The organism is Paenibacillus sp. SSG-1, assembly GCF_002224835.1.
GTDB classification, from domain to species: Bacteria; Bacillota; Bacilli; order Paenibacillales; family Paenibacillaceae; genus Paenibacillus_AQ; species Paenibacillus_AQ favisporus.
In genome coordinates this window covers 4,297,225-4,354,895 of the sequence record NZ_MBRK01000001.1, presented here as the reverse complement: position 1 = coordinate 4,354,895, position 57,671 = coordinate 4,297,225, and the positions used below count along the sequence as shown (strand labels likewise).

At 55.0% G+C, this 57,671-nt stretch carries 54 protein-coding genes and 1 pseudogene (2 of these 55 only partly in view); 43 read left to right on the top strand and 12 right to left on the bottom strand.

Translation table 11 applies throughout. From position 1 onward, the window contains the following. The 11 genes from hisS to BCV73_RS20135 all read left to right on the top strand — a co-directional run. Nucleotides 1-1,090, top strand: partial view of a histidine--tRNA ligase gene (gene hisS / locus BCV73_RS20185; RefSeq protein WP_089548343.1) — the 3' portion only. The gene continues 176 nt to the left of window position 1, outside the view; only the last 1,090 of its 1,266 coding nucleotides appear in the window; the start codon falls outside the window, past its left edge; it ends in the stop codon at nt 1,088-1,090. A gap of 30 nt (nt 1,091-1,120) precedes the next feature. After that, a complete protein-coding gene (gene aspS, locus BCV73_RS20180; RefSeq protein WP_089548342.1) occupies nt 1,121-2,908 on the top strand; it encodes an aspartate--tRNA ligase in 1,788 nt (595 codons plus the stop codon). Between the two features lie 23 nt (nt 2,909-2,931). Then, on the top strand, nt 2,932-3,687 hold the full coding sequence (locus tag BCV73_RS20175) for a tRNA threonylcarbamoyladenosine dehydratase (RefSeq protein WP_076177000.1): 756 nt from the start codon (nt 2,932-2,934) through the stop codon (nt 3,685-3,687). Between the two features lie 163 nt (nt 3,688-3,850). Next, on the top strand, nt 3,851-5,146 hold the full coding sequence (locus tag BCV73_RS20170; protein WP_076177001.1) for an NCS2 family permease: 1,296 nt from the start codon (nt 3,851-3,853) through the stop codon (nt 5,144-5,146). A gap of 145 nt (nt 5,147-5,291) precedes the next feature. After that, nucleotides 5,292-6,257 carry a 3'-5' exoribonuclease YhaM family protein gene (locus BCV73_RS20165; RefSeq protein WP_076177002.1) on the top strand — a complete coding sequence of 322 codons (966 nt, stop codon included), beginning with the start codon at nt 5,292-5,294 and terminating at the stop codon, nt 6,255-6,257. Nucleotides 6,258-6,570: 313 nt separating this feature from the next. Then, complete coding sequence (locus BCV73_RS20160) at nt 6,571-7,038, top strand: DUF5643 domain-containing protein (RefSeq protein ID WP_089548341.1); 468 nt, start codon at nt 6,571-6,573, stop codon at nt 7,036-7,038. Further along, the gene (locus tag BCV73_RS20155; RefSeq protein WP_089548340.1) at nt 7,035-7,619 is read left to right on the top strand and encodes a DUF5044 domain-containing protein; all 585 of its coding nucleotides are present in this window, start codon (nt 7,035-7,037) and stop codon (nt 7,617-7,619) included. The genes BCV73_RS20160 and BCV73_RS20155 overlap by 4 nt, the downstream gene beginning before the upstream one ends. A gap of 210 nt (nt 7,620-7,829) precedes the next feature. Then, entirely contained in the window at nt 7,830-9,995 is a 2,166-nt protein-coding gene (locus tag BCV73_RS20150; protein ID WP_089548339.1) for a HelD family protein, read from the top strand. Between the two features lie 169 nt (nt 9,996-10,164). After that, nucleotides 10,165-11,100, top strand: a complete 936-nt coding sequence (locus BCV73_RS20145) for an SDR family oxidoreductase (RefSeq protein WP_256992917.1) — start codon at nt 10,165-10,167, stop codon at nt 11,098-11,100. 35 nt (nt 11,101-11,135) lie between these two features. Continuing rightward, nucleotides 11,136-11,729: a TetR/AcrR family transcriptional regulator gene (locus tag BCV73_RS20140; protein ID WP_076177007.1), complete on the top strand. Its 594-nt coding sequence runs from the start codon at nt 11,136-11,138 to the stop codon at nt 11,727-11,729. 357 nt (nt 11,730-12,086) lie between these two features. Next, nucleotides 12,087-12,401: a CD3324 family protein gene (locus tag BCV73_RS20135; protein ID WP_089548337.1), complete on the top strand. Its 315-nt coding sequence runs from the start codon at nt 12,087-12,089 to the stop codon at nt 12,399-12,401. Between the two features lie 255 nt (nt 12,402-12,656). Here the strand turns inward: BCV73_RS20135 and BCV73_RS20125 are convergent, their stop codons facing one another. Next, nucleotides 12,657-12,866 (bottom strand): hypothetical protein, encoded by a 210-nt coding sequence (locus tag BCV73_RS20125; protein ID WP_089548335.1) that lies wholly within the window; start codon nt 12,864-12,866, stop codon nt 12,657-12,659. A 154-nt stretch (nt 12,867-13,020) separates the two neighbouring features. Here BCV73_RS20125 and BCV73_RS20120 point away from each other — a divergent pair, with 154 nt between their 5' ends. From BCV73_RS20120 to BCV73_RS20065, 12 genes are all read left to right on the top strand, one after another. Further along, nucleotides 13,021-14,559, top strand: coding sequence for a PucR family transcriptional regulator (locus BCV73_RS20120; protein WP_089548334.1), 1,539 nt, complete (start codon nt 13,021-13,023; stop codon nt 14,557-14,559). A 242-nt stretch (nt 14,560-14,801) separates the two neighbouring features. Then, the gene (locus BCV73_RS20115; protein WP_481855796.1) at nt 14,802-15,359 is read left to right on the top strand and encodes an aspartate/glutamate racemase family protein; all 558 of its coding nucleotides are present in this window, start codon (nt 14,802-14,804) and stop codon (nt 15,357-15,359) included. A 231-nt stretch (nt 15,360-15,590) separates the two neighbouring features. After that, nucleotides 15,591-17,201 carry an OPT/YSL family transporter gene (locus tag BCV73_RS20110; protein WP_089548332.1) on the top strand — a complete coding sequence of 537 codons (1,611 nt, stop codon included), beginning with the start codon at nt 15,591-15,593 and terminating at the stop codon, nt 17,199-17,201. Nucleotides 17,202-17,213: 12 nt separating this feature from the next. Beyond that, the gene (locus BCV73_RS20105) at nt 17,214-18,272 is read left to right on the top strand and encodes a DUF917 domain-containing protein (protein WP_089548331.1); all 1,059 of its coding nucleotides are present in this window, start codon (nt 17,214-17,216) and stop codon (nt 18,270-18,272) included. Nucleotides 18,273-18,344: 72 nt separating this feature from the next. Then, nucleotides 18,345-19,280, top strand: coding sequence for a DUF1177 domain-containing protein (locus tag BCV73_RS20100; protein ID WP_089548330.1), 936 nt, complete (start codon nt 18,345-18,347; stop codon nt 19,278-19,280). 163 nt (nt 19,281-19,443) lie between these two features. Then, nucleotides 19,444-20,115: an AroM family protein gene (locus tag BCV73_RS20095; protein ID WP_089548329.1), complete on the top strand. Its 672-nt coding sequence runs from the start codon at nt 19,444-19,446 to the stop codon at nt 20,113-20,115. 44 nt (nt 20,116-20,159) lie between these two features. Next, nucleotides 20,160-21,110: an aminopeptidase gene (locus BCV73_RS20090; RefSeq protein WP_089548328.1), complete on the top strand. Its 951-nt coding sequence runs from the start codon at nt 20,160-20,162 to the stop codon at nt 21,108-21,110. A 59-nt stretch (nt 21,111-21,169) separates the two neighbouring features. Further along, nucleotides 21,170-22,018, top strand: coding sequence for an NADPH-dependent oxidoreductase (locus BCV73_RS20085; RefSeq protein ID WP_256992915.1), 849 nt, complete (start codon nt 21,170-21,172; stop codon nt 22,016-22,018). Between the two features lie 19 nt (nt 22,019-22,037). Continuing rightward, a complete protein-coding gene (locus BCV73_RS20080; protein ID WP_089548326.1) occupies nt 22,038-22,559 on the top strand; it encodes a nitroreductase family protein in 522 nt (173 codons plus the stop codon). Then, a complete protein-coding gene (locus tag BCV73_RS20075; protein ID WP_089548325.1) occupies nt 22,540-22,863 on the top strand; it encodes a DUF6092 family protein in 324 nt (107 codons plus the stop codon). The genes BCV73_RS20080 and BCV73_RS20075 overlap by 20 nt, the downstream gene beginning before the upstream one ends. Nucleotides 22,864-22,887: 24 nt before the next feature. Then, the gene (locus BCV73_RS20070) at nt 22,888-23,565 is read left to right on the top strand and encodes a GNAT family N-acetyltransferase (protein WP_143811881.1); all 678 of its coding nucleotides are present in this window, start codon (nt 22,888-22,890) and stop codon (nt 23,563-23,565) included. A gap of 122 nt (nt 23,566-23,687) precedes the next feature. Continuing rightward, nucleotides 23,688-24,998 carry a replication-associated recombination protein A gene (locus BCV73_RS20065; protein WP_089548323.1) on the top strand — a complete coding sequence of 437 codons (1,311 nt, stop codon included), beginning with the start codon at nt 23,688-23,690 and terminating at the stop codon, nt 24,996-24,998. 149 nt (nt 24,999-25,147) lie between these two features. On the opposite strand, the gene mnmA is transcribed toward BCV73_RS20065, so the two are convergent. Continuing rightward, nucleotides 25,148-26,272 (bottom strand): tRNA 2-thiouridine(34) synthase MnmA, encoded by a 1,125-nt coding sequence (gene mnmA / locus BCV73_RS20060; RefSeq protein ID WP_326104071.1) that lies wholly within the window; start codon nt 26,270-26,272, stop codon nt 25,148-25,150. Between the two features lie 404 nt (nt 26,273-26,676). Here mnmA and cymR point away from each other — a divergent pair, with 404 nt between their 5' ends. Then, nucleotides 26,677-27,096, top strand: coding sequence for a cysteine metabolism transcriptional regulator CymR (gene cymR / locus BCV73_RS20055; protein ID WP_076169637.1), 420 nt, complete (start codon nt 26,677-26,679; stop codon nt 27,094-27,096). A gap of 162 nt (nt 27,097-27,258) precedes the next feature. Here the strand turns inward: cymR and BCV73_RS20050 are convergent, their stop codons facing one another. Beyond that, entirely contained in the window at nt 27,259-27,594 is a 336-nt protein-coding gene (locus BCV73_RS20050; protein WP_076169638.1) for a hypothetical protein, read from the bottom strand. Between the two features lie 168 nt (nt 27,595-27,762). Between BCV73_RS20050 and BCV73_RS20045 the strand changes: the two genes are divergently transcribed. From BCV73_RS20045 to BCV73_RS20030, 4 genes are all read left to right on the top strand, one after another. Then, the gene (locus BCV73_RS20045; protein WP_076169639.1) at nt 27,763-28,905 is read left to right on the top strand and encodes a cysteine desulfurase family protein; all 1,143 of its coding nucleotides are present in this window, start codon (nt 27,763-27,765) and stop codon (nt 28,903-28,905) included. Nucleotides 28,906-29,065: 160 nt separating this feature from the next. Then, a complete protein-coding gene (locus BCV73_RS20040; protein ID WP_076169640.1) occupies nt 29,066-29,587 on the top strand; it encodes a PRC-barrel domain-containing protein in 522 nt (173 codons plus the stop codon). Nucleotides 29,588-29,600: 13 nt separating this feature from the next. Further along, the gene (locus BCV73_RS20035; RefSeq protein WP_076169641.1) at nt 29,601-29,807 is read left to right on the top strand and encodes a hypothetical protein; all 207 of its coding nucleotides are present in this window, start codon (nt 29,601-29,603) and stop codon (nt 29,805-29,807) included. A gap of 377 nt (nt 29,808-30,184) precedes the next feature. Further along, on the top strand, nt 30,185-31,252 hold the full coding sequence (locus BCV73_RS20030) for an AI-2E family transporter (RefSeq protein WP_089548321.1): 1,068 nt from the start codon (nt 30,185-30,187) through the stop codon (nt 31,250-31,252). 46 nt (nt 31,253-31,298) lie between these two features. Here the strand turns inward: BCV73_RS20030 and BCV73_RS35450 are convergent, their stop codons facing one another. Then, entirely contained in the window at nt 31,299-31,496 is a 198-nt protein-coding gene (locus tag BCV73_RS35450) for a hypothetical protein (RefSeq protein WP_145023318.1), read from the bottom strand. A gap of 150 nt (nt 31,497-31,646) precedes the next feature. Between BCV73_RS35450 and alaS the strand changes: the two genes are divergently transcribed. From alaS to BCV73_RS19995, 7 genes are all read left to right on the top strand, one after another. After that, complete coding sequence (gene alaS / locus BCV73_RS20025; RefSeq protein ID WP_089548320.1) at nt 31,647-34,271, top strand: alanine--tRNA ligase; 2,625 nt, start codon at nt 31,647-31,649, stop codon at nt 34,269-34,271. Nucleotides 34,272-34,474: 203 nt separating this feature from the next. Continuing rightward, the gene (locus BCV73_RS20020; protein WP_076169644.1) at nt 34,475-34,735 is read left to right on the top strand and encodes an IreB family regulatory phosphoprotein; all 261 of its coding nucleotides are present in this window, start codon (nt 34,475-34,477) and stop codon (nt 34,733-34,735) included. Between the two features lie 9 nt (nt 34,736-34,744). Then, on the top strand, nt 34,745-35,161 hold the full coding sequence (ruvX, locus tag BCV73_RS20015; RefSeq protein ID WP_089548319.1) for a Holliday junction resolvase RuvX: 417 nt from the start codon (nt 34,745-34,747) through the stop codon (nt 35,159-35,161). Between the two features lie 32 nt (nt 35,162-35,193). Next, the gene (locus BCV73_RS20010; protein WP_397343786.1) at nt 35,194-35,484 is read left to right on the top strand and encodes a DUF1292 domain-containing protein; all 291 of its coding nucleotides are present in this window, start codon (nt 35,194-35,196) and stop codon (nt 35,482-35,484) included. Beyond that, nucleotides 35,477-35,788 (top strand): DUF1292 domain-containing protein, encoded by a 312-nt coding sequence (locus tag BCV73_RS20005; RefSeq protein WP_076169647.1) that lies wholly within the window; start codon nt 35,477-35,479, stop codon nt 35,786-35,788. Before BCV73_RS20010 ends, BCV73_RS20005 begins: the two co-directional genes overlap by 8 nt. A 111-nt stretch (nt 35,789-35,899) precedes the next feature. Further along, entirely contained in the window at nt 35,900-36,967 is a 1,068-nt protein-coding gene (mltG, locus tag BCV73_RS20000) for an endolytic transglycosylase MltG (protein WP_076169648.1), read from the top strand. Nucleotides 36,968-37,143: 176 nt separating this feature from the next. Then, nucleotides 37,144-37,746, top strand: coding sequence for a DUF1349 domain-containing protein (locus BCV73_RS19995; RefSeq protein ID WP_089550332.1), 603 nt, complete (start codon nt 37,144-37,146; stop codon nt 37,744-37,746). Between the two features lie 168 nt (nt 37,747-37,914). Here BCV73_RS19995 and BCV73_RS19990 read toward each other — a convergent pair whose 3' ends face one another. From BCV73_RS19990 to BCV73_RS19975, 4 genes are all read right to left on the bottom strand, one after another. After that, on the bottom strand, nt 37,915-38,640 hold the full coding sequence (locus BCV73_RS19990; protein WP_089548318.1) for an HAD family hydrolase: 726 nt from the start codon (nt 38,638-38,640) through the stop codon (nt 37,915-37,917). A 43-nt stretch (nt 38,641-38,683) separates the two neighbouring features. Then, a complete protein-coding gene (locus tag BCV73_RS19985; protein WP_089548317.1) occupies nt 38,684-39,721 on the bottom strand; it encodes a zinc-dependent alcohol dehydrogenase in 1,038 nt (345 codons plus the stop codon). A 56-nt stretch (nt 39,722-39,777) separates the two neighbouring features. Continuing rightward, on the bottom strand, nt 39,778-41,016 hold the full coding sequence (locus BCV73_RS19980; protein WP_089548316.1) for an aspartate aminotransferase family protein: 1,239 nt from the start codon (nt 41,014-41,016) through the stop codon (nt 39,778-39,780). Nucleotides 41,017-41,115: 99 nt separating this feature from the next. Further along, entirely contained in the window at nt 41,116-42,315 is a 1,200-nt protein-coding gene (locus BCV73_RS19975) for an MFS transporter (RefSeq protein ID WP_089548315.1), read from the bottom strand. A 430-nt stretch (nt 42,316-42,745) separates the two neighbouring features. Here BCV73_RS19975 and BCV73_RS19970 point away from each other — a divergent pair, with 430 nt between their 5' ends. Continuing rightward, nucleotides 42,746-44,920 carry a methyl-accepting chemotaxis protein gene (locus tag BCV73_RS19970; protein ID WP_089548314.1) on the top strand — a complete coding sequence of 725 codons (2,175 nt, stop codon included), beginning with the start codon at nt 42,746-42,748 and terminating at the stop codon, nt 44,918-44,920. A gap of 242 nt (nt 44,921-45,162) precedes the next feature. Next, nucleotides 45,163-46,941, top strand: coding sequence for a peptidoglycan D,D-transpeptidase FtsI family protein (locus tag BCV73_RS19965; RefSeq protein ID WP_343219915.1), 1,779 nt, complete (start codon nt 45,163-45,165; stop codon nt 46,939-46,941). Here BCV73_RS19965 and BCV73_RS19960 read toward each other — a convergent pair. After that, nucleotides 46,907-48,064: an AI-2E family transporter gene (locus tag BCV73_RS19960; protein WP_076169654.1), complete on the bottom strand. Its 1,158-nt coding sequence runs from the start codon at nt 48,062-48,064 to the stop codon at nt 46,907-46,909. The genes BCV73_RS19965 and BCV73_RS19960 overlap by 35 nt on opposite strands. A gap of 196 nt (nt 48,065-48,260) precedes the next feature. Between BCV73_RS19960 and BCV73_RS19955 the strand changes: the two genes are divergently transcribed. Beyond that, nucleotides 48,261-49,673, top strand: coding sequence for a polysaccharide deacetylase family protein (locus BCV73_RS19955; RefSeq protein ID WP_076169655.1), 1,413 nt, complete (start codon nt 48,261-48,263; stop codon nt 49,671-49,673). A gap of 210 nt (nt 49,674-49,883) precedes the next feature. On the opposite strand, the gene ilvD is transcribed toward BCV73_RS19955, so the two are convergent. Both ilvD and BCV73_RS19945 read right to left on the bottom strand, forming a co-directional pair. Further along, nucleotides 49,884-51,569 (bottom strand): dihydroxy-acid dehydratase, encoded by a 1,686-nt coding sequence (gene ilvD / locus BCV73_RS19950; protein WP_179232034.1) that lies wholly within the window; start codon nt 51,567-51,569, stop codon nt 49,884-49,886. A gap of 260 nt (nt 51,570-51,829) precedes the next feature. Next, a pseudogene (locus BCV73_RS19945) lies at nt 51,830-52,075 on the bottom strand (KGG domain-containing protein); the annotation flags it as partial. 372 nt (nt 52,076-52,447) lie between these two features. On the opposite strand from BCV73_RS19945, the gene BCV73_RS19940 reads away from it, so the two are divergent. The 4 genes from BCV73_RS19940 to mgrA all read left to right on the top strand — a co-directional run bounded on the left by BCV73_RS19940 (nt 52,448) and on the right by mgrA (nt 56,291). Then, entirely contained in the window at nt 52,448-53,416 is a 969-nt protein-coding gene (locus BCV73_RS19940; RefSeq protein ID WP_076169656.1) for a sugar kinase, read from the top strand. A gap of 78 nt (nt 53,417-53,494) precedes the next feature. Next, complete coding sequence (locus BCV73_RS19935) at nt 53,495-54,163, top strand: bifunctional 2-keto-4-hydroxyglutarate aldolase/2-keto-3-deoxy-6-phosphogluconate aldolase (protein ID WP_089550331.1); 669 nt, start codon at nt 53,495-53,497, stop codon at nt 54,161-54,163. A 199-nt stretch (nt 54,164-54,362) separates the two neighbouring features. Continuing rightward, nucleotides 54,363-55,106 (top strand): NAD-dependent protein deacylase, encoded by a 744-nt coding sequence (locus BCV73_RS19930; RefSeq protein WP_076169657.1) that lies wholly within the window; start codon nt 54,363-54,365, stop codon nt 55,104-55,106. A 180-nt stretch (nt 55,107-55,286) separates the two neighbouring features. Continuing rightward, nucleotides 55,287-56,291 (top strand): L-glyceraldehyde 3-phosphate reductase, encoded by a 1,005-nt coding sequence (gene mgrA / locus BCV73_RS19925; RefSeq protein WP_089548312.1) that lies wholly within the window; start codon nt 55,287-55,289, stop codon nt 56,289-56,291. A gap of 292 nt (nt 56,292-56,583) precedes the next feature. Here mgrA and BCV73_RS19920 read toward each other — a convergent pair whose 3' ends face one another. Then, nucleotides 56,584-57,480 carry an AraC family transcriptional regulator gene (locus tag BCV73_RS19920; protein WP_076169659.1) on the bottom strand — a complete coding sequence of 299 codons (897 nt, stop codon included), beginning with the start codon at nt 57,478-57,480 and terminating at the stop codon, nt 56,584-56,586. A gap of 173 nt (nt 57,481-57,653) precedes the next feature. Between BCV73_RS19920 and BCV73_RS19915 the strand changes: the two genes are divergently transcribed. Continuing rightward, nucleotides 57,654-57,671: the start of a galactokinase gene (locus BCV73_RS19915; protein ID WP_089548311.1), read on the top strand. The gene runs 1,161 nt beyond the window's last position; only the first 18 of its 1,179 coding nucleotides appear in the window; the start codon lies at nt 57,654-57,656; its stop codon lies off the right edge, out of view.

Below are 57,671 nucleotides of genomic sequence, written 5' to 3'. Positions count from 1 at the left end.
TATCGTCGAAAAAGAGATGTACACGTTCAAGGACAAGGGCGACCGCAGCATGACGCTGCGCCCGGAAGGCACTGCCGGCGTGGTCCGCTCCTACGTCGAAAACAAGCTGTACGGTGAACCCGATGTCACCAAGCTTTACTACATTGGCCCGATGTTCCGCTACGAGCGTCCTCAGGCGGGACGTTACCGTCAGTTCCACCAGTTTGGGATCGAGGCATTCGGTGCAGTGGATCCGGCCATCGATGCGGAAGTTGTCTCGCTCGGATACCAGTTCTGCAAAGACCTCGGCCTGCAGGGCGTGACCGTGGAAATCAACTCCGTGGGCAATCCCGCCAGCCGGGCGGCGTACCGCGAGAAGCTGCTCGCGTTTCTGACGCCGATGAAAGACACGCTGTGCAAGGACTGCCAGTCGCGGATGGAGCGCAACCCGATGCGGGTGCTGGACTGCAAGATCGACCAGGACAAATTCGTCGATGCGCCATCGATTCTGGACAGTCTGGACGAGGAGTGCACCACCCACTTCGAGCAGGTGAAGGCGTACCTCACCGCGATGGAGGTCGACTTCAAGGTCAACCACCGGCTGGTACGCGGCTTGGACTATTACACCCACACCGCCTTCGAATACAAGGCGCAGGGCATCGGCGCGATCGATACGATCGGCGGCGGCGGGCGCTATAACGGCCTCGTCGGCGAAATCGGCGGTCCGGACCAGCCGGGCATCGGATTCGGCATTGGCCTCGAGCGGATCCTGCTGATCCTCGACAAGCAGGAGATCGACCTTCAAGCGGTGAAGCCGCTGGACGTGTACCTGGTGGCCCTAGGCGAAGTAGCCGACCGCGAAATCACCAAGCAGCTGTACCTGCTGCGCAAGGAAGGCTTTGCGGCAGAGCGTGACTACCTGGGCCGCAAGATGAAAGCGCAGATGAAGTCCGCTGACCGCCTGAAGGCGCGTTATACCGCGATTCTCGGGGACGACGAGCTGTCGCGCGGGGAAATCGCCCTGAAGTCGATGGAAACCGGCGAGCAGCAGACGGTGAAGCTCAGCGAACTGCATTTGGCATTACGTAAATCCGCCGATAAGGCTGAATAAATATACCAATTAAAAGGGGAATGACAAAACATGCATAGGACCCATCAATGCGGTAGCCTGACCACCGCGAACATTGGAGAAACGGTAACATTAAACGGCTGGGTGCAAACCCGCCGTGACCTCGGGGGCGTCTTGTTTATTGACCTGCGCGACCGCAGCGGCATCGTGCAGATCGTATTCAATCCGGCATACTCCGGCGAAGCTCTGGCCATCGCCGACCGAGTGCGCAGCGAATACGTGCTGTCCGTCACAGGTAAAGTTGTGCAGCGCGACGCAGAAACGGTCAACCCGAACCTGCCGACCGGCCAAATCGAAGTGCAGATTACCGAGATCGAAGTGCTGAACGGCGCCAAAACGCCTCCGTTCTTCATCGAAGACGGTGTGGAAGTTGACGAGTCGCTTCGCCTCAAATACCGTTATCTGGACCTTCGCCGTCCGGAAATGCAAAAAACGCTGCTGCTCCGCTCCAAAGCATCGAAGATCTTCCGTGACTTCCTGGACGGAGAAGGCTTTATTGAAGTCGAAACGCCGATCCTGACAAAAAGCTCCCCGGAAGGCGCACGCGACTATCTCGTACCGAGCCGGGTGCATGAAGGCGAGTTCTTCGCTTTGCCGCAGTCCCCTCAGCAGTATAAACAGCTTCTGATGGTAGGCGGCATCGAGCGTTATTTCCAAATCGCCCGCTGCTTCCGTGACGAAGACCTGCGCGCCGACCGTCAGCCGGAGTTCACGCAGGTGGACATCGAAACGTCCTTTATGAACCAGGACGAGCTTCTGGGCATGATGGAGCAGCTGATGGCCCGCCTGTTCAAAGAAACGATTAACGTAGACATTCCTTTGCCATTCCAACGCCTGACTTACGCCGAAGCGATGGACAAATACGGCTCTGACAAACCGGACCTCCGGTTTGGGCTGGAATTGATCCAAGTCAGCGACCTGGTAGCTTCGAGCGGCGTCAAGGTGTTTGCTTCCGTCGTCGAAAAAGGCGGAGAAGTCAAAGTGCTGAACGCCAAAGGCTGCGGCACGTGGAGCCGGAAGGAAATCGACGATCTGGGTCCGTTCGCGGCCCGTTACGGTGCCAAAGGCTTAGCCTGGATCCAAGTCAAGGAAGGCGAGTTCAAAGGGCCGATCGTGAAGTTCTTTACGCCTGAAGAGATCGAAGCGCTGAGAGAGCGCACCGGGGCCGAAGAAGGCGACCTGCTGCTCTTCTCCGCTGACAATAAAAAAGTCGTAGCTGACGTGCTTGGCGCGCTTCGCCTGAAAATCGGCAAACAGCTCGGCCTGATCAACGAAAATGAATTCAAATTTGCCTGGGTGGTCGACTTCCCGCTGCTCGAGTGGGATGAAGAAGAGAAACGTTACGTTGCCCTGCATCATCCGTTCACCCGTCCGCGCGACGAAGACCAGCATCTATTTGAAACCGATCCGGGCAGCATTCTGGCCCAGGCTTACGACATCGTGCTGAACGGTTACGAAGTCGGCGGCGGTTCCATGCGGATCTACAAGCGCGACATGCAGGAGAAAATGTTCGCGGCCCTCGGCTTGTCGCCTGAGGATGCCAAAGACAAATTCGGCCACCTGCTGGATGCCTTTGAATACGGCACGCCACCTCACGGCGGCATCGCGTTTGGCCTTGACCGGCTCGTGATGCTGCTCTCCGGACGCAGCAACCTGCGCGAAACGATCGCCTTCCCGAAAACGGCCAGCGCGACCGATCTGCTCATGGATGCACCGTCGCCGGTCGACCAAGGGCAGCTTGAACAGCTTCACATCAAGCTCGTGAAAAAGCCGGGGGAAGAGAAGAAAGTTCATTCTTAAGTTAAGGGAGGCCACCTGACGATATGCTTAATCAATTTTCACGTACGGAGCTGGCCATCGGGCCGGAAGGCCTGGAAGTCATGAAAAACAGCACGGTGGCGGTCCTCGGCATCGGCGGGGTGGGGTCCATTGCGGTGGAAGCCCTGGCCCGCACCGGGGTCGGCCGCATTATTTTGATTGATAAAGACGTGGTTGACATTACCAATATCAACCGCCAGATCCATGCATTGACGACGACCATCGGCCAGAAGAAGGCGGATCTGATGGTAGAGCGCGTCAAACTGATCAACCCGGACATCGATGCGATCGCATTGAACATGTTTTATACGGAAGAAACCTATCAGGAGCTGTTTAAGTATGAGCTGGATTACGTGCTGGACGCATCGGATACCGTGTCCTACAAAATCCATCTCATCAAAGAGTGCCTGAACCGTAAAATCCCGATCATTTCCAGCATGGGCGCGGCCAATAAAATGGACCCGACCAAATTCCAGGTTGCGGATATTTCCAAGACGACGATGGATCCGATCGCCCGGGTCATCCGCACAAAGCTGCGCAAAGACGGCATCAAAAAAGGCGTCAAGGTCGTGTTCTCGACCGAAGAGCCGATCAAGCCGCGCGTGGACGTGACGGAAAAAATCGTTCCGGAGAACGCGCCGGAGATCCGTAAGGCAAAGCAGCCGCCGGCCAGCAACGCCTACGTACCTCCTGTCGTCGGCCTCATCATGGTGAGCGTTGCCGTGAAGGACCTGCTCGCCAAAGCAGGGATTCAGGTATAACGAACATTCCGGAGCCGACCGGGAAGACGCTCGCGAAATAACGGGCATAACTGAAGCAAGTGATGGCGCGCGAGGCCGTATAACGGCGCTCGCGCCTTTTATTTTACAAATATGGTATAAATAAAATAGGTTGGACACCGTTTGTCGAACAGGAGGACTATTGTTGAAATCTAGTTTTTGGCACCGCAGCCTGGGGCTGCTGCCGGGGGACAGCTGGAAGAAAGAATGGATTGCGGGTGCTGTTTCGTATTTTTCCGTCGTATATATTGTGATGGTTAACGCGAATATTTTGCACGATGCGGGGATGCCGCTGAAGGCCGCCATGGTGGGAACACTGCTGACGTCGGTTGTGGGCTGCCTCCTGATGGCCTTTGGCGGCAAGTCGCCGATTGTGGTCGTACCGGGCATGGGCATCAACGCCTTCTTCACGTACACCCTGGTGCATTCCATGAAGCTGTCCTGGCAGGAAGCGCTGATGGTCGTCGCGGTCACGGGCGTATTATTTTCGATCGTTTCCTTTACGTCCTTGTACCGGATCGTGAGCGAGGCCATCCCGCACAACCTGAAGCACGGCATTACGGTAGGGATCGGGCTGTTTCTGACGTTTATCGGGCTGCAAAAAAGCCAAATCGTGATCGCCCACCAGACGACTTTTGTCACCATCGGGCATTTCAGCGATCCGGCCGTCATCGTGTCCTGCTTTACGCTGCTGCTTGCCCTGATTTTGTTTATCCGGGGCGTGCAGGGAGGACTGCTCATCAGCATTCTGCTGGGAACGGGACTGGCTTATCTGCTCGGTGCCGTCAAGCCGGTACAGCTCGAATCCGGACATACCTTCCGCCAGTACGGGGAACTGTTCGGCCATCTGTCAGCGGCAGGGATCGGCAGCCTGGTGTTCTGGATCGCCGTCTTTCTGCTGCTTCTGATCGTCGTCTTCGAAAATATCGGCCTCATCGCGGCGCAAACCCAGATGATCGGCCGGCCGGAACATTTTAAAGGCAGCCTCCGAGCGCTGTCGATATCGAACATCTTCGCCGGAATATTCGGGAGCAGTCCCGTGGTGGCGGCTGCAGAAACCTCCGCCGGGATTGCCGCCGGGGGGAGAACCGGGCTGTCGGCGCTCGTATCCGGCCTGCTGTTCGGAGCGACCTTTTTCTTCATTCCGCTTCTGAGCTACATACCGGACAGTGCCATCGCGCCAGTGCTGATCGTGATCGGCGGGCTGATGGTCCAGAACGTTAAAGAGATGGAGTTTACGGATTTGACCGAAGCGTTTCCGGCATTTCTCATTATGGTCATGATCCCTTTTACGTACAGCATTGTGGACGGCATGGCTTTCGGCTTTATCGCTTACCCGGTGGTAAAGCTGGCCCAGGGCAGAGGCCGGGAGGTTTCGCCTGTGCTGTACGGCATTGCCGTACTGTTTGTGGCGAACTTCGTGCTGCATGCGTTCCTCTAAGGCATAAATCGCGGAAGTGGAATCCCTTGAAAGGGGACCCGTTTAAGGGCGGGTGGATCTTTCCGGTTTGGGGTAATGGATAGGGACAGCTAAGCAGCTGTCCTGAGCCGTTTTTTCAGTGAATTATTTAGGAGGATTTCAAGAGATGACACTTATTCAATCGTTTACCGAAGGGCAGGAAATTACGGGCTTCTATCTGCTGAAATCGCTGCAGGTCAAACAGACGAACGCCACGCCGCCCAAGGATTATTTGGATATGATCTTATCGGATACGAGCGGGGAAATCCCGGCGAAACTGTGGGATACCTCCTCGACGGACAAGGAGACGTTCTTCGCGCCGATGCTCGTCAAAGTGCGGGGTATCGTCCAGCTGTACCGGGAGCGGCTGCAATTTAAAGTAACGCAGATCCGGCCGGCCAAGGATGAAGACGGGTACAGCATTACCGATTTCGTACGGTCAGCTCCCGTGCAGCCGGCGGACCTGGTCTATACGATCAAGGCGGCGGCGGCAAGCGTTCAGGATCCCGAGCTCCGCAAAATTATCGAGCACTGCTACGGCAAGGTTGGGGATAAGCTCATGCATTATCCGGCTGCCAAAGGCATGCATCATGCTTTTTACGCAGGCCTGGCCTACCATGTCGTGCGGATGCTGGAGCTGGCCGAGTTCGTGTGCATGCAGCGGCCGTTTTTGAATCGGGATCTGCTCGTGGCGGGTATTATTTTGCATGATATCGCAAAGACGGAAGAACTGACGGCGGAGCTGGGCATCGTCAGCGAGTACAGCTTCACCGGTAAGCTGATCGGCCACATTCCGCTTGCGGTCAGCTGGATCACGGAGGCGGCGGTGCTTCACGGCATGGACCTGAACGCGGAGAAAATCGTGCTGCTGCAGCACGTTATTCTGGCCCATCATAATTTGGCCGAGTGGGGCAGTCCGGTGCAGCCGCAAATCCCGGAGGCGCTTGCCCTGCATCTCATCGACCAGATGGATGCCAAGCTGCAAGCCGCCGAGGACGCCATCGATACGATGTCCATGACGGATGAATGGACCACGCCGGTACGGGCGCTGGAGAACAAGGCGTTCTACCGTTCGAAATACGGCAAGGCTTAACGTTGTGAGCTTTTTCGTCTGATTTCCGGACTTTATACGATATACGATCCTGAATTCATAAATAATGGGGAATGTTAAAACAGTCAGTGTGCGGTGACCCGCCCTGGCTGTTTTTTGATCTTCAGCGGCAACTAACGCATGGGGCAGCCGGATCTTACATCGCGTAAGAAGCGGCTGGAGCGGAGGGACGATGGCTGCACAGGAATCCGATTGCGAATTTTCCGGTTTATGGTAAAATCTTCGCCAATACAAATGGCTATTGAGATCCATGATGAAATAAAGGAGCATGCCCTTGAGAAATGTAACAGTGGGAATGATGATACGAAGGCTGCTTATTTTTGTTTTTGCCGCGCTGCTGCTGTTCCAGTTGGTCGACTGGCTCCCATGGAGAGACGGCAACCGGCTTATGATCGCGGACTTGAAAAACGACGGCCGGGTTACGGCGTATCCGGTGAACCGGAAACTGAACATGGATGACGATACATTTACTTTAAAGGAGCTGTACACCACGTCCAAACGGACCGCGATCCGCTACGCTTTCCGCAAAAAGGTGCGGGACGGCTGGTCCTTCCCGACGGCTTCCGTCAAGCTGCTGGACGCGTCAGGCAACGAACTGATCCAGCACGGGGCGAGCAGCACCGGAGTGCCATGGGGAGAGAACGGATGGATCTATTTTGACCCTCTGCCTGCAGGGACGAAGAAGCTGACCCTCCGCTATGATTGGTATGACCGGCAGAGTGAGCTGCCGATTCTCCTGGAGAAGGAGGAGAGCACCCAATGAAGATCAGCAGGCTGGGTGGAGTGCTGGAATGGTGCGCGGTCCTGATTTTGTTCATCATCCTGCTGTGGGTATCCGGATTGGATCGCGGCAGCTTTACGGCGCAGGGCGCCCATGAGCTTTCCGAGCGAAGCTATCATTACGGGCCGTCCAAGGTCGTGAGGAAGGTTCAGGTGGATCAGGATACGGTGGTGTTCCTGGGCACCTACAAGCAGTGGTTTTCTGCCGATACGGTTACCTGGAGCCATTTTAAATGGCATCCCAGCGGAGGTGTCGCCGGTGTGCCCAAAAACCCGGAAAAACCGCTGGCCTACAGCTGGGATATGAAGAGCACCGGATCGGATGGCGGGCTGGCCAAATTTTACGGTTATGTCAACGATCCCGACATCGTTACCGTGGAACTGGATGTGGTGATAGAGGACCGCGGCAGCAATACGGCGACGTCGGGAACGGAGCGGCAGCGCATATCGGATGACCGCATGTTCCTGTTCGTGTGGAAAACGGAGGGACGGGATTTCTCATGGCAATCCATCAAAGGACTGGACCGGGAGGGAAAGGTCAGGTACGAGCATAAGCTGCAGTAACGCCGCAAAAGTCGCAGCACGGGGGACATAGGCCGTCTTTATTCCTTTCCCCGGTCCCCGGGAATCTGAAATCCCTATGGTAAAATGCCTCCGGATTATGATATACTGAATATCCTTTTTAAGCGCGGCTTATGGATAAACCTTAAGCATTGGCTTACAAGAGCAGGAGCGGTTAACCCGCTCCTTAATACTTTTAGGAGGTAACTGAAAGTGGAGACCGATTTTCAAAGTGCCTATCAAGAGGAAGAGAGTAGGCTGAATGCGACGATCGCTGAGATCGACCGCCAGCTTGAGAGGCTGGGCGGCATTCCGGTATACACCGGGCATGATTTTACGGAACAGGTGCTGGAAGCGGGCCGGGAGGAGAAACGCCAGGCCCTGGCTAAAAGCCTGCAGGAGCCTTATTTCGGCAGGCTGGACTTCCAGGAAGGAAGCGGGGAGCGCAAGCCGCTCTACATCGGAAAAATCGGCGTAGACCAAGCGGAGGTCGGCGACCACCCGATGGTCATTGACTGGCGGGCGCCGGTGGCCAGCCTGTTCTATTCGTTTACGGGCGGGGAAGAAACGGCTTCGTACGAAGCGCCTGAGGGCATCATTGAAGGGCTGGTGTATTTGAAGCGGAACGTGGTGATCCGCAAGCAGATTTTGGAGAGGGTGGCCGATACATACAACCGCGAGAGCGACCAGCCCGCCGTGTCCGACGAGTTTCTCGTGTACCGGCTGGGCGAGAACAAGGACAATCGCCTGCGGGACATCGTGTCGACGATCCAGGCGGAGCAGGACCGGATCATCCGGGCCGCACGGAACACGGCGCTCATCATCCAGGGGGTGGCGGGAAGCGGTAAAACAACCGTGGCGCTGCACCGCCTGGCTTTTCTGCTGTACCAGTACAAGGACCAGGTGTCGGCGGACAAAATGATCATTTTTGCCCCGAACCACATGTTTCTGGATTACATCTCCGACGTGCTGCCTGAGCTCGGGGTCGGGGATATTCAGCAGAGTACGTTTGCGGACTGGGCACTCCAGCTGCTGAGACTTGACCTTTCGCTGGCCGATAACGAAGAAACGCTGCGGTATTGGTTCGAGACGCCGGGGGGCATGCCGGAAATCACCGATAACGTGCCGGGACGGTTCAAAGGGTCGATTGTGTTCATGCAGATGATCCGTGACTGCTTGTCGTCTATGGAATCGAGTTCGGTGCCACCTGGCGATTTTATGCCGTGGGAAGGGGCAACCTTGGCTAGAGAGACGATTCTGCATTGGTTCAATGAGGAATATAAGCCGTACCCGCTGGCGAAGCGAAAAGAAAGGGTCATGGCCAGAATCCACCGCTGGATCGAAATGGAGCTGAAAAAGTCACCTTCGGCGGCAGCGCTCAAGGATCGGAAGAAGAAGGCGGCGCAGCGTGAAAAGTCGTATGCGAACAAATGGCCGAAATACGAGCCGCTGCTGCTGTACAAGCAGATGTTCAAAGCCGTCAAAACGGCCGGCGGCTGGCCGGAGGAAGCGCTGAGCGGCATCCCTGCCGCGGTGCTGAAATCTACCCAGTCCGACTTGAAAAAGGACATCATCCGGGAAGAGGATCTTCCGGCTCTCCTTTATATGCACTACCTGCTGAACGACATTACGGGGGAGCAGCGCTTTGACCATATCGTCATCGACGAAGCGCAGGATTTCTCCCCGTTTCAGGTGGCGGTGCTGGACTTGTTCGTGCGGGGACACTCCTTCACGATTTTGGGCGACTTGTCGCAAGGGATCCACGCCTACCGCGGCGTCCACAGCTGGGAGGAAATGAGCTCGCTGTTTGCTCCGGAGAACACTGCCTACTTTGCCCTGACGCGAAGCTACCGCTCGACGATGGAAATTATCGAATTCGCCAACGGCATCCTGGAAAATGGCGTGAAGAGCGATCTGCTTGCCGTACCCGTTTTCCGCAGCGGCAATCCGGTGCGCATTCTTCCATATCATACGGGAGAAGCGGGGAGGGTCCGCTCCCTTCAGGAAGGGCTGCAGCAGCTGGCCGGCGGCGATTACCGGACGGTAGCCATTCTCACGCGGACGCTGGCCGACGCCGCCCGGCTGCATGAGCAGATGGCCCCTGGAATACCCGACCTGCATTTGATAGACGGCGGCAAAAAGGCGTATGAAGGCGGTTTATCGGTTCTGCCCGTGTATTTGTCCAAAGGTTTGGAATTCGACGCCGTCATCGTGGCCGATGCGGATCTTGCCCATTACGGCGATCAGGCTTGGGATGCCAAGCTGATGTACGTCGGCTGTACGCGCGCGCTGCACGAGCTCTGGATCATGCATGAGGATGTGGTGCCGCAATATTTGAACAACCCGCAGGAGGATATCGTCACAAGCGGGTGGAAATAGCATCGAACTTAAGACCGTTCCTTTCACAAGGGACGGTCCTTTTTTTGTGATAACCGTTGCAGCCCAGTTTTTCAAAATACGATTGACAGTTCCTGGGAGGGGAGATATACTGAAGACAAATGAATGAATGATTCATTCATAAAAAATGGGCAAAGGCGGTCGATCGAATATGAACAATACGGTACGGTTCAACAATAGCCGGACGCTTGAAGGCAAATATATCGTGATCACGGGAGCGACCAGCGGCATTGGTTACGCGGCGGCAAAGGCATTGGTCCTGAGAGGGGCGAAGCTGGGCATCGTGGCCCGCAGCCGCAGTAAAGCCGCGGAATTGTCGGCAGAGCTGGGTAAGATGACAAACGGGGAAGCCCAGATAGACTGCTTCATTGCGGATATGTCATCCCAGCAGGATATCCGCCGCGCAGCGGCAGAAATATTGAACCGCGTTCCCCGGATCGACCGCCTGATCAACAACGCGGGAACGATGTTTGTCAAGAAGAAGCTGTCCGAGGACGGCCTGGAAATGACCTGGGCGGTGAACCATCTGGGCCCGTTTCTCCTGACCAGCCTGCTGCTGGATCGGCTGATAGCGAGCGGCGATGCCCGGATTATTACGACTTCCTCCCATGGTCATAAAATGGCGAGAAAGGGCATTGACTTCAATGATATGAACGGTGACCGCCTGTACAGCGGACTAAAGGCGCTTCTCGGAGGTGCGAATCTCCGCTATGGCCAGAGCAAGCTGGCGAACATTTTGTTCACCGCCGAGCTGGCCAGACGGCTCAAAGGTACGGGAGTTACGGCTCACTGTTTTGATCCCGGTCTGGTGGCGACCAACTTCAACCAGGATAACGGAGGGTTGGCCCGGCTGACGATGGCCTGCATGAAGCCTTTTTCCCGAACGCCTGAACAAGGGGCCCAGACGCTCGTATGGCTCGCAGAATCATCGGAGCTTCTGCTGAAGAGCGGCGGTTATTACGCGGACATGAAGCTGCAGACGCCATCCAATGCTGCGCGGGATGAAGCCGGCGCGAGCCGTCTATGGCAGGTGAGTGAAGAACAGACCGGACTTCTTGCCGGACCGGGCTTACGACGGATACAATAAAAGCAGGGAAGACTGATAAAAAGGAGGGCGCCAACGTGGCACCGCTGAACGAGCAGCAATTGGAACAAATTCATGATGAACGCAGGGAACAGATCAAGAAGGCGGCGCTGAAGGTGTTCGCCCGGCACGGAATCAACGGAACGAAAATGAGCATGATTGCCGCCGAAGCTGGAATCAGCCAAGGGCTGTCTTACCGCTACTTCAGCTCCAAGGAAGAGCTGTTTACCGAACTCGTGCAGGAGGCGATGGAGGAGGCGCAGCACTCGATGAAGGAGCTGGGGCGTATGCCGGGAAGCCCTGCCGAGCAAATCCGCGTCCTGACGGAGGCTATGCTGGAGGGTGATAATAAGGATGCCTTTCTGCTGATCCACCAGGCTCAAACCTCGAGCGATGTTCCGGAGCGGGCGAAGGAAATGATCGGGCGGTATTCGCCGGAGGATACGATTGAGCAGCTGGTCCCGATTCTGGTCAAAGGCCAGGAAGCAGGCGAATTTCGCGAAGGAGACCCCCGCCGGCTGCTGTTTCTCTATCTGTCTGCGCTGACGGGCTTAATGCTGCAGGAGGTACCGGGACAGCCGGATTATTGGCGGAATGAGAGCGGCCTTCTGATGGGAATTCTCCTCCGGTAGCCCGGTACAGCAGCGGTGGTGAGGAATATCCTATCATCATTGAAGAGGTAAAGAATATTTATATCCGTTCTTTCACTTGCTGGAATTCCCAAAATATGAGTTAATAAAGGTGTCGGACGGCCGACGATTCTGTACGAAAGGAGGCTGATGCAATTTGATCACACAATACGAGGTGGTCTTCGCGTAAGCGAAGCCCCGCAGTATCGGGGGGCCGATCGGCTCCCCTTATACCGTTTTATTAAAATATATGGGTACATAATTCGAAAGGAGGCGAAAACAGCATGATCCAAGCATTTAGCGGGTTTGAAACAACCGTCGGAACTGGACATCTGTTGAAGTTTAAGGAGGACGTTTATCGTGAATTACAAAAACGGGAGGGATGTGCTTCCCCCTAGTTTGCTGAAGGAACTTCAGAAACATATTGAGGGCGAGCTGATTTACATCCCGAAGAGAAGCAACGAACGCGTCGGATGGGGTGTAAACAGCGGGACACGGCAAATGATCGAACGCAGAAACGAGGAGATCTTTGCTCTTCATTGCCAAGGTCATTCAATCGAATACTTGAAACAGGCTTTCCACCTGTCTCAGGAGAGCATCCGTAAGGTGATTTTTAAAAAACGGTCGGAACACGCCGAGGATGCCTCGAAACAAAAAGTGTCGGCACGCCAGTAGGCGAACACCTCCCCATCTATGCGTAATATAGATCGGAGGAGAAAAAATATGATGGAACACCACTATGTACAAGAGAAATTGATGGAATACAAGCACGCGGATCTGCACAGACGAAGGAGCCGGTTGCTGCGTGCTACGGAAAAACCTGTGGAAAGCACAGTACAGCTGTATGCCGGTTGGAACAGTCCATGGCCAGGTATGCTCTCGCGTTTGTTCCGCTCCAAAATGCGACAGCAGTAAAGAGTGCGCGCAGCGTTAAACCTCTTTTTCATATGCTCGAAATGGCTCAGCAGGCGGGCCGTTTCTAAAGAAACCGTTCGGATGCTGAACGGTTTTTTGCTGTTTAAGATTATAGAATTTATAAATTTCAGCGAAGCTGAACCATTCTATAATCGCAAGAAAAACTTCAGCTAAACGCGGTCTGTCTTCTTTGGAAGTACGTCGATAGACGTTTTTCTTATGCACGGAAGTCCGCCTCCTTCCTTCTTTTGGCTGCGGTTACAAAGCAATAGCATCGGGGCTAAGCAGTAAGGTACAATGAAGAGGGGGCATATTCAAGCGGTTACGAAAGCAAAAGGACATGCTGCACCCAGATATCCGTGAACCGCGAGGTGATGCAATGAGTCCGAAAGGTTTGACGGTCAGGGAGATGCTGAAGCTGCCGGTGATGGAGCATGCGCAGTTGATCAGCGGGGAACGCGGTCTTGACCGTATCGTACAATATATAGATATTTGGGAGGTTCCCGATATCGGAAATTGGCTGCGGGAAGGCGAGATGGTGCTGACGACAGGCTATTCGACCCGGAACGACCCGTCGCTGCTGGTCGAAATGATCGAACAGCTCGCCAAAGTGAACGGGGCGGGGGTGGCCATTAAGCCGGAACGCTTTATTCCCCATATCCCGCAGGAAATGATCGATAAAAGCAACCAATACGATATTCCGATCATTCAGCTTCCTATCGGGATGGCTTACATTGACATAACATATCATGTTATGGATCAAATTTTAAACCGACAGGCTGTGCTGCTGAGGCGGGCCGAAGAGGTCAATAAGGCGCTGACCCGGCTGGTATTGAACAATAAAGGCATTCAAGTCGTCGCTGACAACGTCTCGGAGTTGATTGATTCGCCGATATGGATTATCGGTAAGGCCGGAGAGGTGCTGGCGTCGTCGCCGGAAGGGTACCCTTACCGGTCTTCGGGGAAGCATCACCAGTGGGAGGTTAGCGTCGACAACAAAATGCTGGGTAAATTCGTGGTGGAGAAGCGGGAGCTGAATGAGCTGGATCTCATGCTGATTGAGCAGGCAAGGCTCGTTTTCTCGCTTGAGCTGATGAGGAACAAAATCGCCAAGGACACGGAAAACCGGCTGAGGGGCACGTTTTTCGAGGAGCTGATTTTGAACACGGTGTCCGATGAGCGGGTGACGGCCTCCAGGGGCCGGCAGCTCGGTCTTTCGCCCGAGTGGCTGTGGGAAGTGGCTGTCGTCGAGGCGGACGAGCCTTTTTACAATGAGGACAGTACGGTCGTCACGAATATTCAGGCGTTCATACGTAAGGAGTCTGCCGCGCGGAAAGTCCGGTCCCAGCTCCAAATCCATGGGGGAAGGATCGTGCTGTTTCTGCCCTCCGCCAAGCCTGCGGGACAGGACCGGCGGATCGTGGACAAGGATGTGCCGCTTCCATGGTGCGATGCCCTTTCCGGGCAGCTGAGCTCTTGGGAAGGGGTGCGGATGGGCATCGGCCGTCCGGGCTCCCTGGTCGAGGCACACCGAAGCTATGGCGAAGCCCGAACGGCGGTGTCAATCGGATACCGGCTGAACCAGGAGCGTCGGATGTTCACCTACACGGAAGTGGAGATGATCCACCTGCTGCAGGAATCGACCGACCCTGCCCGCCTGAACCGGTTCGTTGAGGAAAAGGTAGGCGTGCTCGCTGAACATGACAGGACCCACGGCACAAATTACGTCAGGACGCTATATCATTATATGGCGACAGGCGGCAGCCTGAACGAAACGTCGTTGCGGATGTTTATTCACCGCAATTCGGTAAATTACCGGATGGACCGGATTAAATCGATTATCGGCCTAGATTTGAACAATCCAAGGTGCCGTTTCGAATTGTACTTATGTACGACATTTTATTTATTAAATCATTAGCGGATCAAAGCGACCCTTTGTGCCATGAGCACAAAGGGTCGCTTTCAGTTTTGGTGGATGAGTACATTGTTCCATCGGGGTGAAAGGCATAAAATCTAATGTAATATATTTTAACATCAATAGTTTAAAGGAACGAAGGGGTGATCGACTTGATAGGATTAATTCGTGTATTTACGGCGAAAGATAATGAAGTGCTGCAAGCGCATGGAAACATGATTCAAGAGCAATTTGAAGTCCCTGTCATGAGCAGAAGCATACCTGATCAACCGCTGGGCATTTACGATGATGCGTCGGAGGAAGCAGCCCTTCCGAAAATCGTAGAGCTTGGCATCCAGATGGAGCAGGAAGGCTGCCGCCTGCTGATTGTCAGCTGTGCCGCCGATCCGGGTGTCCGGGAATTACGCAGCCGTGTGTCGATCCCCGTCATCGGGGCCGGAAGTTCGGCTGCTTTGGTCGCTCTCTCGCTCGGCGAGCCCGTCGGATTAATGGGGATCACCGAAGGGATTCCGCCGGTCATGAAAGTATTGCTGGATGAGCTGATCGTAGGATACTCCCGGCCTGAAGGCGTGACCAATACGACGGATCTGATGACAGAAGCGGGACGGCAGAAGGCGCTGGAAGGAGCACGGTCCCTGGTGGAGAAGGGAGCAAAAGCGATTGTATTCGCTTGCACCGGTTTCTCTACTATTCATTTTGCCGATGTGATCCGGAAAGAGCTGCAGGTTCCCGTCGTTGATATCGTCGAAGCGGAAGGCTTGATGGCCGCCAACTATTATAAGCAGATTATTTCCGCTACCTGATCGCTCGAATTTGCCAGTACTGTATTACCCTGATGCGAGGCGGTGGAATCTCCCTTCTCATAAGGATTGGGAAGAAGATACTTTTCCTTAACCTCTGAGTGGGCATCCGGGCCCAGCAGCACCGGGCGTGGCATAAAACATATCCTTCAAATGCGGCCTGCAATATAGATTGAACTATAGAAATGAATGTTAAAGTGCCAAGTGAAATTCATATATATTGGAGGCGTTATCATGAGCGAAGTAAAACACGAAGCAGAACAAGCAGGCGGCAAAGAGAAGCACCCCAGCATTTTTGAGCCCTTTGGCTTGATACTCAACATCGTTACCGCCATCCTGGGTGCCATCGTCGGGATACAAATCGTTACCACGCTTGGTGTTACGCCGAATACGGCTATTATCGGAGCGCTCGTAGCGATGCTGATCGCGAGGATTCCGATTGCGGTCTTTAAAAAATACAAGTCGGTACACCGGCAAAATATGGTGCAGACTTCGATATCCTCGGCCACGTTCGGGGCGGCCAACAGTTTGTTTATTCCGATCGGCATTCCGTTCGTGATGGGGGAAACGAAGCTGATCGTTCCGATGCTGATCGGTGTAGCGCTGGCCATGTTCGTGGATGCGGCGCTGCTGTACAAGCTGTTCGACTCGAAGCTGTTCCCCGCGTCAGGGACATGGGCTCCGGGCGTAGCGACAGCCGAATCGATCATAGCCGGCGATAAGGGCGGCAAGCGCGCCGGACTGCTCGGCGTCGGTACGGTACTCGGACTCATCGGTTCCTATTTCCACATTTCGATGTCGGCCTTCGGCGTCGCCTTTATCGGCAACATCTGGGCGCTCAGCATGTTCGGCATCGGCCTTCTGATCCGGCAGTATTCCATTCCGTGGTTCAACATTAACGTGGAGGCTCTCTATATCGCCCATGGCGTCATGATCGGCGCAGGGATCGTCGCCCTCGTTCAAGCCGCGATTCTGATTTTCAAACGGCCGAAAAAATCGGAACGGGAAGCTGACGATTCGAAGTATACCCGTACGGAGGGTGAAGCGAGACGCTCCCTGGGACTGGGCTTTGTCGCTTACCTGATCATCGCACTTATTATCGCCATCATCGGCGGCCTGATGACGAAGATGTCGCTCGGCATGCTGATCGGCTTCCTGTTCTTTGCGGCCTTTGCCGCGTTTGTGCACGAAATTATCGTCGGCATCGCGGCGATGCATTCCGGCTGGTTCCCGGCGTTTGCCGTCGCGTTCATTACGCTTTTGTTCGGTATGCTGATCGGCTTTCCACCGGTGGCGCTGGCCCTTTTGGCCGGATTCAGTGCCGCTACCGGCCCAGCGTTTGCGGACATGGGATACGACCTGAAGACAGGCTACATTCTGCGCGGCAACGGGGAAGACCCCGAATTTGAAAAGCGGGGCAGAAAGCAGCAGTACATGACAGGCATGATCGCCTTCGGCGTAGCCGTTATCGTTGTTGCCCTGACGTATAACTCCTACTTCTCGCAAAAGCTCGTTCCGCCGATCGATACGGTTTACGTATCGACGATTCAAGCGGGAACCTCGGGCGACGTGGCAATGAAGCTGCTGCTGTGGGCCATTCCTGGCGCCATTCTGCAGCTCATCGGCGGCGCCAAGCGCCAGATCGGCGTCATGTTCGCGACAGGCCTCCTCATTGCGACACCGAACGCCTGCTGGGCGGTCCTTGCGGGTCTCTTGATCCGGATCGTTGTCCTGAAAGTGAAGGGGAAGGAAGCCGAAACGCCAATGAGTATCCTGGCGGCCGGTTTTATCGCAGGGGACGCGCTGTACAGCTTCTTTAACTCGATATTCAAAATCAGAAAGTAGGTGCATACACCAATGGCACGTATACCTTTGGATGAAAGCATGATGGAGAGCGCCGTTTATGGCGGCGCAGTATTGGGCGGCGGCGGCGGCGGCTGGATCGAGGAAGGCCTTCAGATCGGCCGGCTCGCGCTCGAGCTGGGGCAGCCGGAGCTGCGCACCATCGACGAATTCGCCGATAACGACACGCTCGTGACCGTATCGCTGGTCGGTGCACCGGGGGCAAAGGATAAGTACCTGAAGCCCATTCACTACTCCAAAGCGCTGGACATGCTGACCGGCTTGCTCGGCAAGCCGATCTCGGCCATTCACACCAACGAGAACGGGGCTGGCACAACGGTCAACGGATGGCTGCAGTCGGTCATTACCGGAATTCCGCTGGTCGACTTCGCCTGCAACGGCAGAGCGCATCCGACAGGCACGATGGGTGCCCTGAATCTGACGGAGGTTGAAGATTACGTGTCCCACCAAACGGCCATCGGCGGTAAAGGTGACAACTATCTGGAGTTCAGCGTCTCCGGTTCCCTTGGCAAAGCGGCGTCGATGATCCGCAAGGCGTCGGTTGAAGCGGGCGGCCTGGTCGCAGTGGCGAGAAATCCGGTGACCGCAGCTTATGCGAAGCAAAACGGCGCTCCGGGAGCCATCTCGCAGGCGATCGAAGTCGGCCGGGCGCTGCTCGGCGCCAAAGGCGAAGCAGCTATCGAAGCAGTTGTCGCCAAGCTCGGCGGCCGGATCGTGGCGGCCGGAGAAGTGACGGATTTTCAGATCGAGACGACCGGCGGATTCGATGTCGGGACCGTGCAGATCGACGGGTTCGAAATGACGTTCTGGAATGAATACATGACGCTGGAAAAGGACGGGGGACGCTTCGCGACATTCCCGGACCTGATCATGACCCTGGACGCCAAGACGGCCAGACCGGTCGTGACCGCCGCTTTGGAGAAGGGGCAGCAGCTCGCCGTGATCGTCGTGCCGAAGGAGAAGCTGCTCCTCAGCACCACGATGCGCAACAAGAAGCTGATGCTGCCGGTGGAAGACATTATCAAGAAGCCGGTTCTGGATTATTTGTTCTAAATCGTTACGGATGGTTCGAAAGTTACAGAGAGAACACCCGCACAACAGACAGAAGATGGAGGTATCGGTCATATGACACTCAAGCAAACGATGATTTCGCTGGATGCGATGGATGATGGCTATGTAACGGGAGAGAAGGTCAAAGCGCTGTTCGCCGACTATGCGGAGATTTCCGTCCACGTACAAAAAGTAACCGGCGAAAAGGGAAGCACTGATTTTATTAAAATCGTCATTCCGGGCACCGAGGGCAAGTCCAAGGGCGGTTCGGTTCCGACCCTCGGCATCGTTGGACGCCTTGGCGGCATTGGCGCCCGTCCAAGCCGGATCGGACTCGTCTCCGACGCTGACGGGGCAGTAGCGGCGGTTGCTTCCGCGCTTAAGCTTGCGGATATGCAGGTCAAGGGAGACCGCCTCAAAGGCGACGTTATCGTGACGACGCATATTTGTCCGGACGCCCCAACCCGTCCGCATGAGCCGGTAGATTTTATGGATTCGCCGGTTGATATCGGTGCGATGAACGCCCACGAGGTGCTGCCGGAAATGGACGCGGTCCTCTCAATCGACACGACGAAGGGCAACCGGGTCATCAACCATAAAGGCTTCGCCATTTCGCCGACCGTCAAGGAAGGTTACATTTTGCGGGTGAGCGAGGACCTGCTGCGCATTATGGAAATGACGACGGGACTGCTGCCGGTGACGTTCCCGATCACGATGCAGGACATTACACCTTACGGCAACGACTTGTACCACATCAACTCGATCCTGCAGCCTGCCGTGGCCACCTCGGCACCGGTCGTCGGGGTAGCCGTAACGGCCCAGTCGGTCGTGCCGGGATGCGGCACGGGGGCGAGCCACGAGATCGACATCGCCGCCGCGGTCCGCTTTGCGGTGGAAGTCGCCAAAGAGGTCACGAACGGAACCTGCGCGTTTTATAATCCGGATGAATATGACCGGATCGTCAAGCTGTACGGTTCGATGAAGGTGCTGCAGACGGCGGGGAATGCCTGAGACAGCACGGAAGAGGGAAGAGGCCAAACGGCCGTCTTCCCTTTTTCAGCAGGGAGATCCCCGTTTGGGTACGATTCAATCATGACGTAACCAGGGGATCACGAACAATGTGTAGTGGGGAAGCTTCATTCGATATCGATCATGGTGAAGGAGGATCAGCGGTATGACGAAACTGGGGATAATTACGATCGGGCAGGCGCCGCGGAAGGACGTTACGCCGATTCTGGAGGAGCATTTACCAAGCCGGGTGGACATCGCTCAGGCCGGCGTGCTGGACGGAATGACCAGGGAAGAAATCGACGCAAAGCTGAAGCCGGAGGAGGGGGACCATACGCTCACCTCGCGGTTAACGACAGGGCAGTCGGTCGTCATGGGAAGAAGCAAGATGCAGCCGCTGCTTCAGCAGAAAATTTATGCGATGGAAGAGCAGGGCATCCGGCAGATTTTGCTGCTGTGCACAGGCGTATTTCCGGGACTCGCCACCCAATCTTCCTATTTGATCGAACCGGATCATATCATTCCCCCGGCGGTGAAGGCGATGGTCGGCCCAAGACGTTTGGGCGTCATCGTTCCGCTGGAGGAGCAGAAGGACAGCATGAACTCGAAGTTTGAGCTTCATGGACTGCATCCGGTGTTTGCCGTTGCTTCGCCGTACATTGTTGAGGAAGGGAATTTCGAAGCCGCCGCACGCGCGCTGAAGGATCAGACGGATCTGATCCTGCTGGACTGCATGGGATATACGGAGGAAGCGCGCCGTATCGTGGCCGAAGCCTCCGGCTTGCCGGTCATTCTGTCGAATGCTATTATGGCTAAAATCGTATCGGAAATGATTTGAGCCGGTCGAACCCTATTTTTTATAAGGAAGGAAGCTGTTTCGCAATGAATGAAAAGATCGTTGAAATCAGTATGAACACGTTGGCCGATTGCCTTGGCTTGAAATCCGGAGAGACTTTTCTGGTCGTTACCGATGAGAGCCGGAAGGAGCTGGCCGAAGCGCTGCATGAAGCCGGAAAGCGTCTCGGAGCCGAGTCGATGCTGGCTGTCATGACAGAACGTGCGAAGTCGGGGGAGGAGCCGCCTGAGGCGATTGCGGCCGCAATGACCAAAGCGCAGGTCGTGGTGTGCATTACGAAGCACTCGCTGACGCATACGCAGGCCCGCAAGCAGGCGGCAGCCGCCGGAGCGCGTCTGGCTACCATGCCGGGCATCACCGAGGACATGTTCCTGGAAGGAGCTATTGCCGCCGATTATACGCAGGTCAAAGCGCTGACCGAAAAAGTGACGGATATGCTGACAGGCGCCCAAACGGTGCGCATCGAGAAGGACGGCCGTTCGCTGGAGTTTTCCATCCAGGGGCGGGACGGGGTGCCCAGCACGGGCATGTATCTGGAGCCGGGGCAATCCGGAAACCTGCCTTCAGGTGAAGCCTATATTGCACCGGTCGAAGGAACGGCCGAAGGTCAAATCGTCGTAGACGGCTCCATTGCCGGCATCGGCAAGCTGTCGGGCCCGATCGTGCTGACCGTGGAAAAGGGACGCCTGACCGCGGCCGAAGGCGGACCGGAGGGAGAGAAGCTGCTGCAGATGCTCGGCGATGGGGACGGCCGTCTGCTTGGCGAGTTCGGCATCGGCACGAACGAGAAGGCCCGGATCACCGGCGTCGTGCTGGAAGACGAGAAGGTGTATGGCACGATCCACGTAGCCTTCGGCAGCAACAACACGTTCGGCGGCGTCGTCGCCGCAGGCGTGCATATCGATTGCGTCGTCGGCAAGCCGGATGTGTATCTGGACGGCCGTCAAATTATGAAGAATGGGGAATTGAACGGCTGAACCCTATGATGTTCTAGTTGAATGCCTATTGCTTGAGGGGGAGAGACATGGGACGGAACATGATACGAAACCGCTTCGAGCTGGAGGGAAGCGTGACGGACGAAACGCACCTGAACGGGACGATCCAGGTTCTGACCAGCCATGAGTCCGTCCGGGGCTTTACGCCGGAGGAGGTGCCGCCGGCCGCGCTCGAAGCGATCCTGACGTCCGCCAGAAGCGCGCCAACTTCCTCCAACCTGCAGGCTTACAGCATCATCGTTGTCCGGGACGCGGACCGGAAATCGCGAATTTCGGCACTGTCCGGCCACCAGGGTTTTATCCAGGAAGCGCCGGTGATGCTGGTTTTCTGCGCGGACATTCATCGACTGAAATATGTAACGCAGCGGCAGGGCTACGACTTTAAGGCGGACACGCTTGAAATGTTCCTGCTGTCTTCCGTCGATGCCGCACTGGCGATGCAGAATGCCCTGGTCGCTGCCGAAGCGCTCGGTTATGGCGCCGTCCCGGTCGGGTCTGTCCGCAACCATCCGGAGGAGCTGGCGCTTGAGCTTGGCCTTCCCGAGGGGATGTTTGCCGTCGTCGGCCTGGCGGTCGGCCGGGAGCGTGAAGGGGTGCGCAGAGGGGTGAAGCCCCGCCTGCCGGAGAGCGTTACGGTTCATGAAGAACGGTATTCGGCCGCCGCATTGGACGAAGGGCTGGAGGCGTACGATGAGCAAATGATATCACGCCGTTCGTATGACGGCCGCCGGGTCTCGATTGCCGGCGAGCCGGAGAAGGAAGGATCGGATTATGGCTGGTGTGAGCACACGGCCAGACGCTGCACGCGACCGGAGACGATCGCGGCATCGTCAAGCTTAAGAGAGAATTTACGGGAAGTTTTGATGCGGAGAGGATTTTCCTTGCGTTAGGCGAGAGGGGGATAACACCATGGATGTACTGGAAACCATCAAGGCAAGGCGCAGCGCTCGTTCTTTTACCGACCAGCAGCTTGAGCCGCATATCGTGGAGGCGATCGAGGAAGCCATTCTTCACAGCCCGTCGGCAAGCAATGCGCAGGAATCGCATTTTGTGATCGTTCAGGACGAGGTGCGGATCCGGCATATCAAGCGGTTTGCGCAGGGGCTGTCGGGGCAGCCGGCAGCGGTGGTCGTCCTCTGCAGCAATCATCAGGAGGCGCTGGCACGGGGCGGAGCAGACAGTGCCGACACGTTGCGGTTCATTAATTTGGGGGTCGCCGCTTCCGCGATCATGCTCACCGCTCAATCGCTCGGCGTGTCCAGCTGTCCGGTCCGGTCGTTTCACGCACCGTCCATTGCGGCCATTACCGGTTTGCCGGAGGAAGTGAAGCCCGAGCTGCTGATCAGCCTCGGCTACTCCGACAAGCCGCCGCGTCCGAAAACGTCCAAGCCGCCGAAGGAGATGATTTCATATGAACGCTATGAAAACTAACCTGGGTGCAGGGGATATGCGGGAGCGAATGCTGGATTTTGCGGCCTATGTGCTGACCAGCGCCCGCTCCCTCTACCGTGAGCCCCAGTCCTACGGCCCGATGCGGCTCGCGGATACGCTGGACAAGGGGCTGGAGCTGCTGCAAGCCGCCGGGATTCGGAACGAGACGGTGGAGCAAGCCATGGCTGCTGTCCGCGAATCCCGGCCGGTGGCGATGACGGACCCTGAAGGCTTTGCCGAAGCCTTGGACCGGGCGATCGCCGTGCTGGTCCAAGCGACGCTTGAGGGGAAGCCCGAAGCTTAGCAGCTCGCGCAACGAAGAGAGCCATTGTTAATAGTACACCGCAGTCCGGCTGGCCGGCTCTGCGGTGTTTTTCGTCATGCGGGCCATTATAATAAAGGCATGACCATCATTTTTTACAAAGAAGGAGAACAGCGAACGATGCAGCATCAGGTGACGGAACATTGGAACGAAGCGATGTGGCAGCAGGCGGAGCCGATTTATGAGGAGGCTTTTCCGGAGCATGGGCGGAAAACGAAAACGATCATCATGCGCATGTTTGAAAGGGGACTGTGTGCACTGCACGTCTGGAGCGAAGGCCAAACCGCAGCGGCCATGGCCCTGACGGGGACGGATGCCAAGGAAAACCTGCTGGTCATCGATTATATTGCGGTACGGGGAAGTTCCAGGGGACAAGGTGCCGGACTTGCCTGCCTCCGGGATTTGCATGAATGGGCCGGCAGAAGAGGCTTCAGAGGCATCGTCATCGAAGCGGAAGCCGATCCGTCGGAAGAAAACGCCGGCAGAATCGCCTTTTGGAAAAAGGCCGGTTTTACGCCGACGGCCTACGTGCATTCGTACATTTGGGTGCCTGAAACGTACCGGGCGATGTACCTCAGCCTTGATCCCGAGCATCCCGTCGAATCGCATGACGGCGGCGAGGAGCTGTTTCAGTCGATCCTGCGCTTTCACGAAAAGGCCTACCGCCGTCCGAGCAAGTCATGAGCGCCCCACCTGTTCACCCGGAATCAGAAGGGAATGAACTCTCACGGCCGGGTATGGTATGATAGAAGAACAGCTTTGGTCCGCAGGGACAAGCATTTTAGACTTTCAAGGACGTGAATCGAATGGACTTATTCTCTTTCCAGCAGGACGCGAATCCGGGCGCACGGCTCTTGGCCGACCGGATGCGGCCGACCACGCTGGATGAATATATCGGGCAGGAGCATATCGTAGGTCCGGGCAAGCTTCTCCGCAGGGCGATCGAAGCCGACCAGGTATCCTCCATCCTCCTGTACGGGCCTCCGGGATGCGGCAAGACGACGCTCGCCCATATTATTTCGCAGCATACGCAGGCGGACTTCGTCCGGCTGAACGCGGTAGACGCTTCCGTCAAGGATGTCCGCGAGGTGATTGACCAGGCCCAGACCAATAAATCGATGTACGGAACGAAAACGATCCTCTTTCTGGACGAGGTGCACCGTTTTAACAGCTCGCGCCAGGACGCGCTGCTGCCTGCAGTGGAGAAGGGGACGATTATTTTTATCGGAGCGACGACGGAGAACCCGTTCCATTATGTGAACGGCGCCTTAATGAGCCGCTCGACGCTGTTCCAGCTTCATCCGCTCACTAAGGAGCATTCCATGCTGGCAATGAAGCGGGCGCTGCAGGATCCGGACAAAGGGCTAGGCTTCATGAACCTGAAGGTTGACAATGAAGCTCTGGATCATATTGCGACGATGGCGAACGGGGATATCCGGCGCGCGCTGAATGCGCTGGAATTGGCGGCATTGACAACGCCTCCCGAGGCGGACGGAACCGTCCATATCACGCTCGAAGTGGCGGAGGAGTCCATCCGCCGGCCGATCGTGCGCGCGGACGAGTCGACCCAGTATGACGTGCTTTCCGCGTTTCATAAGAGCATCCGCGGCTCAAGCGATGCCGCGCTGTTCTGGTTCCTCTACGCGGTGGAGAAGCTGGGCATGGACCCGATGGTGTTCATCCGCCGGCTGATTGCCGCCAGCAGCGAGGATATCGGGCTGGCGAACCCGCAGGCGATGGTTCAGGCCGTCAGCGCGCTGGACGCTTACCGAAACAACGGCTGGCCGGAGGCGAAGCTGAACATCGCGCAGGCGATTCTGTTCGCGGTGGAGAGTCCCAAATCCAACAGGGTCTATACGGCGATTTCGAATGCGATGTCCGCCATGGACGAGATCAAATCCGCGGAAGTGCCGCTTCACTTGCGGGATACGCACTATAAGGGCGCCGTCAAGCTGGGCCATGAAGGGTACAAGTACCCGCATAATTATCCCGGCCATTATGTGAAGCAGGACTACCTGCCGAAGGAAATCGCCGGCCGGGTACTCTATGAAGCGTCGGAGCAGGGCAACGAGGCAAAAATCCGGCATAACCAGCAGCTTCGGAAGGATCAGTCTTAAACCGCCGGTGCCTGGGAACATCCTTCGATTGGGGATTAGTTTTGCGATAACAGCAGGATAATAATGCTGGCGGGGAGAATCTTTAAGGACGGCATGCAAAAAACCGCCAGCCCTCGAAAGAGCCGGCGGTTTGCACATATGCTTTGCGTTTAGATGGCAGCTTCGTATTGAACTTTTTCCACCTTGTCGATCGTTCCGCCGCCCAGGCACACATCGTCCTGGTAGAACACGACGGCTTGGCCGGGTGTAATGGCCTTTTGCTTCTCGGCAAACGCCACGTGGACGCTGCCGTCCGGCAGCCACTCCAGTGTAACCTTCTGGTCTGGCTGACGGTAGCGGAACTTGGCGGTACATTGGAAGGGCTCTTTGGGCACGGCCCCTTGTCCCGCGATCCAGTTCACGCCTGAAGCGATGAGTCCGGTAGAGTACAGGCTGGGATGCTGATCCCCCTGCACGACGTACAAAATGTTCTTCTCCAAATCCTTGTCGGCGACGAACCATGGTTCGCCAGAGCCGGAACCGCCGATACCAAGGCCTTGGCGCTGTCCGAGCGTGTAGTACATGAGGCCGTCATGGCGGCCTTTGACTTCGCCGGTGGCGATATCGACCATTTGGCCGGATTGGGCAGGCAGGTATTGGCTCAGGAACTCTTTGAAATTGCGTTCTCCGATAAAGCATACCCCGGTGCTGTCCTTTTTCTTGGCGGTGTAGAGCCCGGCTTCCTCCGCAATTCGGCGGACCTCCGGCTTAGGCAGATGTCCGATTGGGAACATCGCCTTCGACAGCTGCTGCTGATTGAGCGCGTTCAGGAAGTAGGTCTGATCCTTGTTGCTGTCCACGCCGCGCAGCAGCGTATAGACGCCGTCCTGCTCAACAACGCGGGCATAATGGCCGGTGGCTACATATTGGGCGCCCAGATTCAGCGCTTTCGTCAGAAATTCGCCGAATTTAATCTCGCGGTTGCACATGACATCGGGATTTGGTGTGCGGCCCAACTTATATTCATCGAGAAAATAGGAAAATACTTTATCGTAATATTCCTTTTCGAAGTTCACCGTGTAATAAGGAATGCCGATCTGCTCGCAGACGCGGCGGACGTCCTCGGCGTCGTCTTCCGCGGTGCAGTTGCCGAATTCATCGGTGTCATCCCAGTTTTTCATAAAAATGCCGATGACGTCGTAGCCCTGCTGCTTCAGAAGCAGCGCGGTGACGGATGAGTCGACACCGCCGGACATCCCGACGACGACACGTATATTTTGATTATCTGTAGACAAAAGTCATCACCATTTTCATATGAGATTGTGCCCATAGCCTCTATTTTAACACATTTGTCCACAGATCACACCACATAGGTTGTCCACCGGACGCGAACATTTCTTTGTTTTGTCATTGTTTTTTAAACCAAAACGGAGCCGGATATGTTAACATAGGCTAGGGAAATGATCGGAATACGCAGATATGGAAAAGCTTACATAAGCTGTATTCTCTTGGATTAACTCACCGACATGCTGAACCAAAGCCATTGATAACGATACATGAGGAAGAGCTAAATAGATGCAACTCAAGTTTCGAAATTTGAACCCCCTGTTGTCATAGGCTTATCCAAGCCCTTCAACATGAAGATTTTGAGTTCATTCTATATAGATACCATGAATTTTACTTGAGAGAGGTGCCACCTTTGAAAATATCGACAAAAGGCCGTTACGGCTTGACAATCATGATGGAGCTTGCCGCCAAATACGGCGAAGGGCCGACATCCCTGAAGAGCATTGCCGAGAAAAACCAACTTTCCGAGCACTATCTGGAGCAGCTGATCGCTCCGCTCCGGAACGCCGGACTCGTTAAGAGCATCCGCGGCGCTTACGGCGGTTACATCTTATCGCGTGAAGCTTCCGAGATTACAGCCGGTGATGTCATTCGCGTGCTCGAGGGGCCGATTTCGCCGGTCGATTTTACAGAAGAGGATGATCCGGCTAAACGTAATCTTTGGCTGCGGATCCGTGACGGAATCGCCAACGTGCTGGATTCGACGACGCTTGCCGACCTGATTTCCTACCAGGAGAAAGAGACGTCCGAGAACTATATGTTCTACATCTAGACTAAAGCTGCAGCCACTCGCCCCTTGCGAGTGGCATTCGGCTTTGCAAACGGCGTACCTTCCGGGTGTACCTTCTGTAAGGATAGTCAACTTCCAAAGTTTTGTAAGTAAATGTTTTCCAAATTAAAAACAGACCCGCTTCGGCGAGTCTGTTTCCGGTTGTTACTGTTGACGGAACTGGTTGTTGAACCCCGTTTGGAAGCCTTGCGGCTGCTGCGTTTCCATATATCCCGATACCGGCTGGGAAACGGAGCTCACCATTTGCTGGGCCAGGCTGGAGATTTGCTGCAGCTGTTGAATGGCGCGCTGGTGGCCTTGAAGGGCGGATTGAATCATTTGCGACGTTTGCTGCTCACGCTGAGCGAGCTGCTCCAGCTGCATCGCATTTTGCTGCTCCTGCTTCAGCATTTGCTGGTAAGCCATAGAAGCTTGTTGGGTTTGCTGCGTCAGCTGATGAATGATTTGGTTGATTTGCTGGGATTGGGAATACGGGTTCATGTCATGACCTCCATATCGGGATTGGATTACCGACATATTATGACTACCCGGAAACCGTTCTATCCGAGCCAAACCCTGTATGAACAGGCTCCAAATTCCTGACTTGAATACAACAATTTCACTGGACATCATAAGCGAAATACTACACAAGACCAAGGTGGTGTAATCATGAAATCAATCTATTTGGACCATGCGGCCTCCACTCCGGTACATCCGGAAGTGGCAGAAGAAATGATGCGCGTCATGACCGGACAATACGGTAACGCCTCCAGCGTTCACGCATTCGGCCGTGCGGCCAAGCGCACCGTCAGCGGGGCAAGGGACCGGATCGCCAAGTTTCTCGGCTGCCTGCCCGATGAGATCGTCTTTACCGCCGGGGGAACGGAAAGCGACAACCTCGCTTTATTCGGCGCAGCTTCCATGCGCAGGTCTAAGGGGAACCACATCATTACCTCGTCCATCGAGCATCATGCTGTGCTTCACGCCTGCGAAGAGCTGGAAAAGGAAGGATTCCGTGTCACTTACCTGCCGGTAGACCACACCGGACGGGTTCGGCCCGAGGATCTGGAGGCTGCACTGTCGGAGGATACGATTCTGATCAGCATCATGTATGCGAACAACGAGGTAGGAACGATTCAGCCGATTGAAGAAATCGGGAGAATCGCCCGAAGCAGAGACATTCTTTTTCATGTGGACGCCGTTCAGGCTCTTGGAGCGCTGCCCATCAACTGCCATGAGCTTCCGGTCGACATGATGAGCTTTTCCGCGCACAAAATCAACGGACCTCAAGGTGTAGGAGCGCTGTACGTCCGCAAAGGACTGGTCATCGCGCCGCGCCTTCACGGCGGACTCCAAGAGAAAAAGCGGCGCGCCGGAACAGAAAATATGGCCGGAATCGCCGGCTTCGGCAAAGCCGTGGAGATTGCTTCCCGCCAGATGGAGCAGCGAAGAGAGCATGATCTTCGTTTGCGCCAGGCCTTGATCAGCACGCTGGAGCAGAAGATTGGCAGGGACGCTTTTGTAATCAACGGCCACCAAGAGGAGTGCCTTCCCCACATCGTGAACATCAGCTTCCCGCAGACAGATACGGAGACGCTTCTGATGAATCTCGACATGGAGGGCATCGCCGCGGCCAGCGGTTCGGCATGCACTTCAGGCTCGCTTGAGCTGTCCCATGTGCTGGAGGCCATGCAGTTGCCTCAAAATGTTTTGCGTTCGGCGATTCGATTCAGCTTTGGTTTGGGTAATACTACTGAAGATATGGAGTACACAGCCCAAAAAATTGAAACCATTCTGCGTCGTCTTACGTAAGAAAGGTAGGGATTCTCCATGGATGGAGAGGGAGGGATGAGTGCTCCATACCGTTCGCGAGACAAATCGACCTGAGCGTGCCGCATTGGATTGACTGACTTCGGTGGTAACGTGAAGGGGTTCGTTTCAATTTTGAAGAGGGTAAGGTGGGATCCTGGCCATGAAATTCCAAGAGATGATCGGACTTGCCGTATTTGATGTGGAAGAAGGCAAGGAGATCGGCAAAATATACGATATTATCATCACCGAAGATTGGAAAATTCAAGGCCTTGAGCTGGAAGGCAAAGGGTTGTTCTCCAACACAGCGAAGACGGTGTCCTGGGAGGACGTCGTTGCTTATGGCGAAGATGCTGTGATGATTCGTAATAAACAGGCTGTTCGCAAGACGGATGCCGACGACATACAATACACCTATCTTTTGGGTAAAAATAAATTAAAGGATCTGGACGTACTTACTGAGGACGGTACGATGCTTGGTAAAGTGACGGACGTTTATTTTGACCAGGAAATGGGAAATACAATATTAGGTCTCGAAATAAGCGACGGATTTGTTTCGGATTTGATTGAAGGGCGGAAATGGCTGCCTTGCACCACGGAAATGTCCATAGGGGAGAATGCGGTCATGGTTCCGCCTATGAGCGAACAGCGTTTGGAAAAAGCCATTAATTCTGTTAACGGATAGGTGATCAATGAATATGAGATGTCCTAACTGCAATTCCAAAGATATAGGAAAAATCGGTTCCCACCAATTTTACTGCTGGGGCTGCTTTATCGAACTGACGGTGAACGGGGAGAAAATGTCCGTATACCAGGTAGAAGAGGACGGTACGCTCAGCTCGCTGGACGATTTGTTCTTTGAGGAGATTCCTCAGGATTTTCCTCATCTGCACGCTTCCTCTTAAACAATATGCATGTACCGGTCAGAACATTTCCGCAGACCTTCGGGTCCTAACGAATATTTTTCTGATTTATGCTGCGTAATGGAGCCGCCCCTTCCGCTAATTGTGGTTTGTCTTCACTTTGCCACGGCCCGCAAGGGGGATTCACCCGGCAGCTTCAATCCCTATTATTGGTTACATAGCACCCACAGCGAAAGTACCATACACGGTCTTATTGCCGTCATCTTTGAAACCCGTACCCGTTTTTGCCTGCATGGCAGAATCAGGTATCCGGGTTTCTTTGCGTTACCCATAGTTCTCCTTCCGTGGCCGCCAATAGGTTAAATTCGAATTTCGGGACATATACTAACTTGACAGCACGTCCGGAAGGAGGAGACAAGGTGGATAAACTGACGGCCAATAAATGGTTCCGGGGGATGATTTGGGTCCTGCTTGGTCTGATTATTCTGTATTTCGTTTGGCTGCTGCGGCCGATGTTCATGAATATCTATCAATTTCTGAAAGCGATCCTGTCCCCCTTTGTCGTGGCGATGATCATTTCCTATGTGCTCAATCCGGTCGTATGCATGCTGGCCGCGCGGAAAATGCCGAGGGGAATCGCCGTGCTGCTCATTTACGCCGTCTTTCTGACCTGCCTTGCGGTGATTCTGATCAATCTGATCCCGATGCTGATCGAGCAGATGGAGGAACTGAATGAGCATTTGCCGGAGATGACGATGCATGCCCAGAACATCATGAACAACCTGGATAATCGGGGGGTTCCGGTGGGAATCAAGGAGGGCGTGGATCAGTGGCTGCTGCAGTGGGAGGACCGCCTGGCCAAAGGCATCTCCAATTTCATGGACCATATCGGCAGTACGATTAACATCGTGCTGAACATTTTCATCATCCCGTTTTTGATTTTCTACATATTAAAGGACTTCGACGTTTTTGAGCGGGCGGTCGTATCGCTGCTGCCGCGCACCCGGCGCAAGGCTTCCGTCAGATTGCTGAAGGAGATCGATGAGGCGCTCGGGAATTATGTCCGCGGGCAGTTCCTGGTGTGTCTCATCGTCGGCATTCTGGCCTATATCGGATATATGATCGTCGGCATGCCGTATGCCCTGCTGATGGCGAGCATCGTTGCGGTATTCAACATCGTGCCCTACCTGGGCCCGTTCCTGGGCGCGGCGCCTGCGGTGGTCATGGCTTCGACGATATCCTGGAAAATGGTGCTGATGGTCATCATCGTGAACTGGCTGTGCCAGCTCCTGGAGAGCAATATCGTATCGCCCCAGGTCGTGGGGAAGAAGCTGCATCTTCACCCGATGCTGATTATTTTTGCCCTTCTGGTCGGTGGGGAGATCGCAGGGATCGTCGGACTCATTTTGGCGGTGCCTTTATTCGCGGTGCTCAAGGTCATCATTCAGCACTTCTTTGCCTATTACGTCAAGCGGAAGACGACCTAGAGCGGTTTGACAAGCGTCCGCGCTATCGGATATAATTCAGACAATACTATGCAAAAACGGACAAAACGGCGATGAAATGAAGTACGGCAGTTCCTCCTTGTTCAGAGAAGGGCTCCTTCACGGTAAGCGTGACGGCTGCAAGAGCCCCCAAGCGATACTGTCCGGAAAGCTGATTTCGGAGTGTGACAAATTCACCGGCTGGCCCCGTTAACGGCCTTAACAAGGCGATCGCCTGATCATTCAAGCTGGCAGCCGGCGTATGGCGCCCGGCAGTCGTTCAGGCGGTAACCAGGGTGGTACCGCGAATTCATTCGTCCCTGATCTGATCAGGGGCGTTTTTACGTTTATCCGTCCATTTGCATGCAATTTACGAGAGAGCTGGAGGCTGTTTACTATGAAAGCAAGTGAAATTCGTTCCAAATGGCTTGAATTTTTCGCAAGCAAGGGACACCAGATCGAGCCGAGCGCTTCGCTCGTTCCGCATAACGATCCCTCCCTGCTGTGGATCAATGCGGGTATGGCCCCGCTGAAGCCGTATTTTGACGGACGCATCAGTCCCGAAAATCCCCGGCTCACGAACTCGCAGAAGTGTATCCGTACCAACGATATCGAAAATGTAGGCAAAACCCGCCGGCATCACACTTTCTTTGAAATGCTCGGCAACTTCTCCATCGGCGACTACTTCAAGGAAGAGGCCATTACATGGGCATGGGAATTTCTGACGAGCAAGGAATGGATCGGATTCGATCCGGAGCGCCTGTCGGTTACGGTATATCCGGAGGATGAAGAAGCCTTTAAGCTCTGGAACGAAAAGATTGGCCTGCCGGCGGAGCGGATCGTGAAGCTGGAGGATAACTTCTGGGACATCGGCGAAGGCCCTTGCGGTCCTTGTACGGAAATTTTCTATGACCGCGGCGAAGCCTATGGCGTCCTGTCCGATCCGGAAATGTACCCGGGCGGGGAGAACGAACGCTTCCTGGAAGTGTGGAACCTCGTTTTCTCGCAGTTCAACCACAACAAGGACGGCTCCTACACGCCGCTTCCAAACAAGAACATCGATACCGGAGCGGGCCTGGAACGCTTTGCATCCATTTTGCAAAACGTCGACTCCAACTTCGACACCGACCTGTTCCAGCCGATCATTCAAAAAACAGCAGAGCTGGCCGGCGTTAAATACAATGCCAGCGTAGAGGGCGACGTCGCGCTGAAGGTCATTGCCGACCATGTGCGTACCGTTACGTTTGCGGTGGCCGACGGCGTGCTTCCGTCAAATGAAGGACGCGGCTACATCATCCGCCGTTTGCTGCGCCGCGCCGTACGTTACGGCAAAGTGCTGGGTCTTGACCGTCCGTTCCTGTACAGCCTGGTGGAAACCGTCGGCGACATTATGGGCGTATACTACCCGAACGTGGTGGAGAAACGCGAATTCATCGAGAAGGTGATTTCCACGGAGGAAGAACGTTTCCATGAGACGCTGTCCGACGGCCTGGCGATCCTCGAGGAAATCAGCAAGCAGGCGCTGGAGCAGGGCACGAAGCAGATCGGCGGTAGCGACGCATTCAAGCTGTACGATACGTACGGTTTCCCGTTCGACCTGACGGAAGACTATGCGGCTGAGCATGGGCTGACCGTTGACCGCGAAGGATTTGACGCAGCGATGCAGGAGCAGCGCGACCGCGCGCGTGCAGCCCGTCAGGAGAGCGGCGGCATGAAGGTTCAGGGCGGCGTCCTGTCCGATTATACGGTTAAAAGTGAATTTGTTGGATATAATGACACCGTAACCGAGTCGAAAATTGTGGCAATCATTGTCGATGACGCCATGGTGGACATCGCCGGGGAAGGACAGAGCGCCCAGGTGGTGCTTGACGTCACTCCGTTCTATGCGGAGAGCGGCGGCCAGGTCAGCGACCAGGGTCTGCTGCGCGGCGGATCGGTGACGGCCAGAGTGGAAGGCCTCTTCAAGGCGCCGCACGGACAGCATGTGCACCAGGTGACGGTGGAAGCCGGGGAGCTCAAGGTCGGCGAGACCGTCAAGGCAGAGGTCGATCATGACAAACGCAGAGACATCGAGAAGAACCATACAGCGACCCACCTCCTTCATAAAGCGCTGAAGGAAGTACTCGGCACCCACGTCAATCAGGCCGGATCGCTCGTTGAGCCGCAGCGCCTGCGCTTCGACTTCTCGCATTTCGGCAGCATTACGCCGGAAGAACTGGCGGATATCGAACGCCGCGTGAATGAACAAATTTGGAAGGGCACTAATGTAACAATTGAATATAAATCGCTCGACGAAGCCAAAGCAATGGGCGCCATGGCGCTGTTTGGCGAGAAGTACGGCAGCATCGTCCGCGTCGTGCAGGTCGGCGATTACAGCTTGGAGCTGTGCGGCGGATGCCACGTGAACAACACGTCCGAGATCGGAATCTTCAAGCTGGTCAGCGAAAGCGGCATCGGCTCGGGGGTACGCCGGATCGAGGCGGTAACCGGCCGCTTGGCATACGAATTCCTGGAAGGCCAGCTGTCGCTGCTGAAGCAGTCCGCAGAGCTTCTTAAATCGAATCTGCACGACGTGCCGAGACGGATTGAAGCGCTGCACGGCCAACTGAAAGAGCTGGGACGCGAGAACGAGTCGCTTCAGAGCAAGCTGAGCACGATCGAGGCCGGCCAGCTCACCGAACAGGTGAAGCAGGTGAACGGAAGAGAGCTGCTCGCTGTCCGCGTCAATGCGGGAAGCATGGACGCCCTGCGCTCGATTGCCGACGAACTGAAGGGCAAGCTCCCGAATGCCGTGCTGGTTCTCGGCGCAGCGATGGACGAGAAGGTGAACTTCGTCGTTTCCGTTCCGCAGGAGCTCGTGAAGTCAGGGCTTCATGCAGGCAAGCTGGTGAAGGAGATCGCGGCAGTCTGCGGCGGCGGAGGCGGCGGACGTCCCGATATGGCCCAGGCTGGCGGCAAGGACGCCAGCAAACTGGAAGACGCTTTGAAGCTGGCTGAGCAATTGGTTGGATCTGGAATTTAGGCATATCATCTTTGCCTTCTGCATCCAATACATTGTAAAGACTCCGGCGGCTACCCGGAACTTTGTAAAATTTTTGTTTTTTATTTCCGTGGAATTTCCTTCGGCGCGGCCCGGTATGGTATGATAGAAAAAGTAGGAAACCTTAAAGATTCAATTCGTCAAAACATGCATGGACATGTTTTTGAAGAAGCGAGGTGTCACAAATGGATTCCATGGATAAGACAGTCAAGTTTAACGTGAAGGGTGATGAGAAGGAGGCCTCCGCGAAGGATATCCTTCTGACGGTATACGACGCGCTGGTGGAGAAGGATTATAACCCGATCAACCAGATCGTCGGCTACCTGATATCCGGAGACCCCGCTTATATACCGCGCCAGAACAACGCGAGAAGCCTGGTTCGAAAAAAAGAGCGTGATGAGTTGATTGAAGAGCTGGTCCGGTTCTATCTAGCCAATCACCGATAGGAGAGCTTTATGAGAATTATGGGACTCGATTACGGGGACCGCAAAATCGGGGTGGCCGTGAGCGATATGTTCGGCTGGACCGCCCAGGGGCTTGAAGTGGTCGAACGTCGCCGCGACGGGGCGGAAATGCAGCGAATTGCGGATCTGGTCCGCGAGCAGGAAGTGGAAGAAATCGTGGTTGGCCTCCCGAAGAACATGAACGGCAGCATTGGTCCGCGCGGCGACATCTGCATTGCGTTTGCAGATCAGCTGAGAGACATGCTGAACTTGCCGGTTCATCTGTGGGATGAGCGGTTGACGACGGTATCCGCCGAAAGGACGCTGCTTGAAGCGGATGTCAGCCGGAAGAAACGCAGGCAGGTCGTGGATAAAATGGCTGCCAGCTTGATTTTGCAAAACTATTTGGACTCTAAGAGTAAAAGGTGAGGGTGATACAAATGGCTAATGACCGTAATCGTATGGAAGAAGAAGAACCGGAAATTATTTATATTCCCGATGACGAAGGCAATGAAGAGGAGTTTGAAGTCATCATGAAATTCGAGGTCGACGGCTCGGACTCCAAGTATATGATGGTCGTTCCGCTTGACTCCGAGGATGATGACTCCGACGAGGTCTATGCCTTCCGCTATGAGGAGGACGGAGACGATCTGAAGCTGTATATGATCGAGGACGACGAAGAGTGGGAAATCGTCGAGGAAACGTTCAATACGCTGGTTGCCGAACTTGATGGAGGGAATGAACATGAATGATTTCTCTGCAGATCAGGCCGTATGGACTTCCAAACTGAAGGAAGCCTTTGGTCCAACTGTGGAACTGGAAGATGAGAACGGAGCGACTTCCGTCTATGATCTTACAGCTGAGTTTGAAATCAACGGTCAGAGCTATGCTGTGCTCCAAAAGCCAGGAGATCAAAGCGGAGAATTCGATATCCTGAAAGTGGTCTCCTCGCCTGAAGGAACTCTTGGGCTTGTCACCATAGATGATGACGATGAATGGGAAAATATCAGCGAGCTGTACGACGAAATGACCTTTCCTGAGGACAGCGAAGATTAATCGGGCACAAGGTTTGATCAAGTACCAAAATTGATAACTCCGGAGTCCCCGCAAAGACAGCGGAATGCGTGAAACGGAGCATTGCGCTGCTTTGTGGGGATTTTTTTGGTTATGGAGGGTTGGATCGGTTTGAAAGCTGCCAAAAAGGCTCTGGTAGTGCTGGTGATCGTCTTGGTGATCATTGCCGGCGGGGCCTATTACGTCTGGAACGGCATGCAGCCGGTGAAGGCTTCGCAGAATGCCGTCAAGTTCACCATTGAGCAGGGAATGGGAACTTCGCGAATTGCCGGGGTTCTTAAGCAAAGTGGACTCATTAAAAACGATATGTTCTTTAAAATCTACTTGAAATGGAAAAACCAGGGCTCCCGTTTTCAGGCGGGAACCTATGAGGCGAAGCCGGGGGTAACCTACGACCAGCTGATTGCCAAGCTGAACAGCGGCGAAGTGGTAAAGGCGGAGATGATCCGCATTACGATTCCGGAAGGCTATACGCTGGAGCAGATCGCAAAGACGGTGGGAGAAGCAAGCCAGAGTGATCCGGCCGCGTTCGTAAAGCTGGCGGATACCGGCGGTCAGACGGACGTACCGGCCTTTAAGGAGATCCCCGCGGATACTTCGTTAAAGCATAAGGCGGAGGGGTACCTATTCCCGGACACGTACGAATTTAAAAAAGGAACCGGGCAGGAAGAGATCCTGACCCGAATGCTGGAGCAAATGCAGAGCAAGCTGGATCAGATCCCTGATCTGGAGCAGAAGCTGAAGGCTCATGGCCTTACATTGCACGAGATGCTGACGGTGGCTTCGCTCGTCGAACGGGAGGTTGTGGCCGACAAGGAGCGTCCGCTTGTTGCGGGTGTCATCTACAACCGTCTGCACAAGGAGATGAAGCTGGAAATCGATGCTACGGTGCAGTACGCTTTGAAGGAGCCGAAGGAACGGCTGCTGTATAAGGACCTGAAGGTGGACAGTCCATATAACACGTATTTGCATCCAGGGCTCCCGCCAGGACCGATCTGCAGTCCGAGCATCGCTTCGATCGAAGCCGCATTATCGCCGGAAGCCTCCGATTACTTGTATTACGTGACCAAGAAGGACGGCTCGCATGAGCATTTATTTGCGAAGACGTACCAGGAGCATTTGAACAACATTAAGAAAAGCAACAGCAATGCGAAGCAGTAGCTCCGGGGCAAGTATCGCCCAGAATCCATTTGCCGCTGCGAGCACCAAAGCACCTCAGACTCTGCCGGAGACACGCGCTTCCGCCGGGTCCGGGGTGCTTTTTAAGTACTGTAGTTTCGCCTGGAAATAAATCGTTCAAAATGGTGAAATTCGTTTGGGGAGAGGGTGGCATGAATATGACTAAACAATTGATACCGTGGACTAGCGGCCGCTGGTCGACGGAACCGGCTGCTTGTGAAGAGAAGGACGGGGAGCTGATCGTTGAAGCGTGCCAGGGCAGTGATTATTGGCAAACGACCATGTACGGTTTTGAACGGGACAACGGGCACTCGCTTCTGCTGCCATGGGATGGGGAAGAGGCGGTAGAGGTAACCTTTCGTTTGACCGCCTTCGATCATTTGTATGATCAGGCAGGGCTGATGTTATGGAGCCATGGGCAGCAGTGGATCAAAGCTGGAATCGAGATGAATGACGGCGTCCCTTCTCTCGGAGCGGTTGTGACCCACGGCTATTCGGATTGGTCGCTTGCGCCCGTCCCGGAGTGGATGGAGAAGATCGTGACGATCCGGGCGTCCCGTCTGAAAGATGCGGTTATTATCAGAGCCCGGACGGAAGGGGAAGACTGGAGAACCGTCCGCGTATGCCGGCTTACTCCGGATGAATGGCAAGCGGGACCGTATTTGTGCGCGCCGACGAGTGCTGGGCTCAAAGTGGCTTTTACCCGATGGGCAACGGCCCAGCCGGATGCGGATGTGCATGAACAGCCGCCGGAGTTGTAAGGACGGCCATGCCTGACGGCTGAGCCTGCCCTTCGCTGGAGCAGGTCGACTTCATCGGCGAAAAGGCTGCAGACTCTTGTCCGAACCCGGACGGAGGCTGCAGCCTTTTGATGGTTGATTAAAAATCGGTTGTATCTTGAAGCCGGGCCGTACCAACAGCCGCCAGCGTTATGCCTGCAAATCCAAAGGGACTGGAGCGAGCGGTTCGATGGACAGCATGTCCCGGATCGCTTCCATTTCAAGGTAGCTGGTGATGACATGGTCCGCCTGGGACAAATCCTGCCGGCCGGATCCGGGGTTAAGGTATCCGATGCAGCGCATGCCTGCGCTCTTTGCAGCCTTGACCCCATTGCGAGAGTCCTCGATGACCAGGCATGATGAGGGCTCGGCTCCCAGCAGCTTGGCGGCCTGCAGAAAAATATCGGGTGCCGGTTTGCCGGAGTTCACTTCTTCCCCGGAAAGACGCACGCTGAAAAAGGCTCCAAGTCCGGTACGTTCCATGATGAGCCGGATCAGGGACGGAGGCGAGGAAGAAGCTACCGCAAGCGGCACCTGACGGCTGCGCAGCCAATCCAGCCAAGGCGTTACGTGGGGAATCGGCTGCAGTTCGGGGTGTGCAGCCATGATGTCCAGCACGTTGTTCTGATGATAGGCGAGCACTTCTTCCAGCGGGAAGGAGAGCTTATGCTTCTCCAGCACCTGCCTCCACATGGACTCCAGCGTTACTCCCACGTAGCCGTGATGTTCCTCCTCCGTTACGGGAGCGCCGAAGTGGGCGAAAGAGCTGCGCTCAATCTCAAAATAGATCGGTTCGCTGTTTACGAGCACGCCGTCCATATCAAAAATAACGGCCTTTACCGGCGGGGCCTGCCATTCCAGATTCTGCAATGTCATAAGCTTAACGCTCCTTTGTCGTTATATTTCGGGATCAACGGCTTCAGACCGATTGCAGAATGACCTTGATCGCCTGGGATGAAGGGCTCAGCGAACGCCCGTCCAGATCACAGCCCAGGGCTTGGAAGGCTTCCCGGTATCGGGCCAAGGGATAGGTGTGGGTTATGATTTTTTGCGCGGGAATAATTTGGCGCTCGATCATGTAATGGGCGGTGGAAAAGGTGCCCAGGGAATCGATCGAGCCGATGATTTTGAGGCTCCGGTCGACGACCTCTTTGGGATTAAAGGTGCTGACGCCGTCTCTTAAGCCGACAAGCATGAGGTAACCGCCGTTTGCCAGGCTTGGAAGCACCTGCGTTCCGACCACGCCGGTCGTATCGACGATAAGATCCACTTGGCCGCCGCCGGATGAAGCCTCTGCTACGGCCGTTTCGAACGAATCGTAAGTTCTCCAGCGTTCCGGGGCGATACTCCCGGCGATGGCGAGCCTTTCTTTGGAGATGTCCACAATGCTTCCCGTTACGCCTTTGGAGGCCAGGGCATAGCTGTACAGAATGCCGATGGGCCCGGCGCCGAGAACGACCGTACGAAAATTCGGCAGGAGCCGGATTTGGTTGATTCCTGTCAGGATGCAGCTTAGCGGCTCCGTTAGGGTGGCCTCCTCGTAGCTGACATGATCTTTTAATGGATATAAAAAGCGGTCTTCGGTGACGTAATAATCGGTAAAGGTTCCGTTGGCGCTGACCCCGGTTTCCGTCACAGACTTATGGATGCAGTGATTTTGCCGGCCGGTTCGGCACATCTCACAGTGCCCGCAGTAATAAGTCGGGTCGATTACGACCCGGTCGCCTGGCTTCAGCGTGGTGACTCCCCTGCCGACGCTAACGACATCTCCTGCCGATTCGTGGCCCAGGATGACGGAAGATACCGCATGATATTTGCCGCTCACAATGCCCAGATCGGTTCCGCACACGCCGGTGGCGCGAATGCGGACGAGAACCTGATGTTCCTCAGTAATGGACGGCTCCGGCCGTTCCTCAAGCGTTACGTCCCATGCCGATTTGTATACCAATGCCTGCATCACGTATTACCTCCTTGAATAAGGATATTTGACTTTTGCGAACATTAGCAGACCTGTTAACCGACGCTGGCCAGAACCGCGTCCAGTCTTTCCACGATCGTTACGATCTCATCCGTCGTTACGGTCAGGGACGGTCTGACCTTGACCACGTTTCCGAATCCGTATCTGGACCCGCGAAGGATCAGATGCTGATCGGCAAAGGCGCGATCGATGACCGCGTTGGTCTTGGCGACATCCGGTGCCCCGTCCTCGTCCACGATTTCCAAACCCCACATCAGCCCGACTCCGCGTGCTTCGCCGATGCAGCCGTATTTGGTCTCAAGCTCATGCAGCAGGTCGCCGAGTATTTCCCCTTTCAGTTTGACTTCATCCAAAAATCCAGGTTCGGATACGACCTCCAGGGTGGACTTGGCTGCTGTAACGGATATCAGATTGCTGCCCGAGGTGAAGGAGTGCTCGTGCTTCTCCAGCACGTCCAGGCGGGATTGCATCAGCACGGCCGCCACCGGAACGCCGATACCGCCCAAGCCTTTGGCAAGGGTGATCATGTCCGGCTGAATGTCGAACCGTTCGCTGGCGAACATGTAACCGGTCCGCCCGATCCCGGTCTGAACCTCGTCGGCGATCAGAAGTAGTCCGTGTTCGTCGCAAAGCTTGCGCAGCAGCTTAAAATATCCTTCGGGTGGAACGATATTCCCTCCGTTGCCGAGGATCGGCTCGATGATGATGCAGGCCACCGACCCGGAGCTCGCGTATTCGAGGTGGTCATGGATCGATTCGATGCATTGAAAACCGCAGTTCGGGCGGGAGGCGTTAAAGGGACAGCGGTAGCAGTATGGAGCGGGAACGTGTACGCTGTTCGCGGCGGTCGAGTTGGGGAAGTGCTTTCGCCGGAAGGCGTTGCCGGAGATGGCGGTGGCAAACTGGGTTTGGCCGTGATGGGACAGAAACAGGCTGACGATGTCGGTGGCCTGCGTATATTTTTGCGCAATCTTGGTCGCGCATTCGTTGGCTGTGGAGCCGGTAATATCCCGCATCCAGCCGGTATCGATCCCATTCGGGGCGTGCTCGGTCAATTGGTCGAGCACTTCGTTCACATACGGCTCGGTAAAAGTGGAGGACATGTGAGTCAGGCGTCCCACCTGCTCCTGAACCTTTTCGACGACATGCGGATGGTTGTAGCCGAGCGAAAGATTGAACGTTCCGGACACGCCGTCCAAATACTCCGTGCCTGCATCATCGACCAACGTAATCCCTTTTCCAAACTTGAAACGATTTGTGGTTAAGGTTTGCATCCGTCTTCCCTCCAAAGGTTAGTTTTGATTACGATAATACGTTGTTAGAAGAATATTGTATTTCCGTATGGAACATCAGATTTCCCAAAAAGGGGGCCATCATCCCTCGTGGCCGTGCCCTATAAGGCTGCCTCCCAGCTTATGTTTCCTGGACTGCTGCTGCTTGGTCAGGATCAGGGACGCCAGCAGGATCAAGCTGAATCCGGCAAGGATCCAAACAGCCATTCCGGCCGACCATTGATCCATCGACCAGCCGATCAGATACTGCAGCACCGCGCCGCCGATCCCGCCGGATGCGATCAGGATGCTGGTGGTTGTCTCCGTCATTCCCGGAATGAGCACGTTGGCATACACGAGGGCGATGGAAAACAGCCCGGACATCGATACGCCGACTCCAAAGACGAGCAGGTAGGCTGTCCATTCGTTCGCCCATAGAGCGAACCCGATCGTAAATGCGAGGGTAGCTGCCGTGCTCCAGACCAAAAACGGGATATACCTTACCGTTTCCGCGATTCTACCCACGAACAACCGCCCGATGACCATAGCAATCCACAGGATGGTGACGCCAAGGGAAGCGAGTGAATCTTTAACGTGCACCTTCTCGATCAGAATGGAGGGCAGAAAATTCATCAGCCCCAGCTCAAGACCCATATATACAAAGAAAAAGATGATGAATATACCCAGCAGCCCGGCGTATCTACCCCGGTAGCGGATTTTCTCCGGAGAACCAGCGGATACCGCCTTGTCCAGCCGTGCGGAGCTCTCTGCCGGCATGGCCAGCCACAGGATCAACAGCATCAGCGATACCAGGGCAACCGTAAAAAAGGTGAGGAACCAGGCGTCCATCGTAAGAAACAGGCTGACTGCCGCGGGAATAAGGAGCGCGCCCAGACCGAAGTAAACGTCGAGCTTGGTCATGGCGACCGCTTTCTGTTCTTCGGCAAATTCAATCGTAAACGCGCCGATCGAAGACTCAATGATGCCGGAACCGAAACCGACGAGCAGGGTCATCAGAATGATCCAGGTCCAGGACGGAAGGCTTCCCATGACAATGCAGGCTGCGGTGATGCAGGCCAAGGAAACAGCAAGCATCCGCTTTCGGCCGAGCTGGGCCGACATGAAAGGCGAAGCCGTAACTCCGGCGAGAAAACCGAGAAACTGCAGGAAGAGCAGCGTTCCGCCGTCACCGTAATCCTTATGGTAATGGGCCAGGAGGACGGGAAGCATCGCGCCGAGCACCACGCTGGTGATTCCGATCAGCAGGTAAAATCCGCAGCTTAAGGCAAACAACCTCCGCAAGAATTCACGCTCCTTTGTCGATATTTTGGGAGATCTCCAAATCTATCAGCTGATGTAATACAATTTATACCATATTAGCCATAAAATAAATATGTTATTTTGTAAAATAATATTTTAAATGTAAAAAATATGTAATTAGACTTTCTCATACGAAAGAGAAAGAAGAGGCTTGACTGTTTTCGTCGAATAATAAGGTCTTCCGCCTCTGGCAGCCTCTGTTTCATCATCTTTAATGGGCATTCCAATTCATAGTTCAATAGAATTATGAGGTTTAGGAAAAAAGTTATAAAAAAATTGCCAAAAAAGCAAAGGTTCGAGATGTAAAATGTCGAAGAATAAAGTAGGCATTCGTTTTTTAAACTTACATACGACGTAATGCAAGAAATTGAAACGGCGGTGAGTGAGAGTGGGATGGATTCGAAAGAAAGATATGGGGGAAGAAAAACAGAAACAGAATAGCTCCAGCTCAAAGGAGCGAAGCGGCAGCAAGCGGAAGGCTTCAGCAGCATCAGGAGGGCCGGGAGATCCGAAAAAGCCGTCACGGTTCGCCAGCCTGCCGGGCATCAGCGGGGCACAGCTGCAAAATTTAAACCCGTTCAAGTCGGTGGGCGTGAAGCTGTTCCTGATTTTTTTCGTGGCGATAGCGGCGATCGTGCTGACCCTGGGTCTAACATCCTATAGCAAAGCCAAAAGCACCATCAAGAACAATACGGCGCTGGCGAACAGCCAGACGATCCAGCAAACTCAGGAAAAATTGGATATCATTCTGAAGCAGTATGAAGATATGGCGATGCAGATGTTTTTTGATCCGGAAATGCAGAGCGTCATCGACGAGCTGGCACGGAACCGGCAGGATGAATACCAGAATTTCGTGCTTACGGATCAGATCAATAAAAAATTGTCAAACCAGCTGAACAGCAACTCTTCGATCAAAGCGATTTATCTGGTTCCGCCCGAAGAGTCGCAGCGGATCATCTCTTCCGGTTCAGGCGGCCTGGACATCAATACGATCCGCGAAGTCGACTGGTTTAAAAATGCGAAGAAAACAAATCAGACATCATGGGTTCCTTCTTCAAAGGGTAAGGATGGAAGCGTTTCCTTCGAGCTGGTCCGCTCGCTGCAGAGCTTGTCCCGCGGCGGAGCCTACGTCATTATCGTGGAGCTTAAGACCGACGTCATCGAAAACCAGCTCAACGGAATCAGCCTGGGTGACGGAAGCAAGCTGCAGGTGGGCGACGCGAACGGTCAAGTCGTTGCCTCTACCGTGAACAGTGAAGCAGGAACCAAAGCCACACTTTCGTTCATGCAGGGACAGACAGAACCGGCCAAGACCCTGGAAACGCAGGATAACGAAGGGAATGAAATCCTTGCCGTATACAACACCCTCGAGACGACAGGTTGGAGGCTGGTCGGAACCGTTCCGGTCGAAATGCTGGTCAAGGACGCTAAGGGAATTCTGGTTTTGACCATGGGAATGGCCGTTGGAGCGATTGTGGTCGCCATCCTGATCGGGTTCTGGATGGCCCGCATGATCGCAACTCCGCTCAGCAAGCTGAAGGATCTGATGCTGGAGGGAGCCAAGGGCAACCTGAACGTGCGGACGCAGCATAAGTCCAAGGATGAAATCGGCCAGCTGGGACAGGCTTTCAATCTGATGGTGGACCAAATTACGAAGCTTGTTCAGCAGACCAATACGACGGCCCAGCTCGTGCTTGAAACGGCGGGCGAGTTGACTGATGCTTCCAAGAAGACGGCGATCTCGGCCAAAGAAATTGCCATTGCGACCGAGGAAATCGCCAACGGGGCAAGCAGTCTGGCTACCGAGGCGGAGCGCGGAAACGAGATGACCGAGCATATGGCCAAGCAGATGGGATTGGTGATCACGGCCAATGAGGAAATGGGCAGCGCCGCGCGGCATGTTGAACAATCCAGCCAGTACGGAACCAAACAGCTGAACGAGCTGCTGGACAAAACGCATCAAACGGAAGAAATGACGCGTGAGCTGATGCACAAGGTGGATGCCTTGAAGCAGACGGCAAGCTCTGTCAACAAAGTGCTGGTCGTGCTGCAAAATATTACGAAGCAGACGAATATTCTGTCCCTGAACGCAACGATCGAAGCGGCGCGTGCCGGGGCGGCCGGACGAGGCTTCATGGTCGTGGCAGACGAAATTCGCCAGCTTGCGGACCAGTCCAGACAATCGATTGACATGGTAGGGCAGATCACCGGTCAAATCATGTCCGAGATGAATGAAACGGTCGAAGCGCTGTCGGACGCTTATCCGCTGTTCCAGCACCAAATGACTGCGGTGAAAGAAACGAACGAAATTTTCGTATCGGTTCAGGAACAGATGGGCGATTTCACGCAGCGGCTGCAATCCGTAACCGAGTCGATATCGGCGCTGCATGATTCGCACAGCGTTCTTTCGGAAGGCATGAGCAACGTCAGCGCGGTCGCAGAGGAATCCTCGGCGACCTCCGAAGAAGTCGCCTCGCTCAGCAATGAGCAGCAAAGCGTGGGCGATCATCTCGTTGAGCTCTCCGCCAAGCTGGAAAATGTATCGATACAGCTGAAGGAATCGCTGTCCCGGTTTACGCTGAACTAAAGGAAGCTTAAGGAAGCATAATAAGGAAGCATGTTCAAAACTTAGCTTTATTCGCATGCAGCAACGTTGGCAGTATAGTGCCAACCCAATAAACAGTTTTCACAGTGAGCCAACGTGTCCTCCGCTCGGGGATGCGTTGGCTTTCTGATTCTCTCCGGGAAATGGGCTGGTCTAAGCTTGGCGGGTTGGACATGCCTGCTGAAGGATATACTGAGTGGAAAAGGCATAAAGAGGGGTTCTTCTTGAGCGTAAAACATAAGCAGCGCATTTTTTATGTGCTGGTCATCCTTTCGTTTATGATGACGGTACTCATATTGAGGTTAGCCTACATCCAGCTCGTTATGAGGGTGTCGGAGCTGCCCGGAAGCCGGTTTACGATGCAGGAAATGTCGGTGCTGCAGCGGGAGCGAGGCGTGGTTTTGGACTCCGGGCGGGGCAAGTTTTATGACAGAAACGGCGAGCCCTTAACAGGGAAGACGGTTTCCGCCGCCGTGCTGTTCCCGGTTTCCGGCTCCATCCGGCAAGAGGCGAAGGACAAGCTGAATGCGGTCACCCGGGTCCTGAAGACGGATCAGGCCGCCTTCCTGAAGGTATGGGACCACTTGAGCGTCCCTCTCGTGTGGCCGGACTCCCGCAAGAGCGATCCGCTGGCGTTGAAGGACAGCGAAGCGAAACAGGTAAGGACGGCCGGAATCAGCGGCATCGAAGTGCTGCCGTATACTAAGCGGTATGAGGATGCTTCCAGCGGGATGCAGTGGCTCGGCTATTTAACGGAGCAGCCTGGGCAGAAGCATCTGATCCACACGGGATATGCCTTCCAGGAAGGGGCGGCAGGGCTGGAAAAGACGCTGGAGCCGCTTCTGCGCGGGATGGGTCCGACGACCGCCTATTATACCGTCGATGGAAGCGATCAGCCCATTCCGGGTACGGGCATCCGGATTAAAGGACCGGGTAACGCCTATTATCCGCTCAAATTCCGCACCACGGTGGACCTGGAGCTGCAGCGGCAGATCGAGCAGCTGGCCAAGGAATCGGGGATGAAGGAGGGAGCCGTTGTCCTCCTTGATGCACAGACGGCCGATGTGGTGGCCATGGTATCGCTGCCGTTCTACAATCCCTTGGACGTCCATCCGCAGCAAAGGGCATGGAATAACCGCGCTTTGCAGGCAGCCGTGCCTGGTTCCATATTCAAAACGGTCATCGCGGCAGCGGCGCTGGAGGCAGGCGTCACTACTCCGGGTGAAACCTTTACGTGCACCGGCGCATACGGTAAATATGGACTTTCCTGCCCCAAAGAGCATGGCGTGATTACCCTCGCTGAGGCTTATGCTGAATCGTGCAACGCCGTGTTTGCCGAACTGGCGGAGCGGCTGACAGCGGGCGAAATCGAAGCGGCCGCTCATAAGCTGGGCCTGGCCAGAACGGTGGGCTGGGAGGAAAAGGACATCCTTGGCCTGCCTCTTCTGCGCCCGTTCGATCATGAGGACAGCGGAAAAATCTTTGCCGATCCGGATAAGGCCGACAGGGACGGGGGGATCCGCGCACAGACCGGCATCGGTCAGCGCGATGTACAGGTGACCCCGCTGCAGGCCGCCAACATGATCGTGACGCTTCTTCAGCAGGGACAAGTCCACGCGCCACGAATTCTGGAGAGCGTCTCGTATGCGAACGGCCAGCTGATGAAAGAGCTGAAGCCCCATTTGGCCCCATCGTCCCTTGGTACCGTCCAGCCGGCAACTGCGGATTTGATTACCGGTTGGATGGAGAAGGTGGTCACCGAAGGAACGGGTCGGTCGATCCGCGGCACGGCATGGCCGCTTGCCGGCAAATCGGGAACGGCCCAGGTGACCATAAACGGGCAGCCGCGTAATCATCAGTGGTTCATCGGGTACGGACCCGTGAACCAACCGAAATACGCGGCTGCAGTACTGTATCAAAATATGTCGCCGTCCTCCCGGAACCAGGCGACGGTGCTGTTCGGACGCATTATGAACCTGCTTGCGGCTCATCCGGCGGCGTAGCATCCGGCGTGCGGGTGGTCATATCAAACGGCGAGACGTCGAACTCTTCCTTCGGAAGGCGGATCCAGCTCTGCAAATATCCCTGCTGGAGCAGTTCCTTGATCAGGATCAGCAGCACGGGAGAGAGGATCAGTCCGGCGATGCCAAAGATCGACAGGGAGATGATCATGAACGAGAGCATCAGGAAAGCCGACGACACGCCGATCGAATTGCCCGTAATCCGCGGTTCGAGCAGCTGGCGGGTGAGAAGCACCACGACGAGAAGGACGGAAAGGCCGATCGCCAGACTGAGATTGCCGACAATAAACAAATAAATGATCCATGGGATCAGGATAACCGGAACCCCGACGAGCGGCAGAATATCAAATACGGCACAAACCAAGGCTAGTGCAAGCTCGTTGCCTGTGCGCAGAATCAACAGCCCGGCATATACGAGCACGAGGGTGATGAGCACCATGATCAGCTGGGCCTTGATGTAGGAGCCGATGGCTTTCAGGACATATGTCTTCAGAAATGTATAGGCGTTCTTCAGCGTCTTCGGCGACTTGTCCCGCATCACTTTTCTCCAGCTGCCGATTTCGGTGCTGAGGAAAAACGCCAGGATGATCGCGATGCCGAAGTTGCCCATAAAGGACGAGAACGAACTGAACAGTCCGACCATATATTTAAAGAAAGCGGTGGCCCACCCGCTGGCATAATCCGTTAACGTTGTAAAATACTCGTTCATTTTTGCAGTGACATTTGGCGGCAGGGCTGCGATTTTTTCCTGAAGAAATTGCGTCAGCTTGGTAAATTCCGTTTGAATCATATGCGTGTATTTGGGCAAATTATCTTGGACCTGGGCGAACTGGGAAACGACGATCAGTCCGACCCCGAACAGGATCCCCAGGATCACCAAAATAAACACCAGTACGGAAATGGCGGAAGCGAACGGTTTGGGCATGCCCCTCTTGTGCAAAAACTTGGCCAGCGGTTCGATCATAAAGAAAACGACGAAGGATAAAAATACGGGCGCGGCGATTTGGTACAGCTTGCTGAATATGTACATGACGAGGAAAACGGTAAGTACGATGAACCCGATATCCACAAAGGTTCGCCAGTATTTTTTGTACAGTGGAAGCATCGCGGGCGGATCTCTCCTTTTCACAACAGATTATTTTTCATTGTACACGATTTATAAAAAAACGCCTATTTCTTCAGTCACTGTGATAAAATAAGAGGTAGCGATTTTTATAGGGTGCCTATGAAAATTAAAGTTATCAAATAACACATGCCTTTCGGCAAGTCAAAGTCAATACAGAGAAAAGTGGGGATATGACATGCAGACTTTGCTGCTTTGGTTATTTTACATCTCATCGTTTTACGCGTTTATTCCCGGCTTGATCACCCGGATATTCGGTTTCCGCGTATTTCGCAGAGGGATCACGGAGCATGAATACGCGCTGACCTTCGATGACGGTCCCGATTCGGTGTACACTCCGAAATTGCTGGACCTGCTGAAAAGATACAACGCCAAGGCCACCTTCTTCGTCGTCGGCTCGCACGCGGAGCAGCATCCCGAAATCGTCAAGCGAATCTATGACGAAGGCCATCTGATCGGCATTCATAATTATGTCCATAAATCGAACTGGCTCATGCGGCCGGGAACGGTCAAGAAACAGATTATGAAGACCGACAAGGTTATTCATACGATTACCGGGGAGCGCAGTTCTTATTACCGTCCGCCGTGGGGAATCGTGAACCTGTTCGATTTTGCCAAGCGAAGTCAGTTCAAGATCGTCCTGTGGTCGTCCATGTTCGGCGACTGGCGGGAACGCATCGGCGCGGACCGGCTGACCGAGCGGATGCTGAACAAGCTTCAGCCCGGAGAAGTGATGCTGCTGCATGATTGCGGCCTCACCGCCGGAGCCAACCCGGACGCGCCGCAGCAGATGCTGATTGCTTTGGAGCGGGTGCTGGAGGAAGCGGAGCGCCGCGGAATGAAAGCCATCCGGATCGACGAGATGATCGAAGCGAAGGAGAAAGCGCCGGAGCGAAAGCTGCCGCGGCTGAAACGGGCTTCGGTCAAAGTTTGGCTGCTGTGGGAAACGCTGTTTCATGCGATGTTCCGGTTGAAATCAATCCGGCCTTATGATCCGTTCATCCATTACCGGCTGCGCACCTATAAGGGACAAACGGTGGAGATGAATGACGGCGCAACGCTGTCCAAGGGAGATAAAGTGATCGAGCTGCACTTCGATAACGAGAAGCTGTTCCGGCTCGGTGTCCGGTCCAGATCGATGGTGCACCTGGCCATCCAGATGATCCGCGCCACCGAAGATCAGTTCCCGGAACTTGCCCGGATCATCCTGAGCGACCCTGAACTGCAGCAGGCGAAGGCCATATACGGAATCACGATGATTAACCGGGGGCCAAAGAACTTCGGCTTCAAAATCGTCGATTTGAAAGACGGCTTATTCGCTAGATCGACGACGATGTATTTGAAGTTCCTGCTGCGGATCATTAATCCGTCCGGACAGGAACGGCTGAAGGACCATGCGGAACAGATGGTTCCGAAACTGCTGGTCATGTCTGTTGCTCAGCTAATCGAGCGGTTTTCCGAGAGCGGATCTCACCGCCGGCAGCAAGTGAAGGAGCCGTCCGATCCGCAAGAGGAGAAGAAGGGCGAGCTGCTTGACCTGAATCTGGTTGCTTCGTCGCAGGGTATCGGCAGCACGCCGCCTGCTATGTAAATCAAACAGCACTTATACGAAAATATGGATCGGGGCTGTCCCGGCTGTGGTAAAGACCGCAGCTGGAGACAGCCCTTTTGATGTTGAACCGGAAACCGAATGAAGCAGCCTTACTATTTAAAGTCTTATGCTTTATATAAAAAAGGTGCTTCATAAGTCGGAGTGACTTATGAAGCACCTCGGATGCATCTCACTTCGATGCAGAGTAGATTAGATTTTCATGACGCCGCCTTGGCTGGCGTTGGTGACGAGCTTGGAGTAACGGGCGAGATAGCCTGTTTTCACCTTCGGCTCGAAGCCTTTCCAATGGGTGCGGCGCTCGGCCAGCACTTCGTCGCTGACAAGAAGCTCGATTTTACGGTTGTTCAGGTCGAGCTCGATGATGTCTCCGTCTTCGACGAAGGCGATCGGACCGCCCTCAGCTGCTTCCGGAGAGATGTGGCCGATACTGATCCCGCGGGATGCGCCGGAGAAGCGTCCGTCCGTGATCAGGCCGACTTTGGCTCCAAGGCCCATGCCGACGATTTGGGACGTAGGCGCCAGCATTTCCGGCATGCCTGGGCCGCCTTTAGGTCCTTCGTAACGAATAACGACGACGTGGCCTTCTTTAACCTTGCCGTTTGCGATGCCTTCCAGCGCCTCTTCCTGGGAGTCGAAGCAGATGGCAGGGCCTTTATGATAGCCGCCGACGGATGGATCCACGGCGCCGACTTTGATGATGGATCCTTCCGGAGCCAGGTTGCCGTAGAGCACCGCCAGGCCTCCACGCTCGGAGTATGGCTGGTCGATCGGATGGATGACGTTCTTGTCCTGGATTTCGCAGCCGGTTACGTTCTCGGCCAGCGTCTTGCCGGTAACCGTCATGCAGTCGCCGTACAATGCGCCCGGCTTCTTGAGCAGCTCGTTCAGCACGGCGCTTACGCCGCCTGCGGTATGAACGTCTTCGATGAAGTAATCCGAAGCCGGTGCGAGCTTGGAGATATGCGGCACGCGGTTGGCGACTTCATTGATCCGCTCCAGCGGATAATCGATGCCGGCTTCCTGAGCGAGAGCCAGGGTGTGAAGCACGGTGTTTGTGGAGCCGCCCATGGCCATGTCGAGCGCAAAGGCGTTGTCGATGGATTCCCTGGTCACGATGTCACGCGGCTTCAGGTCCATCTTCACGAGTTCCATCAGCTGGCGTGCAGATTGCTTGACGAACTCTCTGCGTTCTTCGGCTACCGCCAGAATCGTGCCGTTGCCCGGCATTGCCAGTCCAAGGGCTTCCGCCAGACAGTTCATGGAGTTCGCGGTGAACATGCCCGAACAGGAACCGCAGGTAGGACAGCCGTATTGTTCAAGCTCCAGCAGATCGTCGTCGCTGATTTTTCCGACTTGGTGGGCACCGACGCCTTCGAATACGGATGTCAGGGACAGGCGGCGTCCTTTGCTGTCTACGCCGGCCTTCATCGGACCGCCGCTGACGAAGATCGTAGGGATGTTGACGCGCAGCGCGCCCATCAGCATGCCCGGCGTAATTTTGTCACAGTTCGGAATGCAGACCATGCCGTCGAACCAGTGTGCAGAGACGACGGTTTCGAGCGAGTCGGCGATGATTTCGCGGCTCGGCAGGGAATAACGCATGCCGATGTGCCCCATGGCGATGCCGTCATCGACGCCGATCGTGTTGAATTCAAACGGAACGCCTCCGGCTTCGCGGATGGCCTCCTTGACCAATTTGCCGAATTCCTGAAGGTGGACGTGGCCGGGAACGATGTCGATGTATGAGTTGCACACGGCGATAAACGGCTTGCCGAAATCCTCCTCTTTCACGCCCGCCGCGCGGAGCAAGCTGCGGTGAGGCGCGCGGTCAAAGCCCTTCTTGATCATGTCAGAGCGCATTTTATTAGCTGCCATGATGTCTTTTTCCCCCTAACTGTAAGTATCGCGCTTTAGCGCGGTTAACTATGAAAGTGCCCGTATAAAACGAAACGGTTTTAAATGAGTCTATCACAAAATGAAAGCTTTTTCTAGCAATGGTTCGAAAGATTCGGGGAACTTAAGGCCCAGGCAGGCGAACAGGAAAAGGCACCTTCCATTCGCTGGGAATGAAGGTGCCTTTTGGCTTATGTCAATCCATCACTCGTTGTTGGCTGATGGTCAGGCAGGGATTAGTTTTTGCCGCCCTTGCGGCCGATTTCTTTGTAGAACTCCTTGTCGTGAGACTCGGAAGTGGCTTCGCCGCCTTTTTGGCCGATCTCCTGATAGAATTCACGGTCGTGGTTTTTGGAAGTGGCTTCGCCGCCTTTGCGGCCGATTTCCTGATAAAATTCCTTGTCATGATTTTTGGCCGTTGCTTCCCCGCCCATACGACCTGCTTCTTCTCTGCTCATTTTACCGTTATTATCGTTGTTACGTGCCATTTCAAATCACTCCTTGGAAAGTATTTTTGATGGATATAGATTGAACTAAAGTGCACCTCCGGACCCGAAGTCCGTGCCCGCCTTCCGAAGAAGGCGCGGATGACGTTAGCCTTAGCTCACTCTATATTAGTTGCGCGCATCCTTTACTTACCACAGCCCTACTGGAGTGAAACAATTAAATTATGAAATCATTAGTAAATAACTTGCTTGGATACAGCCCCGTCGGAAGGAGGCATATCAGATCAGCCCTAGCGGATAAGCCCGTGGAGAGGAGGAGACAAATACGGCTCCGCTTCTATTGTTACATATTGACAACCCTTCTTCCTCCGCTGACAATAGGGACAGACCAAGTAACGGAAAGGGGAAGAAAACATGCAGGATAGTAACCTACCTGGATCACCCGAGCTTGTCACGTTCGGAGAAAGCATGGGGCTGTTCACGGCGCAGGATTCCCGCGGCCTGGAGTATGCTTCCACCTTACATAAATCCTTTGGCGGAGCGGAGAGCAATGTGGCCATCGGCGTCGCCCGTCTGGGTCACACCTCAGGCTGGTTCGGGGCGCTCGGAAAGGATCCTCTCGGGGATATGATTTACAAGTCAATCCGCGGCGAAGGCGTAGACGTGTCGCAAACGGTCCGCAGTGTTGACGCGCCAACAGGCATGATGATCCGTGAAAATACGGCGGGCCGCACATCGGTGTACTATTACCGGAAAGGCTCCGCGGCAAGCCGGATGCAGCCGGATCAGCTGAATGCTTCCTATATTGCCGGGGCCAAAATGCTGCACGTGACCGGCATTACGGCGGCGATCAGCCCGTCCGGACTGGCCTGCGTCGAAGCGGCTATAGACATCGCCGCGGCAGCCGGCGTCAAAATCAGCTTTGACCCCAATCTCCGCCTAAAGCTGTGGAGCCTGGAAGAGGCGCGGGGCGTGCTGCTGCGTCTGGCCGAAAAGGCGGATTACTTTTTACCGGGCCTCGACGAGCTGAAGCTGCTGTACGATACGGACGATGACGCGGCGATTTTTGCAAGCCTTTCCAAACTGAAAGCCGTATCGATCGTCAAAGGCGGTCCCGACCTGACTTATGTGCTCGAGCAGGGGAACGTAACGGAGGTTCCGTACTTCAAGGCCGATAATGTACTGGATACCGTCGGAGCGGGTGACGGCTTCTGTGCCGGCTTTATCGCCGGGCTATTGAAGGGCGAAAGCGCCGTGGAAGCGACCCGTCTGGGGAATCTAACCGGATCTATGGTTATTCAGGCCGTGGGTGATTGGGAAGCGCTTCCGACCTGGGAGCAGGTCGAGGCGAAGCTCGGCAACAAGGCGCATATCGAGAGATAAGGCGAGAGATGCGTGGGTACTCTGGAAATAGACAACTTTCAGGCTTTTCCATATAATGAACACAAAGGAGCGGTCATTGTGAAAAAAATCCAGCTTTTGCAAAAAATTATCGATAACGGCGTCGTTGCCGTTCTGCGCGGAGATTCGGCCGATCAGGTGTTTGACATGGCTGAGGCGGCGATTGCCGGCGGGATCAAGGTCATCGAGGTTACGCTGACCGTGCCGGGAGCGCTGCATGCGATCGAGAAGCTCAGCCGGATGTACAGCTGGGAGACGAGCGACCCGGACAAATTCGCCATTATCGGAGCGGGAACGGTGCTGGAGCCTCAGACGGCGCGCGCTTCCATCATGGCCGGAGCCCAGTTTGTCGTCGGTCCTTCACTGAATCCCGACACGGTTAAGCTGTGCAATTTGTACCGGGTGCCGATTCTGCCGGGCGTCATGACGATCGCCGAAGTGCAGCAGGCACTCGAGCTCGGGGTCGACATCGTGAAGCTGTTCCCTGGCAGCCTGTACGATCCGTCCATCATCAAGACGATGAAGGGGCCTCTGCCTCAAGCGGACTTTATGCCGACGGGCGGCGTATCGCTGTCCAATCTCGGCGACTGGATCAAAGGCGGGGCGGTGGCTGTGGGCATCGGCTCGGACCTGACCAACGAGGCTGTGAAGACTGGGGATTTAAGCCATGTCCGCACGAAAGCGGAGCAGTACATGGAGGCTTACCGCAAGGCAAAGTCGGAGCTGTAAGCCGGCCGGAATGTTATGAGCGGAATTATTGTATCATAAGTAAAACCCAAGCATTGTGAATCAAACCCGATCGTAACGGGTACTACACCATACAGCCTGCCGTCCCGCATGTGGAGGCGGGCTGGTCCCTTATTCCATATGAAGCGAGAAGCCGCGGATCGGATCAAAAGGACCAACACTTGTGGAGGTGCACCATATCGTGCAGAACATAGATACGCTTGCCTCTTGGATTGAACAAAGCGGCAATATCGTTTTTTTCGGTGGAGCGGGAACGTCGACGGAAAGCGGCATTCCCGACTTCCGTTCCGCCGCCGGGCTGTATCAGACCGAACAGCATCTGCCATACCCGCCGGAGCAAATGCTGAGCCGGTCCTTTTTTATGAAGCTTCCCGAGGTGTTCTTTGATTTTTACCGCAGCAAAATGCTGCATCCCGATGCGGCTCCGAACGGCTGCCACCGGATGCTGGCCAAACTGGAGCAAGCCGGCAAGCTGAAGGCTGTCGTGACCCAGAACATCGACGGATTGCATCAGAAGGCGGGAAGCAAAGAGGTGCTGGAGCTGCACGGTTCGGTTCACCGCAATTACTGCATGGGCTGCGGGGCGTTTTACGACCTGGAGCACATCATGGCGACGAACAAGCTCGTTCCGCGCTGCCCAAGCTGCAGCGGGATCATCAAGCCCGACGTCGTCCTGTATGAGGAGCCGCTGGACCAGCAGGTGCTCTTTGGTGCGGTGGAGGCGATCTCCCAGGCGGATCTGCTCATCATCGGCGGCACCTCCCTGACGGTTCAGCCGGCAGCGGACCTGGTGTCCTATTTTCAAGGAAGCCGCACCGTCCTCCTGAATATGGACCCTACTCCATATGACCGCAAAGCGGATCTGCTGATCGCTGATAAAATCGGCGAAGTGATGGAGCAAGTGGAGCGGAAACTGGGTATTTAATGGGTGGCAGATGTTCATAGCGCGGTAAGCGTGGTAACAGCTTAGTCCATCCCTTTTTTAACAGGAAGGATATCAGCCGGGACCTCCAGCCCGTGTAATCGGTTTCTTGTCAAATGCCTTGCCGAGGATTTATGATGGTTCTAGTAGTCTATTAACCGTGAGAGAGAAGGGCGGATATCAATGGCATATACACCAAGCGAATCACGTTATGAAGAGATGACTTATAACCGCTGTGGCCGTTCGGGACTGAAGCTCCCGGCCATATCGCTGGGACTCTGGCATAATTTTGGCGGAATCAATACGTACGAAAATGCGCGGAACATGGTCACCCGCTCGTTTGATTTAGGAATTACCCACTTTGATCTGGCGAACAACTACGGTCCTCCACCAGGCTCGGCGGAAGAAACGTTTAGCCGGATTCTGGCCCAAGATCTGAAGAGCCACCGGGATGAATTGATTATCTCGTCCAAAGCCGGGTATTACATGTGGCCCGGTCCTTACGGGGAGTGGGGATCACGCAAGTATCTTGTCTCCAGCCTGGATCAAAGCTTAAAGCGGATGGGTCTCGATTATGTCGACATTTTTTATTCGCACCGCTTTGACCCGGATACTCCACTGGAAGAAACAATGATGGCGCTTGACCATATTGTGCGCTCCGGTAAAGCGCTGTACGTCGGCATTTCGAATTATTCGGCGGAGCAGACGGCGGAAGCCGCCGCAATCCTGAAGCAGCTGGGAACGCCGCTCTTGATCCACCAACCAAGCTATTCCATGCTGAACCGCTGGATCGAGAACGGCCTGCAGGACGTGCTGGATGAGCAGGGGATCGGCACGATTGCCTTTACCCCGCTGGCTCAAGGGCTGCTGACGAACAAATACCTGAACGGCATTCCGGAAGATTCGCGTGCCGCGAGCCCGTCGGTCTTCCTGAACGAGAGCAACATTACGCCGGATGTGCTTCGCAAAATCCGGGCGCTGAACCAGCTTGCGGCCGCTCGCGGCCAAAGCCTGGCCCAGCTGGCGCTGGCCTGGGTGCTGCGCGGAGGGCGCGTGACTTCAGCCCTGATCGGAGCCAGCCGTGTCAGCCAGATCGAAGACAACGTGGCTGCACTGAAGAATCAGGAATTCAGCAAGGAAGAGCTTGACCGGATCGAGGCGATTTTGAAAACGGAAAGCGAATCCTGATCCTGTGTATATATCCTGTGATTCGATGAGAGGCAAATTCCGGTGACGGAAACTTAAGTCCATATTAGCGACCATCCTCGATTAACCCGTTAACACGGATAACTCGATTGCGGTTGACCTTGGGCGTATATCAGGTGTATGACCGGCCTGGACTAAACTTACGCACATCTTAGGTGCAATAACTCTCTTGTCTGGCCCTTAGGCGGAATAACCCGCTTGTCATGGGCCTAACACACAATAACCCGCTTGTCTGCCAGAGGGCAGGGCATGCGGGTTATTGTGTGCCTGGCGCTTAGGATCCGCGCTGCGAGTCCGGCCGGGCGGAAGCGACGAGGTCCGGAGCCGTTACGACGGCGCGGTACGCCGTCGGGGACTGCCCGCACAGCCGCTTGAACTGGCGGGAAAAATACAGAGCGTCCGTCAGCCCGACGGAGGCTGCCACCTGCTCGATCGACAGCTCCGGCCGTTCGCGCAGCAGCTGGCGCGACTTATCGATGCGGAGCTTAAGCAAATAGGTCACCGGCGAGCATCCGGTTTCTTTCTTGAAAATCCGCGAAAGATAAGCCCGGTTATAGCCGAGGCTGTCGCACATTTGCTCAATGGAGACCGGATGGGCGTACTGTGCCGACATGTAGTGGATCATCTGCTTGACGGTCCGCTGCACCTGCGATTCCGTTCCCGTCAGCCGGGAATGGCTGGACAGGATATTCTGCGCTTCCGAGAAGATCAGGTACAGATAGCCAAGCGACGCCAGATCGGCGCTTTCCTGCTTCGTATAGAACGCTTCCTGCATCCGTTCAATAGAGCCGGGGATCATGGTGTCCCCGTCGGTAAAAAGCACCGGATGCAGCGGGTCGAAGCCGGCGTTCACCAGGAGACCCTGCGCCTCTCTGCCGGAGAAGGCGGTCCAGCGGTAGCGCCAAGGCTCGCCGGCGTCGGAGGCGTAGCTGACCAGCTGGCCGGGGTGAATGAGGAAGCAGCTCCCTTGTCCGAGCTCATAGGTGCGCTGCTCGGTTCGAAACGTCCCTTTTCCCTCTTCTACATAATGAAGCAGATAGTAATCATAAATTTTTGGCCCGACGGCATGCACAGGCCTGGTCTGGCTCTCTCCCGCAAACAGCACGTGCAGCGGGCCGTCGTCATGATAGACGGGGTTTGAAGCAACGGAGTAGGTCTCCTGCGGAATCATGGATTCATCGATCCTTTCACAACCATCAAAATAAATGCGGTCCTTCTTACACCATTATATTCTCCAAGGTCACATAAATCCATATCGAGTCAACATAATTGCATTAACGCGGACAGGAAGTCCTTTTATAATGAAAGAGCAGAACCATAAGGAAAGGATGGGTGCATATCCCTATGACATCGGAAACTTTA

Bases quoted from the DNA above. Each gene is read 5' to 3' on its own strand.
- aspS (WP_089548342.1), top strand. From the start codon at position 1,121: ATGCATAGGACCCATCAATGCGGTAGCCTGACCACCGCGAACATTGGA.
- BCV73_RS20175 (WP_076177000.1), top strand. From the start codon at position 2,932: ATGCTTAATCAATTTTCACGTACGGAGCTGGCCATCGGGCCGGAAGGC.
- BCV73_RS20165 (WP_076177002.1), top strand. From the start codon at position 5,292: ATGACACTTATTCAATCGTTTACCGAAGGGCAGGAAATTACGGGCTTC.
- BCV73_RS20160 (WP_089548341.1), top strand. From the start codon at position 6,571: ATGATGATACGAAGGCTGCTTATTTTTGTTTTTGCCGCGCTGCTGCTG.
- BCV73_RS20155 (WP_089548340.1), top strand. From the start codon at position 7,035: ATGAAGATCAGCAGGCTGGGTGGAGTGCTGGAATGGTGCGCGGTCCTG.
- BCV73_RS20145 (WP_256992917.1), top strand. From the start codon at position 10,165: ATGAACAATACGGTACGGTTCAACAATAGCCGGACGCTTGAAGGCAAA.
- BCV73_RS20120 (WP_089548334.1), top strand. From the start codon at position 13,021: ATGAGTCCGAAAGGTTTGACGGTCAGGGAGATGCTGAAGCTGCCGGTG.
- BCV73_RS20115 (WP_481855796.1), top strand. From the start codon at position 14,802: ATGAGCAGAAGCATACCTGATCAACCGCTGGGCATTTACGATGATGCG.
- BCV73_RS20110 (WP_089548332.1), top strand. From the start codon at position 15,591: ATGAGCGAAGTAAAACACGAAGCAGAACAAGCAGGCGGCAAAGAGAAG.
- BCV73_RS20105 (WP_089548331.1), top strand. From the start codon at position 17,214: ATGGCACGTATACCTTTGGATGAAAGCATGATGGAGAGCGCCGTTTAT.
- BCV73_RS20100 (WP_089548330.1), top strand. From the start codon at position 18,345: ATGACACTCAAGCAAACGATGATTTCGCTGGATGCGATGGATGATGGC.
- BCV73_RS20095 (WP_089548329.1), top strand. From the start codon at position 19,444: ATGACGAAACTGGGGATAATTACGATCGGGCAGGCGCCGCGGAAGGAC.
- BCV73_RS20090 (WP_089548328.1), top strand. From the start codon at position 20,160: ATGAATGAAAAGATCGTTGAAATCAGTATGAACACGTTGGCCGATTGC.
- BCV73_RS20085 (WP_256992915.1), top strand. From the start codon at position 21,170: ATGATACGAAACCGCTTCGAGCTGGAGGGAAGCGTGACGGACGAAACG.
- BCV73_RS20080 (WP_089548326.1), top strand. From the start codon at position 22,038: ATGGATGTACTGGAAACCATCAAGGCAAGGCGCAGCGCTCGTTCTTTT.
- BCV73_RS20075 (WP_089548325.1), top strand. From the start codon at position 22,540: ATGAACGCTATGAAAACTAACCTGGGTGCAGGGGATATGCGGGAGCGA.
- BCV73_RS20065 (WP_089548323.1), top strand. From the start codon at position 23,688: ATGGACTTATTCTCTTTCCAGCAGGACGCGAATCCGGGCGCACGGCTC.
- BCV73_RS20050 (WP_076169638.1), bottom strand. From the start codon at position 27,594: ATGAACCCGTATTCCCAATCCCAGCAAATCAACCAAATCATTCATCAG.
- BCV73_RS20045 (WP_076169639.1), top strand. From the start codon at position 27,763: ATGAAATCAATCTATTTGGACCATGCGGCCTCCACTCCGGTACATCCG.
- BCV73_RS20040 (WP_076169640.1), top strand. From the start codon at position 29,066: ATGAAATTCCAAGAGATGATCGGACTTGCCGTATTTGATGTGGAAGAA.
- BCV73_RS20035 (WP_076169641.1), top strand. From the start codon at position 29,601: ATGAGATGTCCTAACTGCAATTCCAAAGATATAGGAAAAATCGGTTCC.
- alaS (WP_089548320.1), top strand. From the start codon at position 31,647: ATGAAAGCAAGTGAAATTCGTTCCAAATGGCTTGAATTTTTCGCAAGC.
- BCV73_RS20020 (WP_076169644.1), top strand. From the start codon at position 34,475: ATGGATTCCATGGATAAGACAGTCAAGTTTAACGTGAAGGGTGATGAG.
- ruvX (WP_089548319.1), top strand. From the start codon at position 34,745: ATGAGAATTATGGGACTCGATTACGGGGACCGCAAAATCGGGGTGGCC.
- BCV73_RS20010 (WP_397343786.1), top strand. From the start codon at position 35,194: ATGGAAGAAGAAGAACCGGAAATTATTTATATTCCCGATGACGAAGGC.
- BCV73_RS20005 (WP_076169647.1), top strand. From the start codon at position 35,477: ATGAATGATTTCTCTGCAGATCAGGCCGTATGGACTTCCAAACTGAAG.
- mltG (WP_076169648.1), top strand. From the start codon at position 35,900: ATGGAGGGTTGGATCGGTTTGAAAGCTGCCAAAAAGGCTCTGGTAGTG.
- BCV73_RS19995 (WP_089550332.1), top strand. From the start codon at position 37,144: ATGACTAAACAATTGATACCGTGGACTAGCGGCCGCTGGTCGACGGAA.
- BCV73_RS19990 (WP_089548318.1), bottom strand. From the start codon at position 38,640: ATGACATTGCAGAATCTGGAATGGCAGGCCCCGCCGGTAAAGGCCGTT.
- BCV73_RS19985 (WP_089548317.1), bottom strand. From the start codon at position 39,721: ATGCAGGCATTGGTATACAAATCGGCATGGGACGTAACGCTTGAGGAA.
- BCV73_RS19980 (WP_089548316.1), bottom strand. From the start codon at position 41,016: ATGCAAACCTTAACCACAAATCGTTTCAAGTTTGGAAAAGGGATTACG.
- BCV73_RS19970 (WP_089548314.1), top strand. From the start codon at position 42,746: ATGGGGGAAGAAAAACAGAAACAGAATAGCTCCAGCTCAAAGGAGCGA.
- BCV73_RS19960 (WP_076169654.1), bottom strand. From the start codon at position 48,064: ATGCTTCCACTGTACAAAAAATACTGGCGAACCTTTGTGGATATCGGG.
- BCV73_RS19955 (WP_076169655.1), top strand. From the start codon at position 48,261: ATGCAGACTTTGCTGCTTTGGTTATTTTACATCTCATCGTTTTACGCG.
- ilvD (WP_179232034.1), bottom strand. From the start codon at position 51,569: ATGGCAGCTAATAAAATGCGCTCTGACATGATCAAGAAGGGCTTTGAC.
- BCV73_RS19940 (WP_076169656.1), top strand. From the start codon at position 52,448: ATGCAGGATAGTAACCTACCTGGATCACCCGAGCTTGTCACGTTCGGA.
- mgrA (WP_089548312.1), top strand. From the start codon at position 55,287: ATGGCATATACACCAAGCGAATCACGTTATGAAGAGATGACTTATAAC.
- BCV73_RS19920 (WP_076169659.1), bottom strand. From the start codon at position 57,480: ATGATTCCGCAGGAGACCTACTCCGTTGCTTCAAACCCCGTCTATCAT.